The following is a 55,083-nucleotide window of genomic DNA, read 5'->3' on the forward strand; positions in this document are numbered from 1 at the left end:
TTCCAGGCCCGGGCCGCGGAAGCTGGTGCCGGAGGTGCGGTTGGCCTTGTCGAAGCTGGACTTGAAGATGAAGTTGATGCCCAGCCGGCCGGTGATCTCCTTGAGCCTGCCGGCGACGTCGAGCTGCAGCTGCATCGACTCGATCACGCACGGGCCGGCGATCAGGAACAACGGCTGGTCCAGGCCAACGTCGAAGCCACACAGTTTCATTGGATCACCTATCGGTTGAGCGACGCCCAGTCGGGCGCGAGATTGGGGCGAGATTACTCCCCTCTGCCATCGGCAGGGGGTCGGGGTGAGAGTCCGGACGAAGCCCCTGGAATCAAGCCCCTCTCCCGCCGGGAGAGGGGTTGGGGTGAGGGTGCGGGCGAAGCCTAGGGAACTCAAACTGCACAAGGCTTCGCACGCACCCTCATCCGGCGCTGCGCGCCACCTTCTCCCGAAGGGAGAAGGAAGTTACGCGCGCGCTTCCTTCAACAGCTTGCCGCCAGCCTTGCGCTCGCGCGCAGCCCGCACGAAGCCGATGAACAGCGGGTGGCCATCGCGCGGCGTGGACAGGAACTCCGGGTGCGCCTGGCAGGCCAGGAACCACGGGTGCGTCTCGCGCGGCAGCTCCACCATCTCCACCAGGGTGTCGTCCATCGACTTGGCGGCGATCACCAGGCCGGCGTCCTCCAGCTGGGTGCGGTAGCGGTTGTTGAACTCGTAGCGGTGGCGATGGCGCTCGGCCACCACGTCCTTGCCGTACAGCTCGCGCGCCAAGGTGCCCGGCTTGAGCCGCTGCTCCTGCAGGCCCAGGCGCATGGTGCCACCGAGGTCGGACTTCTCGTCGCGCTTCTCGACATCGCCGCTGGCGGTGCGCCATTCGGTGATCAGGCCGATCACCGGGTACGGCGACTGCCGGTCGTTCTCGGTGCTGTTGGCCGCATCCAGTCCGGCCACATGCCGCGCATAGTCGACCACCGCCGCCTGCATGCCGTAGCAGATGCCGAAATACGGCACGCCATGCTGGCGCGCGTAGCGCGAGGTCAGCACCTTGCCTTCGAAGCCGCGGTCGCCGAAGCCGCCCGGCACCAGGATGCCGTCCACGTCGGCCAGCGCCGCCATGTCGCTGCCTTCCAAGTCCTGCGCTTCCAGCCACTTCAGGTTGACCTTGGTGCGCTGGCGCAGGCCGCCGTGCTTGAGCGCCTCGCCGACCGACTTGTAGGCGTCCTGGTGGTCCACGTACTTGCCGACCACGGCGATGGTGACCTCGTCGAGCGGATGCTTGATCGCGTCGACCACCGCTTCCCACTCCGACAGGTTGGCCGCGCCGACCTTGTCGCGCAGCTTGAACTGCTCGATGACGATCTCGTCCAGGCCCTGCCGATGCAGCTCCAGCGGCATGCCGTAGAGCACGTCGATGTCGGCGGCGCTGATCACTGCGCGCTCGGAGACGTTGGTGAACAGCGCGATCTTGCGCCGCTCCGAATCCGGGATCGCCTGCTCCGAGCGGCACAGCAGCACGTCCGGCTGGATGCCGATCGAGCGCAGTTCCTTGACCGAATGCTGGGTCGGCTTGGTCTTCAGCTCGCCGGCCGCGGCGATGTACGGCACCAGAGTCAGGTGCATGAACATGGCCTTCTCGGCGCCGCGCTCGGTACGCACCTGACGGATCGCTTCCAGGAACGGCAGCGACTCGATATCGCCGACGGTGCCGCCGATCTCGACCAGGGCCACGTCGTAGCCGGCGGTGGCTTCATCCACACAGCGACGGATCTCGTCGGTGATGTGCGGAATCACCTGCACGGTGGCGCCGAGGTAGTCGCCGCGGCGCTCCTTGCGGATCACGTTCTCGTAGATGCGCCCGGTGGTGACCGAATTCTTGCGCGACAGCCGCGTGCGCACGAAGCGCTCGTAATGCCCCAGGTCCAGGTCGGTCTCGGCGCCGTCGTCGGTGACGTACACCTCGCCGTGCTGGAACGGGCTCATCGTGCCCGGGTCGACGTTGATATAGGGGTCCAGCTTCATCATCGTGACCGACAGGCCACGTGCTTCGAGAATGGACGCAAGCGAAGCGGCCGCGATGCCCTTGCCAAGCGAGGACACTACGCCGCCGGTAACGAAGATCAGGGGGGTCATGGCTCAAAGGCCTCCCGGAAAGCCATAGTTTAACGGGTGAAGCGGATTTGCCCAAGCGCTTTCGCGCAACAGCCGCCCCACAAAAAAGCGACGCCCCGGGCGACCGGGGCGTCGTGTGCAGGAAACCGTGCGCAGGCTCAGGGCTTGCGCGCTTCCTCTTCCTCTTCCTTCTTCGGCGCGGCCGCATCCTTGCCGGCCTTGTGCTCGGCGGCCGCGGCGGCGCGGCGCTTGGCCTTGGCGTCGGCCTCGGCCTTTTCCTTGGCGACCTGCGCCTCGTAGGCGGCAGCACCGGAGGCGGCCGGATCGGCGCTCTGCGCCTGGGCCATCGCGACCGGCACGGCCACCGCGGCGGCGACCAGGGCGGCCAGGGTCAACAGCTTGCGAACGTTCATGGCGGACTCCTTTGGGACGTGCGACGAAGATGTGGGCGACGTCGCGGTTTTTCCAGGGCCAGCGTAGCGCGGTGCCGCCGCACCCGCCCTGAACACCGGCGACGTGCAAAAAACCGCCGCAGACCGCACACTTCCGGATCTGCTTCGCGCCACCTGCTGAGACGCATGAATACCCGCTACAACGCCGCCGACATCGAAGTTCTCTCTGGCCTGGACCCGGTCAAGCGCCGGCCCGGCATGTACACCGACACCGCACGGCCAAACCATCTGGCGCAGGAAGTCATCGACAACGCCGTGGACGAGGCGCTGGCCGGCCACGCCCGGCACATCGAGGTGACGCTGTACAAGGACGGCAGTTGCGAGGTGTCCGACGACGGCCGCGGCATGCCGGTGGACATCCATCCGGAAGAGAAGATCTCCGGCGTCGAACTGATCCTGACCCGGCTGCACGCCGGCGGCAAGTTCAGCGACCGCAACTACACCTTCAGCGGCGGTCTGCACGGCGTCGGCGTCAGCGTGGTCAATGCGCTGTCCAATCGGGTGGAACTGTTCATCAAGCGCGAAGGCAACGAGTACCGCATGGCCTTCGCCGACGGCCACCCCGCCTCCAAGCTGGAGGTTGTCGGCAGCGTCGGCAAGAAGAACACCGGCACCCGGCTGCGCTTCTGGCCGGACTCGAAGTATTTCGACACGCCGAAGTTCGCGGTGCGCGCGCTGCGCCACCTGCTGCGCGCCAAGGCGGTGCTGTGTCCCGGCCTGACGGTCAAGCTGCACGACGAGGCCACCGGCGAGCAGGACACCTGGTACTTCGAGGACGGCCTGCGCGACTACCTGCGCGGCGAACTCGCCGAGCGCGAACTGTTGCCGGCCGAGTTGTTCGTCGGCAGCCTGAAGAAGGACCGCGAGATCGTCGACTGGGCGGTGGCCTGGGTGGTGGAAGGCGAGCTGGTGCAGGAAAGCTACGTGAACCTGATTCCCACCGCGCAGCACGGCACCCACGTCAACGGCCTGCGCAGCGGCCTCACCGACGCGCTGCGCGAGTTCTGCGATTTCCGCAACCTGCTGCCGCGCGGCGTGAAGCTGGCGCCGGAAGACGTGTGGGACCGCGTGGCGTTCGTGCTGTCGCTGAAGATGACCGACCCGCAGTTCAGCGGCCAGACCAAGGAACGCCTGTCCTCGCGCCAGGCCGCCGGCTTCATCGAAGGCGCTGCGCACGATGCCTTCAGCCTGTGGCTGAACCAGAACGTGGAGACCGGTACGCGCATCGCGCAGATCGCCATCGACCGCGCCAGCGCGCGGCTGAAGACCGAGAAGCAGATCGTGCGCAAGAAGGTCACCCAGGGGCCGGCGCTGCCGGGCAAGCTGGCCGACTGCATCAGCCAGGACCTGTCGCGCACCGAACTGTTCCTGGTCGAGGGCGACTCGGCAGGCGGCAGCGCCAAGCAGGCCCGCGACAAGGATTTCCAGGCGATCCTGCCGCTGCGCGGCAAGATCCTCAACACCTGGGAAGTGGCCTCCGGCAGCGTGCTGGCCTCGGAGGAAGTGCACAACCTGGCGATCGCGATCGGCTGCGACCCAGGCAAGGAGCAGATCGACGGCCTGCGCTACGGCAAGGTGGTGATCCTGGCCGACGCCGACTCCGACGGCCTGCACATCGCGACCCTGCTGACCGCGCTGTTCCTGCGCCACTTCCCCGCCCTGGTGCGCGCCGGCCACGTGTTCGTGGCGATGCCGCCACTGTTCCGCGTGGATGTGGGCAAGCAGGTGTTCTACGCGCTGGACGAGGAAGAGAAGCGCTCGCTGCTGGACAAGATCCAGCGCGAGAAGATCAAGGGCCAGGTCAGCGTGACCCGCTTCAAGGGCCTGGGCGAGATGAATCCGCAGCAGCTGCGCGAATCCACCATCCACCCGGACACCCGGCGCCTGGTGCAACTGACCGTGGACGACGGCGACCAGACCAGCTCGCTGATGGACATGCTGCTGGCCAAGAAGCGCGCCGGCGACCGCAAGCAGTGGCTGGAGACCAAGGGCGACCTGGCGTCGCTGGAGGTCTGAGCGGCTGCAGGCGCCACCGCTCGCCTCCGTCGTAGAAGCGGCTTCAGCCGCGACAGGGCTTTCCCGACAACGCCGGGTCGCGGCTGAAGCCGCTCCTACGACAGGCGGCGGCAGCGAAGCTTTCGCACCAGCACGCCTGTTAGTCAGGCAACCGGCGATCGACCGCCACCGGGGGCTCAACCGTGCGCAGGCACCGCCGGCACCACGCCCGTGCATTCGTGATCCTGCAGTTCCTCCGCACCGACCCCGTCGCCGGGACGTGCAGTGGCCGCGAGCAGCACAAAGCCGGGGCGGCCATCGAAATCCGCCCCGACCACCGCCAGGGTCTGCTGCGCCATGCGCTGCTGCGGCGGCAGGCTACGCGCCAGCAGCGTCAGCGGATTCGCATCCAGTTCCTCGCCCTCCACGCGCATCGCGCGATAGGCGTGGCCGTGCAGCGGCCGCGGCAGCGGCGCCCACGCCGGGCCGATCGAGGCCCGCATTGCCTGCAACTGATCGCGCACCTGCGGCGCCAGGCAGTCGATGTGGATGTGCAACTGGTCCTGCGAGCGCGCCGACGGCGGATTGATCGTCAGGCTGGCCAGGTCGCGCGGCAGCGGCCGGCCCAGCGCATCGGCGACCCGACTCCGCGCCTGCCAGGCCAGGCCCAGCCAGTTCGGCGCAGCGGCGGAACGCGCGCGCGGATCCTCGATCCCGCTGACCGGCACGGTCGGGATCAGCAGGTACTGGTAGGCGCCGCGCAGATCCTTCATCAGGGCGTAGCGCTGACCGGGGTCGGCATGCACCTCGCTGCATGGCGCCGGATCGGCGCCGGCGCGCGCCTGCGGCAGGCAGCGCGTGCTCAGCAGCCGCCACAGGCGCTGGCGATCGTGGGCATGCGGATCGTGCGCCGCTGGCGAATCGGCCACGGGCGGCGGCGATGGCACGCTGGCGCAGCCGGCCAGCGACGCCGCCAGGAACAGGCACAGCGGCAGGCGTGAACGAAGGACAGGCATGCGCAGCGGACCGGACACGGGACGAACCGGCGATTGTAGCCAGCGCCGATGAACCGGCATGGCGCGTCCGCGCCGCCGGCGACCATGCCTTTGTGCACATCCGCGCACGCCGCGCCGCGGCCTAGCATGCCGGCTCCCTCCCTGCGAGCGACCGCCCGTGCCGACCTTCCCCTCCGTGCTGCTGGCCGTGCTGCTGGCCGCGACGCCGATGACCGCGGCGCTTGCCGCCGATGCCGATGCGGCGAACGCCGACAAGGCCGACAAGCCCGCCGCCACCGAACTGGCGCCGCTGCCGGCCGACGCGCAGACCAGCCAATCCACCCAGCTCGACGGCCGCACGCTGCGCTACACGGTCAAGGTCGGCACGCTGCCGGTGAAGGACAAACAGGGCAAGGTCGTCGCCGACGTGGTCTATACCGCCTACACCATGGAAGGCAAGGACCGCCCGGTCACCTTTGCGCTCAACGGCGGCCCTGGCGCGGCCTCGGTGTATCTCAACCTGGGCGCGATCGGGCCGAAGGTGGTGGCGTTCGGCAGCGAGGGCGATAGCGCCTCGGCGCCGGCGCAACTGCGCGACAACCCCGGCACCTGGCTGGACTTCACCGACCTGGTGTTCATCGATCCGGTCGGGACCGGCTTCAGCCGCTCGCGCGTGCCCGACGAGCAGGCCAAGAAGCAGTTCTACAATCCGCAGGCCGACATTGAATACCTCTCGCGCACCATCTACGACTGGCTGCTGAAGAACCAGCGCCTGCAATCGCGCAAGTACCTGGTCGGCGAAAGCTACGGCGGCTTCCGCGGCCCGCGCATCACCCACTACCTGCAGACCAAGCTGGGCGTGGCGATGAACGGCGTGGTGCTGGTCTCGCCGTATCTGAACCCGACCCTGGACGACAATGGCGACGTCTCGCCGCTGCCGTGGATGCTGACCCTGCCCTCGATCGCGGCCGCGCGCCTGGAGCGCGAGGGCAAGCTGACCCCGGAGGCGATGCGCCAGGTGATCGACTACACCCGCGGCGATTACGTCACCGCGCTGCTGCGCGGGCGTTCCGACCCGGCCGGCACCACCCGCATGATCCAGCAGGTGACCGCGATGACCGGCCTGGATCCGGCCTTCGTGCGCCGCGCCGGCGGCCGCCTGGAGACCCAGGCCTATCTGCGCGAGGTGTTCCGCGACAAGGGCGAACTGGGCAGCCGCTACGACTCCAACGTCACCGCCTTCGACCCGTTCCCCAACGCCCCCGAGCAGCGCGCCAACGACCCGCTGCTGGACAGCATCATCGCCCCCACCACCACCGCGATGGTCGATTTCGTGACCCGCGTGGTCGGCTGGAAGGTCGACGCCCGCTACCAGGCGCTGAACTACGACGTGAACCGGCTGTGGGACTGGGACGACGAACTGCGCAAGGGCTCGGTGACCGAACTGCGCCAGTCGGTGGCGATCGACCCGAAACTGCGGGTGCTGATCGTGCACGGCTGGAACGACCTGTCGTGCCCGTTCATGGGCTCGGTGCTGACCGTGGACCAGATGCCGGTGATGGGCAACGACCCGACCCGCGTGCAGGTCAAGAACTACCCCGGCGGCCACATGTTCTACAACCGCGCCGACAGCCAGCGCGCGCTGCGCCAGGACGTGATGGCGATGTATCGGGCCAACTAGCGGGGATTGGCCATTAGGGATTCGGGATTGGCAAGAGCGGGCGTCCGGCGCGCGCCGGACCTGCTTCTACGAATCCCTAATCCCGACTCCCCAATCCCTCACGTCCAACCGAACAGCGCAAACCCGCGGAAAATCAGGTACGCCACGCCGGCAGCGGCCGGAATGGTCAGGATCCAGGCCCAGACGATGCGCTCGATGACGCCGAAGCGCAGCGAGCGCGGGTTCTTGGCGAAGCCCACGCCCATGATCGCGGTGGAGATGCTGTGGGTGGTGGACACCGGCATGCCGAAGTGCGCGGCCAGTGTCAGGATCGTGGCCGAGCTGGTCTCCGCGGCGAAACCGTGGATCGGGTGCAGCTTGACCATCTTGTGGCCCAGGGTCTTGATGATCTTCCAGCCGCCGGAGGCAGTGCCGGCGGCCATCACCACCGCGCAGGTCAGCACGATCCAGGTGGCGATGCCCTGCCCCTGACTGGTGCTCGGATGCAGGAACCCCAGCCACGACGGCAGCTCGTCCAGGGCGCCGGTGCTCTGCGCGCCGACCAGGGTCATGGCGATGATGCCCATGGTCTTCTGCGCGTCGTTGTGGCCGTGCGCGTAGCCCATGTATGCGGCCGAGGCGATCTGCGCCTTGCCGAAAAAGGCGTTGACCCAGCGCGGCCGCGCCAGCCGCCCGAGTCGGCCGCCCAGCTTCGCCAGGCCGGCGATCGCCGCCCACAGCAACAGCATCACCGCGATGCCGAGCAGGAAGCCGGCGATCGGCGAGGTCACCATCGGCACGAACACCTTCCACAGCAGGCCCTTGTTCTTGGCCCAGTCGCCGACGTTCTGCGACCAGATCAGCGCGCCCCAGTTGTTGTGCGCGGCGGCCAGGCCGGCGCCGCACAGCCCGCCGATCAGCGCGTGCGAGGACGAGGACGGCAGGCCCTTCCACCAGGTGATCAGGTTCCAGACGATGCCGCCGAGCAGCGCGCACAGCACCACCTGCGGAGTCACCGCGACCACGTCGGTGTTGAGCAGGCCGGAGGCAATGGTCATCGCCACCGCGGTGCCGGTCAGCGCGCCGACCAGGTTCATCGCCGCGGCCAGCATCACCGCCCAGCCGGGGCTGAGGACCTTGGTGGCGACCACCGTGGCGATCGAGTTGGCGGTGTCGTGGAAGCCGTTGATGAACTCGAACACCAGCGCCGCCAGGATCACGATCAGGACCAGGGTCAGCATCGGCGATCCTCCCCGCCTGGGACGGCGACAGCCGGCGCGCGCAGGGCGCCGCGGCCGCGCAGGCAGCAACTCCGCAACGCGTCCATCAGGAGTTCTTCAGTACGATCTGGTAGACCACCACGCCGGCCTCGCGGCAGCGGTCGATGGCCTTCTCCAGGATTTCGAAGAACTCCTTGAGCAGGAACATCTGCAGGTTGTCCAGGCGCCCGGAGTAGATGTCGCGGTACAGCTCCAGCATCAGCCGGTCGGCCTCGTTCTCCAGCGAGCGCAGCTTGTCGTTGAGCGCGCTCATCCGGTCAAGATTCATGTTGCGCAGGTCGTGGACCATGTCCACCACCACCGCCGCGGCCTGCTCCAGCATCGCCGCACGCGGTGCGAAGTCGATGTGCTCCAGGTGCTGGATCGCCAGCGAGTAGCGATCGGCGAACTTCTCCACCTGCTTGGGAATCTTGTACAGCGCCGAGCCCAGCGCCTCGATGTCCTCGCGCTCGATCGGGGTCATGAAGCTGTCCACCAGCGCCTGGCCGATCTTGTCGGAGGCCGCACGCTCGCGCAGGCGCGCCAGCTTGAAGCCGTCCAGCGCCGGCTGCCGGTCGGACTCGCGCATCATCGCGTGCAGGGCCTTGGTGCTGTCGTAGGCGGCCTGCGCCGCCTCGTCGAGCAGGGTGTAGAACTGCTTGCCGGAACCGAAGATGGTCTGCAACGAAAACATGCAACGCGCTTCCCGCCGTCGCGGGAAGGACGGCACTGGGGCGGAATTATGACTGTTTGCTGACACCTGCGGGTAGTCGCGGCCGGTTACAGGGGCTGCGGGCGTGGGCGCGGCGTGGAAGCGGCGCCCTGCGGGGTTTGTTACCATCCCAGCCGCGCCCTTCGTGGGCGCACCCTATGGACGACCACCCTAGCCCCCCTCCCCCGCGCCGCAACGGCGCCCATGTCCCCGCTTTCCTTGGCGCCAAGGAGCGCGCGCATGCTTGAACTATTGATCGTGGCAGCCCTGGTGCTGCTGAACGGTTTCTTCGCGATGTCCGAGATGTCGCTGATGACCTCGCGCAAGAGCCGGCTGAAGCAGATGGCCCAGTCCAGCACGCGTGCGGCCAAGGCGCTGGCGCTGGCCGAGAACCCCGAGCACTTCCTGTCCACCGTGCAGATCGGCATCACCGCGATCGGCATCCTGACCGGTGTGTTCGGCGGCGAGGCCATCGGCGTGGCGATCGCGACCAAGTTGCAGGCGCTGTTCCCGGCGCTGGCAGCCAACTTCACCCTGTTCGGCGATCCGCAGCCCTGGTCGGCGCTGATCGGCAAGACCCTGGCGATCGTGCTGATCACCTTCATGACGCTGATCTTCGGCGAACTGGTACCCAAACGCCTGGCGCTGACCCGTTCGGAAACCATCGCCAGCTTCGTCGCGGTGCCGATGGGCTGGCTGGCCTGGATCGCCGCGCCGTTCGTGTGGGTGCTGTCGCGCTCGACCCGGCTGGTGCTGCGCCTGTTCGGCCTGGGCAAGGAGCAATCGGCCTCGGTGACCGAAGAGGAGATCCGCATGATGGTGGCCGAGAGCCACGAGGCCGGCGTGATCGACGCGCACGAGCGCGACATGATGAACCGGGTCATGCGCCTGGGCGACCGTACCGCCGACAGCCTGATGACCCCGCGCAACCGCATCGCCTGGCTCGACGCCAACGCCGAGCCGCAGCGCAACTTCCAGACCATGCGCGAGCACGAGTTCTCGCGCTACCCGGTGTACCGCGGCAGCGACCAGGACATCGCCGGCGTGCTGGAGGTGAAATCCCTGGTCACGCGCATGGACGGCGACGCCACCCAGCTGTTCCAGAGCCTGCGCGACACCTTGTTCGTGTCCGAATCCACCCACGCGATGAAGCTGCTGGAGATCTTCCGCGAGGAGCAGCAGTCGATGGCGCTGGTGGTGGACGAATACGGCGAGATCCAGGGCCTGGTGACGATCAGCGACCTGATGGGCGCGGTGGTCGGCCGCCTGCAGTCGGCCGACAACGCCGACGAGGACGCGCTGGTGGTGACCCGCGCCGACGGCTCGCTGCTGATCGACGGCTCGCTGGCCATCGAGGACCTGCGCGAACTGCTGGGCGGCGCCGAACTGCCCAGCGCCGAGGAAGGCGACTACAACACCCTGGCCGGCCTGTGCATCTACTACTTCGGGCGCATCCCGCACGCCGGCGAGTTCTTCGACTGGGCCGGCTGGCGCATCGAGATCGTCGACCTGGACGGCGCGCGCGTGGACAAGCTGCTGCTGCGCAAGCTGCAGGACGAGAACAGCGATGACATCACCGGGTGACGCACCCGGCGGCGAGCCGCACGAGCGCGACCACGGCTACAGCGCCGAGGGCATCCGCACCCTGCTCGACACCTTCGTCCTCGGCGATCCCGAGGAGCACCTGCGGCTGCGGCTGATCCTCGCCGACCTGCAGCAGAGCGCGTTCGGCGTGTTCCTGTTCGTGGCGATCCTGCCGGCGTTCCTGCCGGTGCCGGGCCTGGCCGGCGGCATCAGCGGGCCGCTGGTGACGTTGATCGGCGTGCAGATGCTGATCGGCCTGCGCAAGCCGTGGCTGCCGCGCTTCATCGGCGAGCGCGGGCCACGCCGCCGCACCATGCAGCGCTTCGTGGGCCGCATCGCGCCGTGGCTGCGGCGTCTGGACCGGCTGCTCAAGCCACGCCTGTCGGTGCTGGTCGACACGCTGCCGGCGCGCGCCTTCAGCGGGCTGTTGCTGATCGTGCTGGGAATCCTGCTGTCGCTGCCGATCCCGTTCACCAACTACGCCTTCGGCGCGATGCTGCTGCTGTTCGCGCTGGCGTTGCTGGAGCGCGACGGTGGGTTGATGCTGCTTTCGTGGCTGGGCAGCATCGCCGTGGCGCTGAGTCTGGGATTGGCCTCGGACCAGGTGGTCGACCTGGGCCGGGAGTGGATGCAGAAGCTGCGCTGATCGCGCGACGGCAGCGGCGATGGTCCGCTTGCCTGCCTCACCTCACCAGCGACAGTTCTGCATCGCTGGCGAACACGTTGCGCATATGCGACGGACGCGGCGATGTGGCCTGCGTCGTACGCTCGGTCGCGCGGCTGCGCGCGCGCTCCAGATACTTGCTCATCTGTTGCAAGGCTGCTTCCAGCCCGCACTCATGCACCGGCGCCTTCGGATGCTGTGCGTTCATTACTGCCCCCTGTTCTACGTCGTTGTCCGGCCATGTTTTCGGGCCGAGCGCCACGCTGATGCGCGACGTGGAGCGATGACATACCCGGGAAAATCAAGAGCTCGTGAAACCCGCACATGATGTGATGCATATCAATGCAAATCCAGCACTCCTCGCGGGAGTGCGTCTGCGCTCGTAGACACGCGCGCAGACGCGCGCATCAGGCGGCCGCAGCGACCTGCGTCCAGGCGTCCGCCGCCAATTGGAACGAGCGCAAGCGCGCGGCGTGATCGTGGATGTTCGCGGTCAACAGCAACTCGTCCGGACGGTGCCGCGCGACGAAGTCGGACAGGCCCTGCGCGACCGTATCGGCATCGCCGAGCACGGTGCAGGCCAGCGCGCGTTCCACGCCCGCCTTCTCGTGCGGTGCCCAGAACGCCTCGATGTCGTCGATCGGCGGCGGAATCAATCCGGGGCGGCCGCGGCGCAGGTTGACGAAGCTCTGCTGCTGGGTGGTGAACAGGCGCCGCGCCTCGGCCGTGGATGCGGCAGCCACCACGTTCAAGGCCAGCACCGCATACGGTGCCTGCAGCCGCGCCGAGGCACGGAACTCGCGGCGATACACCGCCAGCGCCTCGTCCATCGCGTCCGGGGCGAAATGCGAGGCGAAGGCGAACGGCAGCCCCATCGCCGCGGCCAGGCGCGCGCTGAACAGACTGGAGCCGAGCAGCCACACCGGCACCTCGATGCCGGCGCCCGGCACGGCACGCACCAGTTGCCCGTCCACCGCCGGCTCGAAGTAGCGCAGCAGTTCGGCCACGTCGTGCGGGAACTGATCGGCGCTGTCGAAGTAACGGCGCAACGCGCGCGCGGTTGCCTGGTCGGTACCGGGCGCGCGGCCCAGGCCCAGGTCGATGCGGCCGGGATACAGCGAGGCCAGGGTGCCGAACTGTTCGGCCACCTGCAGCGGCGCGTGGTTGGGCAGCATGATGCCGCCGGCGCCGACGCGGATGCGCTTGGTGCCGCCGGCCACATGTCCGATCAGCACCGCGGTGGCGGCGCTGGCGATGCCGGGCATGTTGTGATGCTCGGCCAGCCAGTACCGGTGGTAGCCCCAGCGTTCGGCGTGCTGGGCCAGGTCCAGCATGTTGGCGAAGGCGCCGGCGGTGTCGCTGCCTTCGCAGACCGGGGCCAGGTCGAGGATGGAGATCGGCATCATGGTGAGGCGGTTTCCTGCAGGCGATGCGATCGAAGTGGGGACGCCGGCCGCCGATTGCAGCGGCCGCGACCGGAACGCTGATTTGCGCTGGGTGTGGGGGTGTGGATGGGGAAGGATGCTTGGCTGGCGGCCGTACCCTCACCCCCAACCCCTCTCCCGAGGGGAGAGGGGCTTTGGCGTCTCCCTTCTCCCCTCGGGACCATGGCCCCCTTTTCGGGGGAAGGTGCCCCGCAGGGGCGGATGAGGGTACGGGCGAAGCCTCGCATCGCCAGACCCGCTCGAGCGCTGCGCGCTCCGTACCCTCACCCCAGTCGCTCTCCCGGCGGGAGAGGGGCGTTGCTGCCTGCACTACCGCGCTACCACACGGGTTGCACGGCGCGCTGGCTACGCTGGCGACCCCGCCCTCGCCTGGTCGCTGCCATGCCACTGATTCCGCCGCCCGCCCCTGTCCCCGCTTTGCCCTTGCGCGACCGTGTGGTGCTGGTCACCGGCGGCGCCCAGGGCATCGGCCGCGGCGTGGTGCAAGCAGTGCTGGGCGCTGGCGGCAAGGTCGCGTTCTGCGATCTCGACGCCGATGCCGGGCGCGCCTGTGTGGCCGAACTGGATGCGGGCGAACGCTTGCTGTTCCGCCGCGTCGACGTGGCCGCCGAAGCCAGCGTGCGCCGCTTCGTCGATGCCGCGTTGGCCCGGTTCGGTCGCATCGACGGGCTGGTCAACAACGCCGGCATCGCCGATCCGCACACCGGACCGCTGGAGCGGCTGTCGCTGCGCGAATGGAACCGGCGGCTCGGGGCGAGCCTGGGCGGTGCGTTCCTGTGCAGCAAGCATGCCCTGCCGGCGCTGCGCGACAGCCCCGGCGGCGGCGCCATCGTCAACATCGCCTCCACCCGCGCGCAGCAGTCCGAACCGGACACCGAGGCCTACGCCGCGTCCAAGGGCGGGCTGGTGGCCTTCACCCATGCACTGGCGATCAGCGCCGGGCCGGCGGTGCGGGTCAACTGCATCAGCCCCGGCTGGATCGCCACCGACGCCTGGCGCAAGCCGAACGCGCGACGCACGCCCAAACTGTCGCGGCAGGATCATGCGCAACACCCGGCCGGGCGGGTCGGCACGCCGCCGGACATCGGCGCGCTGGCGGTCTATCTGCTGTCGGCACAGGCCGGCTTCATCACCGGCCAGGAGTTCGTGGTCGATGGCGGAATGACGCGGAAGATGCAGTACGCCTGACGGCGTGGGGATTGGGGAGTCGCTAAAGCGCTGGGATTGGGGAGTCGGGATTGGGGATTCGCTGGAGCGGATTCCTTTGAAGCTCCGAGGGGACGCGGCGGCATGCAGCGAGCCGAAACCCAACGCGCAGAGCGCGAGTGTTCGGGCAGTCGCGGGGCAGCCCGCCTTTGCCAATCCCCAATCCCGACTCCCCGATCCCGCGACGATCAGCCGCCCACCAGCGGCTCCAACTGCGGGTCCAGCGCCACGCGCTCGTCGAAGACGAAGCAGCGGCCGTCGTAGCCTTCGCCGCCCACCTCCTCGAAGTAGCCAAGGATCCCGCCTTCCAGTTGCAGCACATTGTCCATGCCATCGGCGCGCATCCAGAGCGCCGCTTTTTCGCAGCGAATGCCGCCGGTGCAGAAGCTGACCACGGTGGCGTCGGCCAACGCCTCACGATGCGGGGCCAGCGCTTCCGGCAGGTCGGTGAACTTGACGATCGGCAGGGTCAGCGCGCCGGCGAAGGTGCCGTAGACCACTTCCTGCGTGTTGCGCGTGTCCAGCAGCACCACGCGCCGGCCGGCGTCGTCGTGACCCTGGCGCAGCCAGCGCTGCAGCGTGGCCGGCGCCACCGCCGGCGCGCGCGCCGCGTCCAGCGGCGAGGCGGCGGCGCGGCGGAAGCTGATGATCTCCGGCTTGACCTTGACCTTCAGCCGCGCGAACGGCTGCTGGGCGCTGGGGCTGGTCTTGATCCGCAGATCGGCGAAGCGCGGGTCGGCGCGCAGTTGCGCGTAAAAGGCGTCGATCGCCTCTGCCGCGCCGGCCAGGAACAGGTTGATGCCCTCGCCCGCCACCAGGATCGTGCCGCGCAGGTCGCCGTCCTGCGCCCAGGCGTGCAATTGCGCGGCGAGCGCGTCGGGGTCGGCAATGGCGACGAAGTGATAGGCAGCGGTGTTGGCGATCATCGGCGCATTTTAGGGCCTGCGACGCGCGACCGCTGCAGTGACAGCTCCGCCCCTGTTGCGCACCGGCGCGTCGGCGAAGCGCGCCGATGCGTCGCCCCGCACCCGCCGCTAGCCGCGCAGCAGCAGGAACGGCAGCAGCACCAGCGAGGCGATCAACAGCATGCCCAACAGCGTCGCCAGCACGAACAGCGGGCGCTGCCGCAGCAGGCTGGCGAAGGTCTCCGCACTGCCATCGCGCAGCGCGGCGGCGCGCTCGGCGCGGGCACGTTCGCCGCGTCGGGCCTGGTAGTCGGCCAGCAGCGCCTTGGCCCGCGGCTGCTCGGCGTCCTCGCGCAGCCAGATGCCGCCGGCGGAAATGCCGAAGGTACCGGCGCGGGTTTCGTAGTAGCCGATGCCGGCGTCGTCAAGCAGCGCGCAGACCTCGGCGCGTTCGTCGTCGGGCACGTGACGCAGGTTGAGCAGCAGTTTGGCCATGCGCCGCATGATAGCCGCTGCGGCGATGCGCTACCCTTGCACGCCCTGCCCGCCGTGGACGTCCCGCATGCGCCGAATCCTGCTGCTGTTGAGCCTGTCGTTGCCGGCGTGGCTGCTGAGCGGCTGCACGCCGCCGGGTCCGCCGCCCGGTGGCAGCATCGCCGCCTTCCAGGCCACCGACGAGCGCGTCGGCGACGGCGCCGAAGCGCGTCCCGGCAGCCGGGTCACCGTGCACTACACCGGCTGGCTGTACGACGAGCACGCCAAGGACAAGCGCGGCGAGAAATTCGATGCCTCCGCCGACCACGGCCAGCCCTTCAGCTTCGTGCTCGGCGCCGGCCAGGTGATCCGCGGCTGGGACGAGGGTGTGGCCGGCATGCGCGTGGGCGGCAAGCGCCTGCTGATGCTGCCGTCGGACTACGGCTACGGCGCCAACGGTGCCGGCGGGGTGATTCCGCCGGGCGCCTCGCTGGTGTTCGAAGTCGAACTGCTCGATGTCCAGCCGCGTTGAGCCGCCCCCGCGCATGTCCGCTGCCAAACACGCCGCGCCGGTGCGCGGCCGACTCATCATCGTCGGCGGCGGCCCGGCCGGGCTGATCGCCGCCGAGACCGCGCGCGCCGCCGGCGCCGAGGTCGATGTGTACGAGGCCAAGGGCTCGGTGGGACGCAAGTTCCTGATCGCCGGCAAGGGCGGCCTCAACCTGACCCACTCCGATCCGTTCGAGCGCTTCGTCGCGCGCTATCGCGAACGTGCGACGGCGGTCGGCGACTGGCTGGCCGAGTTCGATGCCGATGCGCTGCGCGCCTGGGCGCAGGCGCAGGGCGTGGAGACCTATGTCGGCAGCTCCGGGCGGGTGTTCCCGCTGGACCGCAAGGCGGCGCCGCTGCTGCGCGGCTGGGTGCGACGGCTGAAGGATGCCGGCGTGCGCTTCCACGTGCAGCAGCGCTGGCTGGGCTGGGACGCGGACGGCGCGCTGCGCTTCGCCGGCGCCGACGGCGAGCAGCGCGTCCAGGCCGAGGCCTGTGTGCTGGCGCTGGGTGGCGGCAGCTGGCCGCAACTCGGGTCCGACGGCGCCTGGCAGGACACGCTGCGCGCGCGCGGCGTGGAAGTGGCGCCGCTGCAGCCGGCCAACTGCGGTTTCGACGTGGACTGGAGCGCGCATTTCCGCGAACGCCACGCCGGCGCGCCGCTGAAGCCAGTGGTCGCGCACTGGCACGATGCGCAGGGCCAGGCGCAGTCGCTGCAGGGCGAATGCGTGGTCGGCGAACATGGCATCGAGGGCAGCCTGATCTATGCGCTGGCCGCGGATCTGCGCGAGGCCATCGCCGCACACGGCCCGACCACGCTGTGGCTGGACCTGGCACCCGGCCGCGACCTGCCGCGGCTGCAAGCCGAACTGGGCAAGCCGCGCGGCGGGCGCAGCTTCGGCGAGCACCTGCGCCGCCAGGCCGGCATAGACGGGGTCAAGGCAGCCCTGCTGTTCGAAATCCTCGGCAAGCAGGCCGGCCAGGATCCGGCGCTGGCCGCGGCCACGCTCAAGCGCCTGCCGCTGACCCTGCAGCGTCCGCGCCCGCTGGCCGAGGCGATCAGCAGCGCCGGCGGCGTGCGCCTGGAGGCGCTGGATGCGCAGCTGATGCTACGGGCCCTGCCGGGCACCTTCTGCGCCGGCGAAATGCTCGACTGGGAAGCGCCGACCGGCGGCTACCTGCTCACCGCGTGCTTCGCCAGCGGCGTGCGCGCCGGGCGCGGCGCGGTGACCTGGCTGCAGCGCCACGCCGCGCACTGACGTCCGGTACGCGCGGCACGCGACGCTCAGAGCACCGCGATCTGCACCCGCGCCTGCGGATCGCGCTTGGCCACGTACATGGCCTCGTCGGCGCGCTGAGTGAGCAGGACCGGGTCGAAGCCGGGCCCGGCCTGCACGGCGATGCCGATGCTCGGCTGCAGCGGCAGATGCCGGCCGCTGACCACGCAGCCACCCGCGCACGCCTCCATGATTCGCGCCGCGGCAGCCAGCACTTCGTGTTTGGCGTCGGCCAGCCCTTCCAGCAGGACCACGAACTCGTCGCCGCCCAGCCGGGCGATGCTGTCCTGCCCGCGCAGGCAGCGCTGCAGCAGCCGCGCGAAGTGCACCAGCAGCGCGTCGCCGACGTGGTGACCGAAACGGTCGTTGACGCTCTTGAAGTCGTTCAGATCCAGGAACATCACCGCCACCTGGCCCTGGCTGCGGTGCTCGTTCATGCGCCGCCGCAGGGTCTGGTTCCAGGCCATCCGGTTCGGCAGTCCGGTCAGTTCGTCGCGCAGCGCACGCTCTTCCAGCAAACGCGCCAGCCGGGTCTGCCCGGTGATGTCGCTGATCATCAGGTGCAGGCCGACCCGCTGCGGCGCCAGCGCCACGTCCGGGATCAGGCTGAAATGCATGATCCGCAGGGCATCGGCGGCATCGCACAGTTCGGCATCGAACTGCGCCGGCTCGCCCTGCAGCGCCGCCGGCAGATGCGGTTGCAGCAAGGCCAGTTGCTGCGGGTCCAGCACCTCGTGCAGGCCGCGGCCGACGATGCGCTCCGGCGCCAGCGCGAACCACTCCGCATACGGCCGGTTGACGAACTGGTAACGCAAGTCGCGATCGAGGTAGGCGATCAGCGCCGGCGCGTTGTCGGCGATGGTGCGCAGTTGCGCCTCGCTGTCGCGCAGGCGGCGTTCGGCCAGGTACTGCTCGGTGATGTCCTGGACATGGGTGACCAGATGCAATGGACGGCCCTGCTCGTCGCGCACCAGCGAGACCGCCAGGCGTGCACGTACGGTATGGCCGTCGCGGTGGCGGTAGCGCTTTTCGACGCGGAAGTCGCTGCACTGCCCGCTGCGCAACGCCACCGCCCGTTGCATGTCCTCGGCGAGATCATCCGGATGGGTCAGATCCTGGAAACGTAATTCCAGCAACTCCGCGCGGCTGTAGCCAAGCATCGCGCACAAGGCGTCGTTGACATCCAGCCAGCGCCCTTCCAACGATACCAGCGCCATGCCATGCGCGGCCGCCGAGAACGCGCCGGAGAACCGCTGCCCGGCCAGCAGCGCGGCCTGCGTCGCCGCCCGTTCGGCGCTGACATCGCGTATCACGCAGACCGCGCCCAGGCTGCGGACACCGCCGCCTTCCAGCCGTTCCGCATTGCACAGCACGCTACGTGGCGCCTGCCCCTTGGCGGCGATCACGATTTCCGCATCGCGCACCGATTCGCCGCGCCAGGCGCGGAACAGCGGCACCTCCTCACGGGACAGTGGGCGCTTGCCGCTGGCGTCGAACAGATCGAAATACTGCGACCACTGCTCGGGCGGCAAGGCGCGCGGATCGGCCCCGTGCCAGTGACGCGCCACCTGGTTGAATTCGCCCAGGGTGCCATCGGCCAGGCACGACACCACGCCATCGGGCATGGTCTCCAGCAGCATGCTCAGGGTCCTGGCCTGCTCGTGGGCGATGCGCGCGTCGCGGCGCGCCTCCAGTTGCGCGGTGACCTGCCTGGCCAGCCGCTGCAGCCCTTCGCGCTGGCGCGCGTCCAGTTGCCGCGGACGGATGTCGATCACGCACAGGGTGCCATAGCTGTGGCCTTGGTCGCCGACCAGCGGCATGCCGGCATAGAAGCGCAGGTGCGGCGCCCCGCCCACCAGCGGATTGCCGGCGAAGCGCGGGTCCAGCGTGGTGTCGGGGATCTCCAGCAATTGCGGCGACAGCAAGGCATAGGTGCAAAAGGCCAGCTCGCGGGGATAGCCGGTGGTGCCGGCGGGCAGGCCGCAACTGGCCTTGAGCCATTGCCGGCGTTCGTCGATCAGCGAGACCAGCGCGATCGGCGCCTCGCACAACTGGCTGGTCAGCCAGATCAGGTCGTCGAATGCCGGCTCCTGCGGGGTATCCAGCATTCCCAGCTCGGCCAGCGCACGCAGGCGCCCCGCTTCGTCGGCAGGCAACGGCACGGGGGCCGGATCGGGGACCGAGGGTCGGTTCATGCGCGGCACCAAGGGAGGTTCCCGCACGATAACGGGCGGCCGCAACGATGGCGAGCCCACCGCGAATGCCACGGCGCAAAACAGCATGGCGACCGCGACCGCCACCTCCGTGCTCCGCCCCTGCCATTCCCACGACGTTCCACGCCCTGCGCCCGGGCCACCCGGGCCACGCCCCGCCGGCAACGATTACCCAGCGACGCCGCGCTTCTCCATGAACACGCACGCGAGGACAATCCCGCTGGGATGCGGATAGCCTCCCTCGCGCAGCACCGCGTAGCCCTGGGCGCGGTAGAACGCCACCGCATTGAGCGCCGCGGCCAGGTGAATGCGCGGGCACGGCGCCAAGCGCTGCTCCAGCGCCTGCAGCAGGCGCCGGCCGAGGCCGCTGCCGCGCAGCGCAGGGTCCACGAACAGGCCGTCGATTTCCGCACCGGCCACGTCGACGACACCGAACCCGAGCACGCGACCATCGGCGTCCTCGGCGACGAGGGCGCCGCCGGTGGCGACCAGCCCGCAGTACGACGCCGGCGCCGGCGCCGCGGACCAGCGCGCGATCACCTCCGGCGGATAGTGGCTGCTGCAGACCTCGCGCACGCAGCGAGTGCGCAGCGCCCACAGCGCCGGGATGTCCTCGGGCACCGCCTGCCGCAATCGCGTCGGCGCCGCTTCGCTCATTGCGATTTGCTGTCGCGCAGGCGGCGGATGCGTTCCGGCGGCTGGAACGAATCGCTGCGCGCATCGCCCCAGTAGTCGTGGAAGACCGCGTGGTCGGGCACCGTGCGCAGCAGTTCGCCCGGCTCCAGGTAGCGGTACAGCGAGGCCAGCGAGCGGATCTCCACCTGCGAGATGCGGCGCAGGATGTGTTCCGGCCCCAGCTGCGAGGGATGCGCCAGCCCGGCGGCGCTCAGCAATTCGCGCAACGCCTTGAGCGTGTTGGCGTGGTAATGCGCGACGCGGGTGGCCTTGTCGGTGGGATCCAGATGCTGCCAGCGGCGCCGGTCCTGGGTGGCGATGCCGGTCGGGCAGCGGTCGCTGTGGCAGCTCAGCGACTGGATGCAGCCCAGCGCGAACATGAAACCGCGCCCGGCATTGCACCAGTCCGCGCCCAGCGCCAGGGTGCGCGCGATGTCGAAGGCGCTGGTGATCTTGCCGGCGGCGCCGAGCTTGATCCGTTCGCGGATGTCCAGCCCGACCAGGGTGTTGTGCACCAGCAGCAGGGCTTCGTGCATCGGCACGCCGACGTGGTCGATGAATTCCGCCGGCGCCGCGCCGGTGCCGCCCTCGGCACCGTCGACGACGATGAAGTCCGGATACAGCTCGCTTTCCTGCATCGCCTTGGCGATGGCGAACCACTCCCAGGGGTGGCCGATCGCCAGCTTGAAGCCGGTGGGCTTGCCGCCGGACAGCTCGCGCAGCCGCGCGACGAACTGCAGCAGTTCCAGCGGCGTGGTGAACGCCGAATGCCGCGACGGCGAGACGCAATCCTGGCCCATGGCGACGCCGCGGGTGGCGGCGATCTCGGCGCTGACCTTGGCCGCCGGCAGCACCCCGCCGTGGCCGGGCTTTGCTCCCTGCGAGAGCTTGATCTCGATCATCTTGACCTGCTCCAGCGTCGCGTTGGCGACGAAGCGCTGCGGGTCGAAGCGCCCTTCCTCGTCGCGGCAGCCGAAGTAGCCCGAGCCGATCTCCCACACCAGGTCGCCGCCGCACTCGCGGTGATAAGGCGAGATCGAGCCCTCGCCGGTATCGTGGTAGAAGCCGCCCTGGCGCGCGCCGGCGTTGAGCGCGCGGATGGCGTTGGCCGACAGCGCGCCGAAGCTCATCGCCGAGATGTTGAACACGCTGGCCGCGTACGGTTGCGCACAGTCGGCGCCGATGGTGACGCGGAAGTAGTGGTCGGCGATCTCGCTGGTGGCAAGCGAATGGTTGATCCACTCGTAGTCCGGCGCATAGGTGCTGCGCTGGGTGCCGAACGGCACCACGTCCATCACGTTCTTGGCGCGCTGGTAGACCAGGGCGCGCTGCTGCCGCGAGAACGGCGCCTCCTCGATGTCGCTCTGCAGGAAGTACTGGCGCATCTCCGGGCCGACCGATTCCAGGCCGTAGCGGAAATGCGCCAGGATCGGATAGTTGCGGCGCAGGGTGCTGCGGGTCTGCAGCAGGTCCACGGTGCCCAGCACCGCCAGCACGGCGAAGGCCGCAACGCCCCAGCCCCACAGCGGCCAGATCGCGCACAGGGCAATGGACAGCGCCAGCAGCAGGCAGCTGGCGATATAGGCTAGGTAGCGGTGCATCGCGGTCCTCGCAGGAGTCGGAAGCCGGCGAGTGTAGAGGGTGTCGCGGGCGTGGCGTTGCCACTGCCGCCGGGTCCGCTCCGCGCAGGTACAGCTTGCGCATGCCCGCCGCGCCGGTGGCGCGGCATGGCGAACGCGCCTGGGCTGTCCTACAACCGGTCGTCCACCGCCGCGCGCGGCCACACCGACTTGACGTCGTAGACCACCAGGTCGGGCGTGCCGAGTGCGCGGATCTGCGCCGCGTCCAGGTCGCGGTAGGCAGCGTGCGCCACCGCCAGCACCACCGCGTCGTAGCGGCCGGGCACCGGTTCCGCCAGCAGGTCGACGCCGTGCGCCTGCGCCGCCTGCGGATCGGCCCAGGGATCGCAGGCGTCGACGCGGGCGCCGGCCGCCGCCAGCGCCTGCACCAATTCCAGCGCGCGGCTATTGCGCAGGTCCGGGCAGTTCTCCTTGAAGGTGACGCCGAGCACCAGCACGGACGCATCGGCCATCGCCACGCCCTTGCCGGCCAGCAGCGCCTGCACCCGTGCGGCCACGTGCGCGCCGACCCGGTTGTTGACCTGGCGCGCGGTGTGGATCAGGTCCGGGTGGTAGCCCATGCTCTCGGACTTGTGCAGCAGGTAGTACGGATCCACGCCGATGCAGTGGCCGCCGACCAGGCCGGGCCGGAACGGCAGGAAGTTCCACTTGGTGCCGGCGGCATCCAGTACGTCCTGGGTGTCGATGCCGAGCCGGTCGAAGATCAGTGCCAGTTCGTTGACCAGGGCGATGTTGACGTCGCGCTGGATGTTCTCCACCACCTTGGCCGCCTCGGCCACGCGGATCGACGGCGCGCGCCAGGTGCCGGCGGCGATGATGCCGGCATACAGCACGTCCACGGCGTCGGCGGCGGCCGGGTTCGAGCCGGAGGTGATCTTGCGGATGTCGGCCAGGCGCCGCTGGCGGTCGCCGGGGTTGACCCGCTCGGGGCTGTAGCCGCAATGGAAATCGACGTCGCAGCGCAGCCCCGAGCCCTGCTCCAGCAGCGGCACGCACACCTCTTCGGTGGTGCCCGGATAGACGGTGGATTCGTAGATCACCAGGTCGCCGCGCTTGAGCACGCCGGACAGCAGTTCGCTGGCCTGGCGCAGCGGCTGCAGGTCGGGTTGCTCGTGCGCATCGATCGGGGTCGGCACGGTGACGATGTACACGTTGCGGTCGCGCAGCTCGGCCGCGTCGTCGCTGTAGCGCAGGTGCACGCCGGCGCGCAGTTCCTCGGCCTCCAGTTCCAGGGTCTGGTCGTGCCCGGCGCGCAGTTGCGCCACGCGCTCCCCATCGATGTCGTAGCCGAGCGTGTCGTGGCGGGCGCCGAACGCCACCGCCAGCGGCAGGCCGACGTAGCCGAGGCCGATCACGGCGATGCGCGGCGGCGCGGAATCGAACACGGGGGCGACGGACATACCAATCCTTTGCGGCACCAGCGGTAGCCGTCGGTGCATGGGGGTGAAAAGCATGGGAGTCCGCGGGCGGACGCCGCCCATGGTAAGCCGCACCGCTGGCGCCGACCAAGCCGGTCCGCGCAACGCCAGTGTTGCAGGCATGTGTGCGTCTTCACGCGCGCGCCGTGCGGCGCCTTCACAACATGGTGTGTGAAGGTCGCTGCCTGGCGTCACGCTTTGCGTCCGCGCCACCGCGTCTTGCCGCGCAGACGACATAAGCACCACTCCGCCTTTACGCGGGGCGGCCTAGTCTGGGGAAGTGGACGCGTCAGGGGGCGCCTCCGCATCCCCCTTTCCTCTCACTCAAGGAGAACTCGCGTGAGTCACGCTCCGAGCCTGCTCGTGGATGTCGAAGCCGAATTGGCGCATTGGAAAGCGCTGCACGCGGCGGGCAAACTGGGGTCGCAGTCGTTCAGCGAACATGCGCGCCTGATCAAGATGGCGTGCGACGTGTTCCTGCAACTGCCGCGCGAATCCAACGACGTGCGGCTGCAGCGCCTGCGTCAGCGCTACGACGGCGAGCACCCCTGGCCGCGCATCGCCTGGAGCGATGCCGAAACCCTGGTCGTTGCCTGCTGGGCACGCCTCGACGGATCCGAGCAGCGCGACCACCACCCAGATCCGGCGCACACCCCCGCCTGATCCAGAAGGTCCACACATGTCCCTGCCCGCCAACCGCGACAACGCCCACGATTCCCAGCAACGCAGCCAGACCCCCGACAAGATGCACAACGACGACGCGCAGTGGAAAGCGCGCGATCAACCCGACAGCGATCCCAAGCACGACCACGCCGACCCGGAACACGACTATCCGCGCCCGGACGGCAGCAAGTAGGTAAGCACGTTACCCCTCCCGCTGCGGCCGACCACGGTCATCGCCGCAGCGGCACCCCTCCCGCAACACCACCGACCTGCGGCAGTCAGCGCAGGCTCGACCCACGCACGATGCAGCGGCCGCTGAGCACCACCTTGCGGGTCGGCTGCGCCGGCGCGTTCATCCGCTCCAGCAGCAACGACATGGCGGTACGGCCCATCTCTTCGACCGGCTGTTCGATCACGGTGATGCCGGGTTGGACCAGGTCGGTCCAGCTTTCGTTGTCGAAGCCGGCCAGTGCCAGGTCCTGCGGAATGCGCAGGCCGGCGGCCCGCACGGCCTTCATTGCGCCCATCAGCAGCAAGCTGTTGCTGGCCACCAGCGCATCCGGCCGCGGCGTCTGTGCCAGCCAGGCCTGGACCTCGGCAATCGCCGCCTCCGCGCTCGGCGCCACCTCGCGGTAGTCCGGCGCCAGGCCGTGCCCGCGCATCGCCTCCAGATAGCCATCGCGGCGTTCGGCGGCGGTGCTGCTGGTCTTGCCGAACAGGCCGCCGATGCGGAGCACGCCTTGGCCGACCAGATGATCGACCAGGGCGGCCATCGCCGCGGCATTGTCCAGGACCACGCTGTCGTGCGTGCCGCCCTTGCCGGCACGGTCCAGCAGCACCACCGGATGGTCGAAATGCAACTTGCCCAGTTGGCTCTGGGTGGTGCGGGTGGGGGCGAAGATCAGCCCGCTGACCCGCTCTTCCTGCATCAGTTGTAGATAGAGCGCCTCGCGCTGCGGATCCTCGTCGGTATTGCACAGGATCACCCGCATGCCGGCACGGTAGGCCACGTCCTCAACCGCGCGAATGGCCGCGGTGAAGAACGGATTGCGGATGTCGGCAACGATCAGGCCCACCACCCCGGAGTGCTGCGAGCGGAGCCGCCGCGCCATCAGGTTGGGGCGGTAGCCAGTCTCGCGGACCGCCGCCTCCACCCGCGCCCGCACCTCTTCGCTGACCGGGCCCTGGCCCAGTGCGCGCGACACCGTGGAAGTCGAGACGCCGGCGACCCGGGCCACGTCGTGAATGCTGACGCTCACTGGCAACGTTCCCGCATATTTTTCATTTCCACTCCTTGTCGCCTGGCGTCTTTCGATAGTAGCACCGGGCTTTTCCCAAATATTTGTGCACTGCACATTGACGATTGACTGGGAACGTTCCCACACTGCGCCCACTAGCCGCCCACCCCAAGGAACCCGCGTGTCCCAGACGCCCTCCTCTCCCCTGGTTTCCAGCGATCTGGTCCGGGTCGATGTCCAGGCCCGCGACAAGGCCGACGCGATCGCCCAGGCGGCGCAGTTGCTGGTCGCCGCCGGCTGCGTGCCGCCGGCCTACGAGGCCAGCATGCTGCGCCGTGAAGCGCTGGCCAACACCTTCCTGGGCCACGGCGTGGCGATCCCGCACTGCACAGGCGAAGACCGCCACCTGGTGCGCCGCGACGGCATCGCGGTGCTGCAGCTGCGCGACGGCGTGGAGTGGAACCCGGGCCAGACCACACACCTGGTGGTCGCCATCGCCGCCCAGTCCGACACCCACATCACCGTGTTGCGGCGCCTGACCCGGCTGATCCAGGACCCGCCACGGCTGGAGGCGCTGTTCGCCAGCGACGACCCGCAGGCGATCGTCGCCGCCCTGAGCGAGGACGCGGCCGTCGCCGCGCCCACCGCCGCGGCCAGCGACCTGGCGGAACGCTTCGAGTGGACCGTGCGCTATCCCACCGGCCTGCACGCGCGCCCGGCCACGCGCTGGGTGGAAACCGCGCGCGGCTTCGCCGCCCGCATCCAGGTACGCGCCGGCGACCAGGTCGGCGATGCCAAGAACCTGGTGTCGCTGCTGCAGCTGGGCCTGCACGCCGGCGACACCGTGACCATTTCGGCCGAGGGCCAGGACGCCGCCGCGGCGCTGGCGCGGCTGCGCAGCGTGATCGACGGCCTGACCGCGCAGGAGCAGGCCGACGCCGAGGCCGCCGCACAGCGCCGTGCCGCGCCGGTCGCCGGCTGGACCCCGCCGCAGGCGCAGCCGGCCATCGTCGGCATCGGCGCCAGCCCCGGCCTGGCGATCGGCGTGGTGCACAAGCTGGCCGGCCATGACGTGGCGGTGGCGGACACGCCGGTACCGCTGAGCGACGGCGGCGCCCTGCTGCACGACGCCCTGCAGCGCACCCGCACGCAACTGCAGGCCATCGAAGAGGACACCCGGCGCCGGCTCGGCGCCGGCGATGCGGCGATCTTCCGCGCCCAGGCCGAACTGCTCAACGACACCGACCTGATCACCCTGGCCTGCCAGTTGATGGTCGAAGGCCACGGCGTCGCCTGGTCCTGGCAGCAGTCGGTCGAGCGCCTGGCCAACAAGCTCTCGGCGCTGGGCAACGCGGTGCTCGCCGGACGCGCCAGCGACCTGCGCGACGTCGGCCGCCGGGTGCTGGCGCAACTGGATCCGGGTCTGGCCGGCGGCAGCCTGGAGCAGTTGCCGGCCGCGCCGTGCATCCTGCTCGCGCACGACCTGTCGCCGTCGGACACCGCCAACCTGGACACCCGCCGCGTGCTCGGCCTGGCCACCGCGGTGGGCGGCCCGACTTCGCACACCGCGATCCTCTCGCGCACCCTGGGCCTGCCGGCGCTGGTCGCCGGCGGTGCCGACCTGCTGGACCTGGAGGATGGCGCCACGGTGATCGTCGACGGCACGAGCGGCCGCCTGTACGTGGCGCCGTCGGACGAGGACCTGGCCTCGGCCCGCGCCTACATCGACGAACAGCAGCAACTGCGTGCGCGCGAGGCCGAACAGCGCAATCAGCCGGCGCAGACCGAGGACGGCCATCGCCTGGAGATCGGCGCCAACGTCAACCTGCCCGAGCAGGTCGCCGCGGCGCTGGCGCAGGGCGCCGAGAGCGTAGGCCTGATGCGCACCGAATTCCTGTTCCTGGAGCGTGGCAGCACGCCCAGCGAGGACGAGCAGTACGCCACCTACACCGCGATGGCGCAGGCGCTGGACGGCCGCGCGCTGATCGTGCGCGCGCTGGACATCGGCGGCGACAAGCAGGTCGCGCACCTGAACCTGCCGCGCGAGGACAACCCGTTCCTGGGCGTGCGCGGCGCGCGCCTGCTGCTGCGCCGCGCCGACCTGCTGCAACCGCAGTTGCGCGCGCTGTACCGGGCGGCCAAGGACGGCGCGCGCCTGGCGATCATGTTCCCGATGATCACGTCGGTCGCGGAACTGCTGACGCTGCGCGCCGAATGCGAGCGCCTGCGCGCGGAACTGCAGGCGCCGGAGGTGCCGCTGGGCATCATGATCGAAGTGCCGGCCGCGGCGATCCAGGCCGATGCGCTGGCCAAACACGCGGACTTCTTCTCGATCGGCACCAACGACCTGACCCAGTACACCCTGGCCATCGACCGGCAGAACCCGGACCTGGCTGCCGAAGCCGACAGCCTGCATCCGGCGGTGCTGCGCCTGATCCGCACCACCGTCGAGGGCGCGGCGCGCCACGGACGCTGGGTCGGCGTGTGCGGCGGCCTGGCCGGCGACGCGTTCGGCGCGGCGCTGCTGGCCGGCCTGGGCGTGCACGAGCTGTCGATGACGCCCAACGATATCCCGGCGGTGAAGGCGCGCCTGCGCGGCAGCCGCCTGGATGCGCTGCAGGCGCTGGCGCAGCGCGCGCTGGACTGCGAAAGCGCGGCCGAGGTGCGGGCGCTCGACGGCGGGGCCGGCGCATGAGCGTCGATGCCGTCACCGTCACCCTGAATCCGGCGATCGACCTGACCGTGGCGATCGACCGGCTGCAGCCCGGCCAGGTGCATCGCGCGCGCAGCGCCCACGCCATCGCCGGCGGCAAGGGCATCAACGTCGCCGCCTGCCTGGCCGACGCCGGCCTGCGCTGCGCCGCGCTCGGCGCGCTCGGCGCCGGCAATGCGCCGGTGTTCGAGGCGCTGTTCGCCGAACGCGGCATCGACGACCGCTGCCTGCGCGTGCCCGGCGACACCCGCAGCAATCTCAAGCTGGTCGCCGCCGACAGCGGCGCCACCACCGACATCAACCTGCCCGGCCTGGCCCTGGACCAGGCCCAGCTCGACACCATCGGCGCGCGCCTGGCCGACATGCTGCGCCCCGGCCTGCCGGTGGTGCTCAGTGGCAGCCTGCCGGCCGGCCTGGCCGAGGACACCTGGCGGCAGCTGCAGGCGCAGGCCGCCGCCGCCGGCGCGCGGGTGCTGCTGGACACCAGCGGCGCGCCGCTGCATGCCGCCCTCGACGCGCCGCGTGCGCAACTGCCGTTCGCGATCAAGCCCAACCGCCACGAACTGGAGGAATGGGCCGGCGCGCCGCTGGCCACCACCGCCGACCTGCTCGGCGCCGCACGCGCGCTGCTGGCGCGCGGCATCGGTCTGGTCGCGGTGTCGCTGGGCACCGAGGGCGCGCTGTTCGTGCGCGGCGAGCAGGCGCTGCTGGCGCAGCCGCCGCAGGTCACCGGCGGCAGCAGCGTCGGCGCCGGCGATGCGATGGTCGCCGGCCTGGTCGCGGCATTGCGCGCCGACGCCGACCTGGCGACCTGCGCGCGCCAGGCCACCGCCTTCGCCGTGGCCACGCTGGGCAGTGGCGTCGCCCGCCGCCTGCCGCGCGAGCGCTTGCCGGCGCTGGCGGCCGCGGTCCGCCTGGAGACCTTGTCATGACTTCCGCCGCGTCGCCGCCGTGCGCCGCGTCCTCTTGCGCTCATCGGGAGCCCGCATGAATCCGATCCTTGTGGTGATCGCCGCCGGCGATCGCAGTACCGAAGCCGTCCTCGCCGCCGAGGCGCTGCGCCATGCCGCCACGCTGCGGGGCGCAGTCCTGCAGGCCGAGGTGCGCACGCCGCAGGGCGTGATCGCGCCGCTGGACCTGGCCGCGGCATCCGCGGCCGCGCCGCTGCTGCTGATCGGCGACGGCGAGGCCGACACCGCCCGCTTCGCTGGCCGCAGCCTGCACCGCAGCAGCCTGGATGCGGTGCTGGCCGATGCCGGCGCCGTGCTGGCGCCGCTGCTGGCGAACGCCACGACCGACGCCGCCGTTCCGGCCGCTGCCGGCAGCGCCGAGGGCGCCGGCAAGCGCATCGTCGCCATCACCTCCTGCCCCACCGGCATCGCCCACACCTTCATGGCCGCCGAAGGCCTGCAGCAGGCGGCCAAGGTGCTGGGCCACCAACTTCGGGTGGAAACCCAGGGCTCGGTGGGCGCACAGGACGCGCTCAGCGCCGAGGAGATCGCCGCGGCCGACCTGGTGCTGATCGCCGCCGACCGCGAGGTCGACCTGGGCCGCTTCGGCGGCAAGCGCCTGTTCAAGAGCGGCACCAAGCCGGCGATCAACGACGGCCCGGCGCTGATCCGCAAGGCCCTGGCCGAGGCCAGCGTGCACGCGGCCGGCACTGGCGGCAGCGCCCCGGCCCAGGCCCAGGGCGGTCGCTCCGCCGGTCCGTACAAGCACCTGATGACCGGCGTGTCGTTCATGCTGCCCTTCGTCACCGCCGGCGGCCTGCTGATCGCGCTGGCGTTCGCGCTCGGCGGCATCTACGCCTTCGACGACGCGCACAAGGGCACCCTGGCCTGGTCGCTGTTCCAGATCGGCGCCAAGGCCGGCTTCACCCTGATGGTGCCCGCCCTGGCCGGCTACATCGCCTACTCCATCGCCGACCGCCCCGGCATCGCCCCGGGCATGATCGGCGGCATGGTCGCAGCCAATCTCGGCGCCGGCTTCATCGGCGGCATCTTCGCCGGCTTCATCGCCGGCTACGGCGTGGCCGCGCTGAACCGGGCGATCAAGCTGCCGCGCACCCTGGAAGGCCTGAAACCGGTGCTGATCCTGCCGGTGCTGGGCACTCTGCTGGTCGGTCTGGCCCTGCTGTACGTGGTCGGCCAGCCGGTGGCCGAGCTGCTGGCCTGGCTCACCGAATGGCTGCGCGGCATGCAGGGCAGCAGCGCGGTGCTGCTGGGCCTGCTGCTGGGCGCGATGATGGCCTTCGACATGGGCGGGCCGGTCAACAAGGCCGCCTACGCCTTCTCCACCGGCCTGATCGCCAGCCAGGTGTACACGCCGATGGCCGCAGCGATGGTCGCCGGCATGACCCCGCCGCTGGGCATCGCCCTGGCCACCTGGGTGTTCCGCAACCGTTTCACCCAGGACGAGCGCGGCAGCAGCGCCGCCACCGGCGTGCTCGGCCTGGCCTTCGTCACCGAAGGCGCGATCCCCTACGCCGCGCGCGACCCGCTGCGCACCATCCCCGCGCTGATGCTCGGCTCGGCGCTGGCCGGCGCCATCTCGATGGCCGCCGGAGCCGAGCTGAAGGTGCCGCACGGCGGCGTGTTCGTGCTGCCGATCCCCAATGCGGTCAGCCACCTGGGCATGTACCTGGTGGCGCTGCTCGCCGGCACCGTGGTCACTGCGGTGGCGTTGCGGGTGCTGAAGAAGCCGGTCGTCGTCGCCTAGTCCCTTCCATGCGCCGGCGCGTCGCCATGCGATGCCCCTCCCCCCGTCGCCGCTGGCGGCGCGCCGGCCTTTCCCTGCTGAGGAGTTCCGCCATGTCCCGTCCCCTCGTCTCGCACCTGCCCCTGGCCACCCTGGCGCTGGCCCTCGCCGCGCCGCTGGCCCACGCCCAGGACGCCAGCGACGCGTTCAAGCTCAAGCTCGCCTACACCGGCGAGGCCGCGGTCTCGCTGGACGGCGGCAAGCATGAGGGCAGCGCCTACGCCGGCCAGCTGATGTTCGGCACCGACGTGGACCTGCAACGGCTGATGGGCTGGAACGGCGCCACCCTGAAGGTCTACGGCATCAACCGCCACGGCACCAACCTGGCCAACGGCAACATCGGCAACAGCACCTCGGTGCAGGAAATCTACGGCGGCCAGGGCACCCGCCTGGCCAACTTCACCATCGACCAGAAGCTGTTCAACGACCGCCTGGAACTGGAAGCCGGCCGCAGCGTGGCCAACATCCACTTCCTGGGCTCGGACCTGTGCGGCTACTTCCAGGGCAATTCGGCCTGCGGCAACCCGACCTTCGTGTTCCGCACCAGCAACTTCACCTATTGGCCGGTGTCCAGCTGGGCCGCGCACGCCAAGGCCTGGGTGACGCCGAACGTCTACGTCCACGTCGGCGCCTACGAGGTCAACCCGATCCAGGCCGAGCGCGGCCAGCACGGCCTGAACTGGAGCACGAACGACCGCACCGGGGTGATCGTGCCGTACGCGATCGGCTACAGCACCCAGACCAGCGGCGCGCGCCTGCCGGCGATGTACGAGATCGGCGGCTGGCAGGACAACTCCGATTACCGTGACCCGCTCAACGACCGCAACGGCAACCCGGCGCGGCTGAGCGGGCTGGACTACGCCAATCGCAACGGCCGCTCCGGGGCGTTCGTGCGCTTCGAGCAGCAGGTCACCCGCCCCGACCCGGACAGCAACCGCGGCCTGGTAGTGTTCGGCTCGGCGCTCAAGGGCACCTCCGGGCAATTGATCGAAGACCACTTCCTGGAGCTGGGCCTGGTCCAGCGCGGCACCTTCGCCAGCCGCCCGCAGGACAACATCGCCTTCGTCGTCACCCAGCAGCACTACAGCGACGACGCCCTGGAAGACCTGCGCCTGGCCCGCGCCGCGGCCGGCGGCAGCGGCACCCCGCACCGTTCCCAGACCATGATGGAACTGAGCTACGGCATCGAGGTGACCCCGCAACTGCGCATCGCGCCGAACCTGCAGTACATCGTGCACCCGGACCAGTTCAACGAGCCGGCGCGCACCCGCGACCTGCCCAATGCCTTGGTGGCTGGGTTGCGGCTGGACTGGACCCTCTGAAGGGCGGAGAGTCGGGAATCGGGATTGGGGATTCGCAAAAGCGGGCGGGTCGCGGCTGGGGCGGTGCGTGCCGGGTGATGGCGCATGCTGTTTCGGACGCCCCCGCGCTCGGCTCCCTGCCCTGGCGTGACGGCTGGACACGGATTGGCGCAGCGGCGGCGATGGCGGGTCTGCGTCCACCCGCGCGTGTGAAGGCCCGGCGGTGAACGCCTTTCCCTTGTCGCGCCGCTCGGGCGCAGCGCCCTCCACGCCAGGGAGACCGCGCTGGCGCCGATTGCGCGCCGGCCACCTCCGATGACCCGGCGCTGGATGACAGGACGATAGCCAACCGGCCGAGCGACAGATGGCAGAACGCACGAGGCCCCGGCATGCCGGGGCCTCGTGCGTTTCCTTCCCTGTGATTCCTATCGCAGTGCGGCTACGCCAGTCCATCGGCGCCTGCGGGAGCGAAAAGTGGGCCGGCAAATCGAGATCCGTTCGATTCCGTGCGAGCCGTCTCCCTGGCGCGGGAGCGGTGACGTTGCCGGCGCGTTCATGATGCCGCCGCCCGGGGGGGCGTGAGGATCGGCGGATGCCGCGGCAGGCTATAGGGTTTTCCCTACCCGGCGGAGTCAGGACCAACACCGCGCAAACGATGTCATGGATGACAATCGTCATCACCGCATCGCAGAATCTGGATACAGACTCCACCGAAACTACATCGACGTATGTGAACGTAGCGACTTCGCCGCCGCCGATTACGACGGTTTTCCCACATCCCCGTTGCAAGCATTCGCGTCATGCGCATCCTGGTTGCCGAAGACGATACGTCCATTGCTGTTGCGTTACGCGATTCGCTCGCCGAGTGCGGTCATGTGGTGGACCATGTCAGCGACGGTGCCGCCGCCGAACGCGCACTCGGTAGCGAAAGCTATCAATTACTGGTCCTGGATCTGGGCCTGCCGCGCCGCGACGGGCTGCAGGTGCTGCAGCGCCTGCGCGCCCGCCGCGACGAGATCCCGGTGCTGGTGGTGACCGCGCGCGACGCGGTGGAAGACCGCATCCGCGCGCTCGACCAGGGCGCCGACGACTACCTGATCAAGCCCTTCGAACTGTCCGAGTTCCTCGCCCGCACCCGCGCGCTCCTGCGCCGCAGCAGCAGCGGCGGCGTGCCCGAACTGGTGCTGGGGCAACTGCGCATCAACCTGGCCGGGCGCCGGGTGTGGCTGCAGGACCAGCCGCTGGACCTGACCGCGCGCGAGTTCGCGCTGTTGGAGACGCTCTTGCTGCGCAGCGGGCGCGTGGTCAGCCGCAGCCAGCTGACCGAAGCGCTGTGCGATTGGCAACACGAAATCACCGACAACGGCCTGGACATCTCCATGCACCGCCTGCGGCGCAAGCTGCACGGCGCCGGCGTCGGTATCCGGACCATCCGCGGCCTGGGCTACCTGCTGGAGGAGTCGCGCGCCGCCTCGCCGGCCGCCGACCACGCACAGATCCCGCAGTGAGCGCGACCGCGGCCGCGCAGTCGCCGGCATACCGCCACCCCAGCCTGCGCCAGCGACTGCTGGCGTTCCTGCTGATCCCCACCGTGCTGCTGATGCTGGTGGTGTCGGCGCTGTTCTACCTGCTGATGCTCAAGTACACCAATCACGTCCACGACATGGACCTGAAGGAGGACACGCAGGGCCTGGCCAATGCGGTCAACGACCCCGGCGAGCGCATGCCGCTGACCTTGCAGGCACGGCAGCTGCTGGAGTACAGCAGCGACGGCCGGGTGTTCTTCAAGCTGGACAGCCGCCGCCACGGGGTGATCAGCGGCAGCACCCTGCCGATTCCCGCACACCCGGATCCAGCCGAGATCGGCCGGGTGATGCTGTACGACGACCACATGGACAACGGCGTGCCGGTGCGCGTGGCCAGCCTGTTGCTGCCCTCGGCGCTGGAGCCGGGCGATTGGCTCACCGTGTCGGTGGCCGAGACCCTGGACGACCGCCACCGCCGCGCTCGCGAGATCCTGGTGCTGATGCTGCCGACCGAACTGCTGCTCACCTGTTCCCTGCTGGTGCTGGTCTGGCACGGCGTGCGGGTCGGCCTGCGCATGCTGGAGCCGGCGGTGCGCCGGCTCGACGACAGCCAGCGCGACCTCAGCCCGGTATCCGGCCCGGACATCCCGGTGGAGATCCTGCCGCTGACCCAGGCCATCGACGGCCTGCTCGGCCGCCTCAAGCACATGATGGCGCTGCAGGAGCGCTTCCTCGCCGACGCCGCGCACCAACTGCGCACGCCGCTGGCCGGGCTGAGCATGCACGTGCAGCGCGCCCAGTCCAGCCAGCGCCCGGAAGACACCGCGCAGGCGCTGCAGCACATCCGCCAGCTGACCGACCGCGCCACCCGCACCTCCACCCAGTTGCTGGCGATGACCCGCACCCAGGCGCCGCGCGAGAGCATCCGCGAACTGCTGCCGCTGGACCTGGCGCAATGGCTGCCGCAAGCGCTGTCCGAGCGCATCCCCGACGCGTTGCACGCCGGCGTGGACCTGGGCTACGACGGCGCCGACGACGACGCGCCCGCCTGGGTGGCCGCCGACGTCTATGCGCTGCGCGAGTTGCTCGACAACCTGCTGGACAACGCCTTCCGCCATGCCGCCGGCCGCGTGGTCACGGTCAGCCTGCGCCGCGATCCACAGTCTGTCCGCCTGGCCGTGGACGACGCCGGCAACGGCATCGACGAGGCCCTGCTGCCGCGCCTGGGCGAGCGTTTCTTCCGTGCTCCGGACGCGCCCGAAGGCGGCACCGGCCTGGGCCTGGCGATCGTCGCCAACATCGCCGCGCGCCACCACGCCACGCTGCGCTACCGGCGTTCGGCGCTGGGCGGGTTGCGCGCGGAACTGGACCTGCCGGCCGCCGCGGAGCCGCAGGCATGAGCCGGATCCTTATCCGCCCGCTCACGATGCTGACGCTGGCCGCCGCGCTCGCGCTGGGCGGCTGTGCCAGCAAGCCCATCCCCGACCTGCGCCAGCCGTCGATGCCCGCACAGTGGAGTAGCGCGACGCCGCAGGCGGCCGCGCCACGCCCGCCGGGCAACGCCTGGTGGCAGGACTTCCACGATCCGCAACTCGACGCGCTGGTCGCGCAGGCGTTGCGCGATGATCTCGAGGTGGGCCAGGCGCTGGCGCGGCTGCGCGCGGCGCGGCGGCTGGATGCGGTCGCCGACGCGACCCTGCGGCCGCAGCTGCGCGCGCGCACCGAGGACCCGATCGACCCCGACGCCAGCGCCTCGTTCCTGGTGGTCGGCGTCGATTCGGAATGGGAGCTGCCGCTGTTCGGCCGCGGCGAAGCCACCAATCGCGTGGCACGCGGCGACCTGCAGAGCGCCCAGGCCAACCTGGCGCAGGTGCGCGCGGCGACCATCTCCGACGTGGCGCACAACTGGATCGACCTGCGCCACGCGCAGCAGGCCGAACGCCTGCTGCAGGACATCGCCAGCGCGCGCCAGCGCCAGGCCGGCCTGCAGCAGACCCTGGTCGATCTGCACCTGGCCGCACCGGCCACCGCCGCGCAGGCGCAGGCCGCGGCGCTGCAGGCGCAGACCGCGGCGAACGAACCGCGCGACGCCGCAGCCGCGGCCGCGCGGCGCCTGGCGGTGCTGCTGGGCCGCGACACGCCCGACCCGGCGTGGAGCACGGCCGCGGCCGCCACCGCGCCGGGGCAATTGCAGATCGCCGCGGTCGACAGCGTGCCGGCCGACCTGCTGCGCCGGCGCCCGGACATCGCCGCGCACGAGGCCGAGGTGATCAGCGCCGCCGGCGCGCTGGGCATCGCCCGCGCCGACCGCTACGGCAGCATCGGCCTGGGCGGCGCGATCCGCTGGTCGACCAGCCTGCTGACCCATCGCCGCACCGCCACCCATGGCATCGCCTCGTTCGGCCCGGTGATCGACATCCCCCTGTTCGACTGGGGCATCCGCCAGGCCAAGGCGAAGGCGCGCGGCGACCTGCTGGAAGCGGCCACCCTGGCCTACCGGCAGAGCGTGCTGGACGCGGTCAACGAGGTCGAGAACGCCCTGACCACGCTGGAACAGCAGCGGCGCAACACCGAGACCCAGCAGCAGGTGCTGCAGGCACAGCAGCAGGCCAGCGACGTCGCCCAGCAGCGCCGGCGTCTGGGCCTGGGCAGCGACCTGGACGTGGCCACGCAGCAGGCCGCACGCGACCAGGCCGCGCTGGAGCTGCTGGAAGCGCAGCGCCAGCGCGACCTGGCCTACGTCGCCCTGCACACCGCGCTGGGCAGCGCCACCGCGCCGATTCCCGATACCGGCAACGAACACCAAGGCGCGCAGCCCTGATGGTCGCGCTGGCCCGCCAGACCCTGCGCTACGAATGGCGCCGCTTCCTGCCGGTGGTGGTGTCGGTGGGCTTCGCCAGCCTGTTGCTGCTGCTGCAGACCGCGCTGGTGCTGGGCATCTTCGGCAGCGCCAGCGTCTATGTCTCCGGCTCCGACGCCGACCTGTGGCTGGGCTATCCCGGCACGCAGAGCGTGGACCAGGGCCGCGCCATCGATCCGGACGCCGCCGCGCCGCTATACCTGGACCCGCGCGTGGCGCAGGTCGAGCCATTCATCTGGTTCGACGGCGACTGGCGCGGACCCGGCGACACCGGTGCGGTGTCGGTCTACATCTCCGGCATCGACACCCGCGACGGCGGACTGATGTTCTCCCGCCTGCTCAGCCCCGCCCTGCGTGCGGGCCTGCGCGAACCGGACACCGTGGTGGTGGACCGCGCGGAACTGGACAAGCTCGGCGTCGGCGTCGGCAGCAGCGCGCGCATCAACGGCCACCGCGTGCGGGTGATCGGGGTCGGCCGCGGCCTGCGCGCGCTCGGCGGGGTCAACGTGCTGGCGTCGCTGGACACCGCGCGCGCGCTCAACAGCGACACCGCACACCCGGATTGGCCGACCTACATGGTGGCCAGGCTGCGCCCCGGCACCGACCCGCAGGCGGTGGCGCAGGCGATCGACAGCGCGGTCACGCGGCCGCGCGTGGAAGCCTGGAGCGCCGACGATTTCGCCCGGCGCAGCATCCTGTTCTGGATGTTCGACACCGGCGCCGGCTCCGGCGTGCTGTTCCTCGGCGGCATCGTGCTGCTGGTCGGCGTGGCCATCACCAGCCAGACATTGCTCGGCACGGTGCTCGGCGCCGCGCGCGAGTACGCCACGCTCAACGCGCTGGGCGTGAGCATGCGCAACCTGCGCTGGGTGGTGCTGGAACAGGCCGCCTGGGTCGGCGCGCTGGGCCTGATCGGCGCCAGCGCCCTGGGCGCGGCGCTGGTCGCGCTGGCCCGCGCGCACGACGTGCCGGTGGCGTTCAACGCCAGCGGCTGGGGCCTGTGCGTGTGCGCGGTGATGCTGCTGACCGTGGTCTCGGCCCTGGCCGCGCTGCGCGGGCTGCGTCGCGCCGATCCGGCGTTGCTGCTGCGATGAGCCGCATCGTCGCCCCTGCCGCGCTGCACCCGGCCGCTGCCACCCTCAGCGGCAGCGGGCTGTGCAAGAGCTTCGTCTCCGGCAGCCTGCGCACGCCGGTGCTGCGCGACGTGGAACTGCAGGTGTGGCCGGGCGAACTGACCCTGATCTCCGGCCCGTCCGGCTGCGGCAAGAGCACCCTGCTGTCGATCCTCAGCGGCCTGCAGCGCGCCGACGCGGGTCGCGTGCTGGCGCTGGGCGAGGAGCTGGGCGCGCTCGGCGCCACCGCGCTGGAGCAGTTCCGCCTGCGCCACACCGGCTTCATCTTCCAGGGCTTCAACCTGTTCCCGGCGCTGTGCGCGCTGGACCAGGTGCGGCTGCCGCTGCAGTACATGGGTCTGGCCCCGGCCGAGGTGCGCAGCCGCGCCGAAGAGGCGCTGGCCGAGGTCGGCATCGCCCACCGCCAGCACCTGCGCCCGTCCGAACTGTCCGGCGGCGAGAAGCAGCGCGTGGCGATCGCCCGCGCGCTGGCCAAGCACCCCGCGCTGCTGTTCGCCGACGAACCGACCAGCGCGCTGGACGCCGGCAACGGCCAGATCGTGATCGACCTGTTGCATCGCATCGCGCGCCGCCACAACACCATGGTGCTGTGCGTGAGCCACGACCCGCGCCTGATCCGCCACGCCGACCGCGTGCTGTCGATGGAGGACGGCCGCATCCACGACGACCGCCGCGTCATCGCGCCGCCCTCGCCCCTGCCCTCACGGAATCCCGCACCATGAAAGCGTTCGCCGCCGCGCCCCTGCTGAGCCTGCTGCTGGCCGCATGCGCGCCATCGGACCGTACGCCGGCCCCGGCGCCGGCCGCCACCCCGGCCTACCTGGCAGTGGCGCGCGGCCGCATCGACGTGGAAGGCGGCGTGCTCAAGCTCGGCCTGCCGGTCGCCGCGACCCTGCGCGAGGTGCCGGTGCACGAGGGCGACGCGGTGCAGAAAGGCGCCTTGCTGGTCGCCGGCGACGATCGCGCCGCCGCGGTCGACCTGGACATCGCCCGCACCCGCGCGCAGGCCGCCGCCGCCCACCTGAAGCAGTTGCAGCAACGCCTGCAAAGCGCCCAGCAGAAGCAGCGGCGGCTGGCCGAGGCCGCGCGCCTGGGCGCCGGCGACGGGCAGACCGCCGACGACGCCAGCGACGCGGTGCAGAGCCTGGTCGACGCGCTGGACACCGCGCGCAGCGACGCGGCCCTGGCCGAGGCGCAGGTGCGCGCGACCGAGTTGCAGCGCGCGCAGTATCGTCTGCAGGCGCCGGTCGCCGGTCGCGTGCTGCAGCTGTCGGCCGCGGTCGGCGCGCGCAGCGAGGCCAACACGCCGCTGCTGACCCTGCTGCCGGACGCACCGCGCCTGGTCCGCGCCGAATTGAACGAAAGCTATGCCGGCAGCGTCACCCCGGGCATGGCCGCCGAGGTGATCAGCGACGACGGCCGCCAGACCGTGCTCGGCGAGGCGGTGGTGCGCTGGCTGGCGCCGGCCTACGGCCCCACCCAGCTGCACGACGACGCCACGCCCGCCGGCAACGACCGCAGCGTGGCCTGCGTGCTAGCCTTCACCCAGCCCTCGACCCTGCGCCTGGGCCAGCGCGTGCTGGTGCGCTTCCGCAACCCGGCCGCAGCCAAGCGCTGAGCTGCACGCCGCCACCGCGGCGAAAGGCTGCTGAAACGCGCGGCGGCGACCCTGCACGGATTGCCGAGACTGCGCAGCCGCGCCTATTCACATGATCGAATCTGCCGAGTTCCACTTCGAAGGCGGCCGCAACGGCGTGCTGCTGATCCATGGCCTGACCGGCACGCCCAGCGAGATGCGCCTGCTCGGCAAGAGCCTGAACCGCGAAGGCTTCAGCGTGCACGGCGTGCAGCTGGCCGGCCATTGCGGCGACGAGGACGACCTGCTGGCCACCAGTTGGCGCGACTGGTACGCCAGCGTCGAGGCCGCCGCCGAGCGCATGCGTCCGCAGGTCGACCGGCTGTTCGTGGCCGGGCTGTCGATGGGCGCGCTGCTGGCGCTGCGCCTGGCGCAGGAGCGTCCGCAGTGGGTGGACGGGGTCGGCGTGCTCGGCGCCACCTTCCGCTACGACGGCTGGAACATCCCCAAGCGCGCGCGGCTGGCGTTCCTGCTGCCGTGGTTCAAGCGCCTGGGCATCGGCAAGCGCCGCATGTTCCTGGAGGAGCCGCCGTACGGCCTGCGCGACGAGCGCATCCGCGCCCAGGTCAGCAGCGCCATGCTCGGCGGCGACAGCAGCGCCGCCGGCCTGCCCGGCAACCCCTGGCACGCCCTGGCCGAGATGTACCTGCTCTCGCGCGACGTGCGCCGCAACCTGCCCAAGGTCGTCGCGCCATGCCTGGTCGCGCACGCGGCCGAGGACGACATCGCCGACCTGCGCAACGCGCGGCTGGTGATCGCCAACGTCTCCGGGCCGACCGAGCTGCTGCTGCTGCACGACAGTTACCACATGATCACCCTGGACCGCGAACGGCGCGTGCTCGGCGCACGCCTGGCGCAGTTCTTCGCGGCCCTGACCACCCCGCAGCAGGCGGCCGCCTGATGGCGATGAGCGGCTCGGTGGTGGCGATCTGGTTGACGACGGTGGTCCTCGACACCGCCGGCCAGTTGGCCTTCAAGTACGTCGCCAGCCGACCGCAAGGTACCGGGGTGACGCGCTGGCAGAACATGGCCCGGCAGCCATATTTGTGGTTCGGCGTGGCCTGCTACGTGCTCGAATTCCTCGCCTGGACCGCGTTCCTGTCGCTGGTGCCGTTGGGCCGCGGCGTGCTGCTGGGCTCGATCAACATCGTGGCGATCATGCTGGCCGGGCGCTGGCTGTTCGGCGAACGCCTGGGGCGCATGCAGGTGGCCGGCATCTGCCTGGTCAGCGCCGGCGTGGCCGTGGTGGGGTTGGGCTCATGAGCCGGCCGCCGCTGCATCGCTACGCGGTGGGCTTCGCCCTGCTGCTGAGCTTCGACACGCTGGCCCAGATCGGCTTCAAGCTGGCCGGCACCCATGCCTTCCCGCCGCAGGCCGAACTGGCGTGGGTACTGCGTTTGCTCGGCAGCCCATGGCTGTACGCCGCGCTGCTCGGCTACATCGGCGCGTTCTTCACCTGGATGAAGCTGCTCGAGCACGCGCCGATCGGCCCTGCCTTCGCCGCCTCGCACCTGGAGGTGGTCAGCGTGATGCTGCTGTCGGCCTGGTGGTTCAACGAACATATCGGCGTCCTGCAGGCGCTGGGCGCGGCGCTGATCGTCGGCGGCATCGTCTGCCTGGCGATGGGCGAACGCGCGGATCCTGCCGATGCGCATTGAGATCCCGCCGACTGCCGGCCTGCCGCTGCAGTGGCGCGACCTGTGGCCTGGCCGTGCACGCACCCGGCTGGCCAGCGCGGTCGGCCTGCCACAGGCGCTGCTGACCTGCTCCGGCACCGCGGCCCTGATCGTGGCCCTGCGCACCCTGACTGCGGCCAACCGGCGCCGGCAGGTGCTGGTGTCGGCCTATACCTGCCCGCTGGTGGCGCTGGCGGTGGCGCACTGCGGCCTGCAACTGGTGCTGTGCGATCTGCTGCCCGGCTCGCTGGAACTGGACCCGGTGCAGCTGGCGCAACGCTGCGGCAGCGACACCCTGGCGATCATCGCCACCCACTTGGGCGGGCGCCTGACCGACCTGGCGCCGCTGCGCCGTGCCGCCGAAAGCTGCGGCGCGCTGCTGATCGAGGACGCGGCGCAGGCGCTGGGCGGCGTGCACCCCGACGGCCGCCCGGCCGGCCTGGGCGGCGACATCGGCTTCTGCAGCCTGGCCGCAGGCAAGGGCCTGACCCTCTACGAAGGCGGGCTGTTGATGTCGCGGCATGCGCCGCTGCAGCGCAGCCTGGCCGACACCGCCGCCCGCCTGGGCCAGCGCGACTGGCGCTGGGAACTGCGCCGCAGCCTGGAACTGCTCGGCTACGCCGCGCTGTACCGGCCGCAGCCGCTGCGCTGGGCCTATGGCGCGCCGGTACGCCGCGCGCTGCGCCGCGGCGACCGCGTCGGCGCGGCCGGCGACCGCTTCGGCACGGCCATCGCCCAACACGCGGTCGGCGCCTGGCGCGAAGCGGTGGGCGTACGCGCCAGCGCGCGCTGGCCGGCATTCCTTGCGCAGATTCGCGAGCAGGGCCGACGCCGCAGCGCACGCCTGGCCAGCATCCCCGGCCTGAGCGTGATCGCCGATACCCCGGGTGCTCAGGGCAGCTGGCCGATCCTGATGGTGCTGCTGCCCGACGCGGCCGCACGCGAATCGGTGCTGGCTACGCTGTGGCCGCGCGGGCTCGGCGTGGCGGTGCCGTTCGTGCATGCCCTGCCCGGCTACGACTACCTGCACGGCATCGTCGAGCGCACGCCGATGCCCAACGCCAGCGACTTCGCCGCACGCTGCCTGAGCATCAGCAACAGCCCCTGGCTGGACGAGGCGCGCTTCGAGACCATCGTGGCCACGCTGCAGGCGGCCTGCGCCGGCGCGGTCGGGCCGGCGCCGCTGGATGTCGATCTGGTGCACGCCGCTGCGCCGAGCGCCTGACTGGGCGACGGGCGGCTTCGCCAGCGTCGCGATGAAAATGCGCCTCGCGTAACGACGGGAAGAATCCTGTAGGAGCGGCTTCAGCCGCGAGGGCGTTACCGGTAACGCCTCTCGCGGCTGAAGCCGCTCCTACAGACAGACAGGGCCCGCGTTAACCGACGCTGGCCGCGTCCAACGCCGCCAGCAGCCGCAGGTTCAACGCATGCTGCTGCGCCTGCCAGGCCGACAGGTCGGCCGGCGATGGTTCGGGCTGCGCATCCAGCGACGCCAACGTGCGCTTCCACCATTGCGGATAGTGGGCCAGCGAGACCTCGCCAGTGATGTCGCTGCCGCACACCTGCCCGCGCAGCGCGTCGATCGCCTGCAGCAACTGCGGCACGCGCAGTTGGCCCTGGTCCCAGTTGGTGCGCACGTCCTGCGGATCCAGCACGTCCTTGTCCAGCGACAGATAGGTCGGCATCGGCGTGCGCCGCAGGTGCTCGACGAACGCATCGCTCAGTTCGCTCACGCTGGCGAAGCCGCGCACCGCCTGGCCCAGGCCCAGCCGCCGCGCCCAGCCCACGTCCACGCCGCTGCACCAGTAGCGCAGCTTGCCGCGGTACAGCGGCAGCAGATGGTTCTCCCAGGCATGGCCGGGGCCGACGTCGCCGGAGGTGATGCCGGCCACCTCGACCTGCGCCACCTGCGGCAGCGCGGCGATGCGCCGCACCCACGAGCCGCAGTGCACCCCGAACGGGAAGCGCATGTTGTCCGGATGGTTGTCGAACACCACCACCCGCAACGGTGCCTGCGCACGCTCCGCCAGGCGCACGATCAGCGGCAGGCTCAGGTGATGGAAATCGCCGCTGCCCAGCAGCACGGTGCCGTACTGCGTCGGCAGTGCCTGCTCCAGCGCCGCGCCGAAGCGACGCAGCCGCGCCATCGAGCAGGCGAAGCGCAGGCCGTCGCACCAGTCACGCAGCGGCAGACGCACGGCGTCGGGCACTGCGCCCAGCGAATCGTCGAGATCGAGCAGGACCGGAGTGCGCATCTCAGTCCTCCTCGGCGGCATCGGCCGCCGGCCCGACGTCGTCGGATTCGAACAGCGGCCGTAGCCGGCGCAGCACGGCGCGCAGCAGCGGATTGCGCAGATACACCGCATGCCAGGTGTAGGTGAAGCTGGCGCCGAGCTGGGCCTTCACTTCCGGATCGGTCCAGCCGGCGACGTAGGCGGTCAGGCCGTGGCGGCAGGCGTAATCGAGATTCTCGATCCAGCTCAGCGCGTACAGGTTGTGGTCGCGCGCATCCGGGTAATGCAGGCCGATGTACTTGTCCAGCAGCCGGCCCTGGTGCACATAGCACAGGTTCCAGCCGATGATGCGACCCTGGTGGCGGTACACGAACACCTGCCCACCGGACGCGGCGTCGGTCAGCAGCGCATCGAAGAACGGCTCGGTGAGCAGGTCGAAATGGATCTCGCTCTGCGCATACACCTCCTGGTACAGCGCATAGCAGTGCGCGCGCAGCGCCGGGTCGGCGAAGGCCGGGCCGGTCGGCAGCACCTCGATCTCCAGGTCGGCGCGCGAGCGCAGCTTGCGGCGAATGTTGCGCCGGCGCCCGCGCGAGAGCCGCGCCAGGTACTCGTCGGTGGAGGCGAAATCGATCGGCACCCAGGCCAGTGCCTGCCCGCGCAGCAGTACGTAGCCATTGCGCTCGCAGGCGTCCAGGAAGATCTGCGCCCAGGCGTTGTCGGCCTCATCCAGCAGCGGCGAGCGCTGCGGCACGTCCTTGACGATCATCAGCGCGCGGCGCCGGCCCAGTTGCCTGCGCCACTGCCGCGGCAACTGGGCCGGGTCGGCCGCGCGCGGCAGCCAGGCGTACTCGCTGACGGTGCTGCCGACGAAGCTGGTGCGCGGCCGCAGCAGGCGTTGCCACAGGCGCTGCAACGGTAGCCGCGCCACGCGGTCGCGCAGCGCCGGCTCGGCCGTGGTCAGCAGGTCGAAATCGGCCTCGAAGGCCGGCACCCCGTGCTCCAGGGGCTGGATCAGGAAACCGGACGGCGGGTGCTGCAGGAACTGCCGCTGCAAGGCCTGCGGCTCGAGTTGGTTGACGAAAGGCATCTGCAAGATTGATCGTCTAGCGTGGAGAATGGATGCTGCGGCCCAGGCCGCAGCGTGCGATCCACCGGCGGCGGGTGCCGCACGGTGGCCCTTCATTTCGCGGAGCACTGCCATGACCCCGTCCATCGAGTCGCAAATCCACAGCATCGTCACCAAGCATGGCGAGATCGACCCGGCGCGCCTGACCCCCGATGCCAAGCTGCAGGACCTTGGCGTGGATTCGCTCGAGGCCATCGAAATCCTGTTCGACATCGAAGAGCACTTCGACATCACCTTCCCGCAGCGCGACCCGAACCTGGACGACGGCTCGCTCGGCAAGCTGGTGCAGGCGGTCGAGGACGCGCTGGCGGCCAAGGCGGCGGCCGGCGCGGCGCAACCGGCGCACTGACGCGCCATGGGCGCCTCCCCGCACGTGCGGCGCGTGGTCGTCACCGGCACGGGCGCGGTCAGCGCGCTCGGCCTCGGCGCCGAGGCGCTGTGGAGCGCGATGCGCGAGGGCCGCAGCGGCATCGCCGCCCTGCCCTCGCCCGATCCGCTCAGCACCCTGAAGATGCGCGTGGCCGCGACCCTGCAAGGGTTCGCGCCGGACGCCACGCAGACCGGCGGCATCGCCCCGGGCCAGCTCGACCGCATGACCCAGATGGCCCTGGTCGCCGCCCAGGAAGCGATCGTCCAGGCCGGCCTGCCACGCGACGATGCCGCGCTCGGCGCGCGCTGTGCGGTGGTGGTCGGCACCGGCGTCGGCGCCGAACTCAGCCGCGACGAGCAATCGCGCCGGCTGTACCGCGACCAGGCCGAACGCCTGCACCCGCTGACCATCGTGCGCAGCATGGCCAATGCCGCGGCCAGCCAGATCAGCATCGCCTTCGGCCTGCGCGGCCCGGCCTTCGCCGTGTCCAGCGCCTGCGCCTCGGCCAACCACGCCCTCGCCCAGGCCGTGCTGATGCTCCGTCACGGCCTGGCCGACGTGGCCATCGCCGGCGGCAGCGAAGCCTGCCTGAGCCTGCCACTGATCCGCGCCTGGGAAGCGATGCGGGTGGTCAGCGACGACACCTGCCGGCCATTCTGCGCACAGCGCAGCGGCCTGGTGCTGGGCGAAGGCGCCGGGATGTTCGTGCTGGAAACCGCCGAGCACGCCGCCGCCCGTGGCGCCGTACCGCTGGCGGAACTGGCGGGATTCGGCATGAGTTCCGATGCCGGCGACATCGTCGCGCCCAGCATCGACGGCGCCGCCACGGCGATGCGCCTGGCGCTGCAGGATGCCGGCCTGGCCCCGGAACAGATCGACTACATCAACGCCCACGGCACCGGCACGCAGGCCAACGACCGTTGCGAAACCAAGGCGCTGCGTCAGGTGTTCGGCGCGCACGCCGAGGCGCTGGCGGTCAGTTCGACCAAAGCGGTGCACGGCCACGCGCTCGGTGCGGCCGGCGCGCTGGAACTGGTGGCGGCGATCGGCGCGCTGCGCGAGCAGGTGGTCCCGCCCACGGCCAACTTCCTCGATGCCGATCCGGAATGCGATCTGGACTACGTGCCCAACCAGGCGCGCGCCCGCCACGTGCAGGCGGTGCTGAGCAATTCCTTCGCCTTCGGCGGACTCAATGCGGTGATCGCGCTGCGCGCGGCGGGCTGAAGCGCCCGCCGCCGCGGCGAACGGCGGGAGGCAACGCGAACCGCGCGCGTCGTCTCCCGCCCGGCTCATGCGACCTGCTTGGCGCGGGTCAGCAACTGGTCCAGCAAGGACAGGCCCAGGTCGATCTCTTCGTGGCTGATGTGCAGCGACGGCGCCAGCGTGATCACGTTCTTGTAGTAACCGCCCACGTCCAGGATCAGGCCGATGCGCTTGCCGTTGTGGCGCAGCTCGCCTTCCAGGCCCATGTCGACCATGGTGTCGAGCAGCTTGCGGTTCGGCGTGAAGCCGTCCGCCTGGCAGATTTCCGCGCGCAGGGCCAGGCCCAGGCCATCGACGTCGCCGATTTCCGGGTGACGCTTCTGCAGGTCGCGCAGGCCGTCCAGGAAGTGCGCGCCCTTGGCCATCACCATCGACTCGTAGTCGGTCTCGGCCAGCATGCGCATGGTTTCCAGGCCGACCGCGGTGCCCAGCGGGTTGGAGGCGAAGGTGGAGTGGGTCGAGCCCGGCGGGAACACGGTCGGGTTGATCAGCTCCTCGCGCGCCCAGATGCCGGCCAGCGGATTGAGGCCGTTGGTCAGCGCCTTGCCGAACACCAGCACGTCCGGGGTCACGCCGAAATGCTCGATCGCCCACAGCTTGCCGGTGCGGAAGAAGCCCATCTGGATTTCGTCGACCACCATCAGGATGCCGTACTTGTCCAGCACCCGCTTCAGGCCGGTGAAGAAGTTCGGCGGCGGGATCACGTAGCCGCCGGTGCCCTGGATCGGCTCGACGTAGAACGCCGCGTACTCGCACTGCCCGGCCTTGGGATCCCACACGCCGTTGTACTCGGTCTCGAACAGACGCTCGAACTTGGCCACGCACTGCTCGCCGTACTCTTCCTTGGACATGCCCTTGGGGCCGCGGAAGTGGTACGGGAATTCGATGAACTGGGCGCGGTCGAAATGACCGAAGCGGCGGCGGTAGCGGTACGACGAGGTGATCGCCGAGGCGCCGAGGGTGCGGCCGTGGTAGCCGCCTTCGAAGGCGAACACCAGGCTCTTGCCGGCGCTGGCGTTGCGCACGATCTTCAGCGAGTCTTCCACCGACTGCGCGCCACCGACGTTGAAGTGCACGCGGCCCTTGCGGCCCCACTTGCGCTCGGCGTCGACGGCGATGGTCTTGGCCAGCTCGATCTTGGTCGGATGCAGGTACTGGCTGGCGACCTGCGGCAGCGTCTCGATCTGGCGGGTCAGCGCCTGGTTCAGGCGCGGATTGGCGTAGCCGAAGTTGACCGCCGAGTACCACATCTGCAGGTCCAGGTACGGCACTTCTTCGGTGTCGTACAGGTAGCTGCCGTCGCAGCGGCCGAAGATGCGCGGCGGCTCGCTGTAGTGCACGGTGTCGCCGTAGGAGCAGTACTGGGACTCGTCGGCCAGCATCTGCGCATCGCTCAGCGCGCGATGGTGGTCGGCGCCGGTGCGCAGCAGCGCCTCCGGATCGGGCGCGGCATCGCCATGCAGCGGTGCGAGCGAGGAAAGCGGGACATTCCGGTTCATCGGGATCAGGCTCGTTGGGTGAGAGGAAGCGGGAAGGACACGGCGGCCGTCGCCGGCTCGGCCAACTCGGGCAGCAGGGCGATGGCGTCGTCGAAACCGGTGATCGCGCAATGGGCGATCCCGTTGGCGCGGCAATGGCGCAGCAGACCGTCCTTGGCGAACACCAGATCGGCCTTGCCGGCCAGGCAGAAATCGGAGCGGCCGTCGCCGATCAGCAAGGTGGCGCGCTCGGGCGGCTGTTGCGCCATCACCGCGCACTTGCAGGTGCCGCTGGGGCAGTCCGGCCGCGCATGCGGCGAGGCCATGCGCCACTGCCCGGCGTCGGTACGCAGCAGGCGGTTGGCGATGATCGGCAGATGGTGCAGGCCGTGGCGGGCCAGGATCCGGGCGATGCCGTAGTCCAGGCCGTCGCTGACGATGCTCAGCGGGATGCCCAGGCGCTCGGCCAGCGCGACGAAGCGCACGAAGGCCGGATCGATCCGCACCGCATCCAGCACCCGGTGTAGCGCATCGACGTCGCCGTCGAGCAGCGCGACCTGCTTGCTCATGCACTCGCGGGCCCCGATCCGACCGGCGACCCAGTCGTCCTCCAGCTCCCGCCAACCGGGGCTCCCGAGGTGTTCGAGCAGGCTGTCGGTCACGTCCTGCAGGGACACGGTACCGTCAAAATCGCAAAGGATGTTCCATTGGGCGCGCAAGGTGGCTCTCCGGCTGATGGGGGCAGAGCCTAGGCACGCTGTCTTTCGCACTCCTTTCGGCGGGGTGAAAGAAAGCGGAGCGTTCACATTGAGCGTGGTAGCGCCTACCCGCGCGCCGCGCTCCCGTCAGGGAGAAGGCCTGTGCTCGACATCATCTGTGCCGTGCGGCGCGAACGCGTTGCGGCCCAATTCACGCGCCATGGTGACGTGGGATGCAGCGCTTGCACTGTCGATGCCGCACAGGATCCTCGAGGTGACCACCTTGGCGCCGCAGTAATCGAAGATCCCGTGATCGATCTGCGTGCGCAGCGCCGTGTCGTAACCGTGCCGCGCATACGTTCTCTCGTCGGCAGCGCCGATGCCGAGCAGGTGGACGGGAAGACGGCCGAGCCGTTTCTCGATGGCACCTTCCGGGGTTTCCGAGTACGCCCACCCGTTGCAGAAAACGCGGTCGATCCACCCCTTGAGCTGCCCTGGAAACGACCACCAGTAGACAGGGTAGACAAGCACCAGCGCATCGGACCGGTCGATACGCTCCTGCTCACGTAGGACGTCGGGCGGCGCGGACGCCGTCAACAGGAACGTGGCCCGGTCTGCCGGATTGAATGCGGGCTGGAATCCCTCTGCCGCGATGTCTGCCAGCTCCGTGGTGTGCTGGCCAAGCGCTGCAACGCCCTCGGCAAACGCGTGCGCGACTGCGTGGGTCAACGACTGCGGATCGGGGTGACTGACGACGATGAGAGCATGCATGGGAAATCCTTGGGGATGGGCCTAAACTACCATTGGTATGTTATTGCCTTTAAATTACTTTTGGTAGGTTATAGATGTCCAATCATCCGACGAGGCGAGACGCGGACCGTGCGATCAAGCGGCGCCTTCCCAAGGAGGCCCGGCAACGCCAACTGTTGGAGGTCGCCTGGTCCATCGTTCGCAGCGAAGGCAGCGATGCGCTCACGCTGGGCTACCTGGCCGAGCGCGCGGGCGTGACCAAGCCCGTCGTCTATGACCATTTCGGCGCGCGCAACGGTTTGCTCGCGGCGCTCTACGAGGAGTACGACCGCAGGCAGCACGCGCTGCTGGACGAAGCCCTCGTAGCCTGTGCCAGGACACTTCCCGCGGTCGCCAAGGTCATCGCCGCGAGCTACGTCGACTGCGTCATGACCATGGGGCGGGAAATGCCGGGAGTGAGCGCAGCACTGACCGGTTCACCGGAGCTGGACGCTCTGAAGAAGGCGCATGAAGCCCTTTTCCTGGACAAGTGCCGTCACGCGCTCGCGCCTTTTGCGAACAAGCCTTTGAAGCCTGTGGCCATGCGTGCCCTGCTGGGGACGGCCGAAGCGGTGTCCTTCGCGGCGCTGGCAGGGGAGGTGGCCCCCGTGGATGCAGAGAACGAGATCTACGACGCAATCCAGCGGATCACGCTCAGGGGTTGATGCACTTCGCCATCAGGGCTTGGCGCGGTGCGCGGCAGCGTCCCAGACCTGCATGACCTCGGTCACCGCGTTATCCAGGGCGGCGGACGTCATGCCATCCCGGGCCAGGGTGGACAAGCCCACCAGAAAGCTCCCGAACACCATCGCCAGCGCGCGTACGTCGGTACCGGCCGGCAGCTCACCCGACGCCACCGCGCGCTCGACGCAGGCTGCAATGCCCTCGCGCGTGCGTGCACGCGCCTTGGCCAGCAGTTTTTGCACGTGGGCATGCTCAGGCGAACAGACGGCAGCTGACAGCACCATCAGGCAGCCCTTGGGATGGCCGCGTTCGCTTTGCATCTTCGCCGAGCAGCGCAAGGTCAGTTCTATGGCCTGGCGTGCCGGAACGCTCGCGTCCCAGAGACTTTCCTCCACGCGCCCGTGCGTGGCCAGGTAGTGCGCCACGACCTCCTTGAACAGCGCCTCCTTGGAACCGAACGCCGCATAGAAGCTGGGCGCCGTGATGCCACCGCCCATGCCGGCCTTGAGTTGAGCGAGCGAGGTGGATTCGTAGCCATGCTCCCAGAAGATGTGCATGGCCTGACGGATGGCCTCGTCACGGTCGAAGCTGCGGGGGCGGCCCATCTGCGCCATGGAAGACTCCTTAAGAAGCTAGATAGATACTAGTCGATACAAAAGTCGTTGACGAGGGGTACCGAGCATCACTATATTTGTACCAATCGATATAAATGTTAGACCTTCAAGCTCGGTGGCTATACCAGCCGTCGGTGCCCCCTCCCCGACTCTCCCTTGGACGTGATCCAATGACCGAAACGATCCTGCCGCCCCGCAAGGGCGTGCCCCCCGCTGCCGATGCCGGACGACTGCCGATCGCGGCGCTGCTGGCCCTGGCCATGACCGGCTTCATCTGCATCGTGACCGAGACCCTGCCCGCCGGCCTGTTGCCGCAGATCGGTGAAGGCTTGGGCGTGTCGCCGTCGTATGCGGGGCAGATGGTCACGGCGTATGCCATGGGGTCGCTGCTGGCAGCCATTCCATTGACCATCGCGACGCGTGGCTGGCGGCGCCGCAACGTGCTGTTGCTGACCATCGTGGGCTTTCTGGTCTTCAACTCCGTCACCGCACTGTCCTCGCACTACTGGCTGACGCTGGTGTCGCGCTTTTTCGCCGGTACGGCGGCGGGGTTGGCTTGGAGCTTGCTGGCAGGGTATGCGCGGCGGATGGTCGAGCCGCACCAGCAGGGGCGTGCCATGGCCATCGCCATGGTGGGAACGCCCGTTGCGCTCTCGCTGGGAGTGCCGCTGGGAACCTGGCTCGGTGCGCTCGCCGGCTGGCGTACGGCATTCGGCATCATGTCGCTGCTGACGCTGGCGCTGATCGTCTGGGTGCAGCTGAAGGTGCCCGACTATCCGGGCCAGTCGGGCCGCGAACCGATGCCGCTGCGCCGGGTATTCACGACCCCGGGCGTGCGCCCGGTGCTGGGCGTGGTGATCGCGTGGATGCTGGCCCACAACATCCTCTACACCTACGTGGCACCGTTCGTGGCTCCCGCCGGTCTGACGGCCAAGGTGGACCGGGTCCTGCTGCTATTCGGGCTCGCTGCGCTGGTGAGCATCTGGATCGCCGGGCGATGGGTCGATCGTCGTCTGCGCTCAAGTGTCCTGGTCAGCCTTGCCGCGTTCGCCCTGACGGCGCTGGCGCTCGGCTTGTGGATGGCGTCGCCCCTGGTCGTCTACGCAGGCGTTGCGGTCTGGGGGCTGACCTTCGGTGGTGCCGCCACGTTCCTGCAAACAGCCCTGGCCGATACCGCAGGCGATGGCGCCGATGTGGCCCTGTCGATGAACGTGGTGGCCTGGAACGGCGCGATTGCCGGCGGCGGCCTGTTGGGTGGCGTCCTGCTGGAAACCCAGGGGGTTGCCTCTCTGCCCTGGGCTGTCCTGGCATTGCTGCTGGTCGGTTGGCTGGTGGCCTGGTCGGCCCGCACGCGGGGGTTTCCTGCAGGTCCTCGGGCATCCAACGTGGCGGTAACGGGGCATTGAGATGCGCTTGGTTGAAATCCGGCGGGCAATGCTTCGGCCCCCCCTGCCAGCCGCTGACATCTCTACTTTTGAGCCACACATGCCCACTCATTGCCAGAGCCTGTCTATCGCGAAAGCCCCCACCGAAAATAAGAAGCCGCCTAGGAGTTATTGGCGACTTCGTAAGGCTGTAGAGGCAACCATCACCTCAATAGCGCTTTACTTTTATCTCTTCCAATAAATCATGGAGCCGATCAGCATCCAACATATCGCCCTTCAACTCATGCTCTGTCAGGCATACCACAGGAATGTCGGGCTCTGTTGCGGTCAGAGCTGAACCATGTTCATAGTAACTAAAGACGTCCTGAAAGTACCAAGTGTTTCCATCCACGTCTTCATCGGAAAGATTCACCCCCAGGCAAACGTAAGCCCTTATGACGGGCAAGCGCATCGCCGGGTCCAAGTAGGTAAGCCTGTAATAGACTTCATCAAATTTCATGCAGCCACCTCATTGGCACGCAAAGAATTCTTCGTGGGCGCAGTTGCGGCGATCCGCTCAGGCTGTCACCAGTTTTCAGAGCTGAACCAGATTCAGAGTAAAGGCGCCTTGAAAGCACTAGGTATTTTCGTCTAAGTCTTCACCGGGAAGGCTCGCTCCCAATTAGGATTTATTCGCGAGATATAGATCACGCACGCCCTGGGCCACTCGCCAGCGCCATAACCAACGATATAGCCATACCAATCTATATTAACACGAAAATCGCCAATCATCACCACTTGATGGCGATTCCGTTCGCATCAAAAATCTTCTCGTCGCCTAACATGGACTTGGCAAAATCAACCGCCAACTCGCTCGCTTGAGCCTCGTCTATCCCAATAATTTTCGCATCCTTCTTCAGCACTCCCGGCATATGCACGACACAGTAGAAATCATCTTCTCCTGAAGGAGTCGGCTCCGATATTTGAAGAAGAAAAGGCTCAATACTTCCATTTATATAAATAAATACATTGACATCCAGTTTCTTGCTCATTTCAATTGCTCCATGTATTTAATGGGGCATAGGACGCCCAGCCAAACGCGCCGAATAGCTTTCTGAGGCAGCGAGTTTCAGGTTGAATGCGAGGGAACAACATCTCGCTCACTCGCCGAAAGAGAGCCAGTGTGTCAAGCTCCGAAGACAGAGTTAGCTCAAGGAACCACGCTTCCGGCATCACCCAGATACGCGCATTTCACCTTAGCCAGATTTTCCTCGCCGAAGAACGTCCTGATTGCAGCATCGTCCAGCTCGACACCATAGAGGCTGATACCGTCGTTGTAAGGAAGCACGCCAGAAGATCCGCCGAGAAGCGCCGGACCCTGGTCTGTGTTTCTAATGAAGACCAGGCTGCGCGTCCCCTGCGCCAAACGAAATCCCGCTGAGTGGATGTCATCCCTTCGCACGATGATATCGAAATTTCTGACGGGTTCTCTAGCAACAACCATGACGCCTTTGAACTGCTTTTTAATTTCCAGCTGAGTCAGAAACAGAGGCCCGAAGTAATCACGCATGATGAATTTTTCGGTCTTCCCATCGCGAACGACAACGACATTATCAGCCTCCTTAGCCAAGCATCTGAAGTCTCCCCCGGGAGAGATAGCCAATGCCGAAAAAGGCATGGAAATCGCCAATATAAATATGACTAGACGCTTCATTTCAATGCTTCTCCATGTCAAAAGCCAATAGACCGCCAACGATTCGCTGGCGGCCTACTTTGAATTTTCAATTCCCTGATTTTCTAACCCAGCCATCCTTAGCAAGACGGCCCGTGGATGCGAGATCCAAGATATGGACAAGCCCTCGAATATCATGAATCACAGCATCCGCCCCAATCTTTTCGACAAAGATCTTTTTTTCATCACCCATGGGATGAATTTCATCAAAATATATTACAGCCACGCCACGCCTGTCGATCTCTTCGCCGATATATCTCAACGTCTGAACCAGCGGAATTTTCAGATCAAAATCAAAAAAATTGACCATGTAATAAAAAGAGCTTTTCTCGAGACTGGCCACATGCAACTCCTTTGATTTAGTTGGCGACTGGATTCAGCCCCAGGACACCGCCTATCGTATACACAACAGCCCCGCATACCAATATAGTCGCCCCCCACTACTTTTCCCGCGGTACAAGCGTTTGGGTTTTTTCTGGCAAAAGTTCTCTTGGCAACTACAGCTCAAGTCTTTAGGAATCCAGCCCTGAACAGGTACGCCTCCGACAATAGAGGTACCAACGATGCAGCGTCGCCGGCAACTTTCAACTGGCCGAGGAGAGCATTGGCCTTCGCAAGCTTTCATATCACTCGCTGTACAAGAAGGCCAACGCTCTACGACCCTATCCTTCGCCAGTCCGATGGAGTCAGACCAATTCAGAGGCTCGGCGCCAACGTAGTTATAGGAGGTGTTCACTCCTGCCAGTAACCCGACTGGATCACTCTGCACATATCGCCCCACGCCCGACTCGTAGTCGCGGAAGTAGTTCTGGTTGAGCCCACTCAGCGCGTCGTAGCGCTGGCCCGGGAACCGCATATCGAATACGAAGGCGGTGCCGTCCTTGTCCGGGTCCTGGTCCGGTGCGGTGGTGCCGAAGGCTTCGCCCTTCAGGTCCTAGCGCCAGATCGCCACGTCGCGGACCGGGTCGATCACCGCGCGCGGGTGCCCAGGTGGTCGGGCTGTACGTACCGCAGTGCGCTCTTTGCCAGCACGCCGACCGATAGGCCGTCCAGCCAGATCGCTTGCTGCACGGTGTCCAGGCCCTTGGGATCGGTGACCTTGGTCAGGTTGCACAGCGCATCGTAGCCGCACTTGGTTTCGGCGGCGATGCCGTCCACGTCTTGCAGAAGACGCTCCTTACACCTTTTTCAGAAAAACGTTGTAGCAACAGCCTTGCATGCGGCAAGGTACCAAGCTGGCCCGCGACGCATGCGTCTGTTAGCGCCCCCCGACCCGGCGGCCGGTGGCAGCGGCATGTTCACCATTTTCTCGGCCAGTTCGACCACGCTTTCCATCTTCGATGGCGCCGCCGGTCAGTACCATGCCGGCGCGCACCATTTCCTCGAAGCCGAAGCGGCGCAGTTCCGCGCGCGTAGCCTCGCATCACGCGAAACTGATCGAAAAATCCGGATGAACACAGCTGCAACTTTGAAACTGACGGACATCCACCGCTCAATAAATAATATAGACATTTTAGGAAATACCTTGAAATTCCGTCCAAACGTCAAAGAATTGTTTTAGCTCAAGCGATTCGGAATAATTTTCATCAATGATAGCGATGCTCTGGGAAAAACTCTCAACCAAGTGATCGCGCTGTTGAGATGTAATTCTCGAAAAAAGCAAATAAATTCAAAAGAAAATTTTCGAACATACCATTCAAAGAATATCAAGAAATCACTGTTTTTTGAGAAATTTGCGGAATTCAAATTGATGCCATAAACATTATTCTTATATTGCTCCAACTGCTTAACGAACAAGAAGAATAAATTCTCAGACACCTCTACATCTTGGACATTTAATCTAAAACCCTCAATCGCATGAACGGCGTCCGCAGCACTAAAATCATTGAGACTCGAGACCTCATAGACTTTAATGACCTCGCCAGTATGAATAGCAATGGCATGTATTGCAAAAAAAGAATTTCTTAAAAAATCCAACGAAATTCTAAAATCACACCTAACA

54 protein-coding genes and 1 pseudogene (2 of these 55 running past the window's edge) are annotated in these 55,083 nt (G+C 68.8%); 28 read left to right on the plus strand and 27 right to left on the minus strand.

Going from position 1 to position 55,083, the window contains the following annotated elements:
- The 3 genes from kdsA to GGR64_RS00220 form a co-directional block, all read right to left on the minus strand.
- Positions 1–210: the beginning of a 3-deoxy-8-phosphooctulonate synthase gene (gene kdsA / locus GGR64_RS00210; protein WP_184643229.1), read on the minus strand. It extends 621 nt beyond the left edge of the window; 210 of the gene's 831 nt are visible here — the first part of the coding sequence; its start codon is at positions 208–210; the stop codon falls past the left edge of the window.
- 246 nt (positions 211–456) lie between these two features.
- Positions 457–2,121 carry a CTP synthase gene (locus tag GGR64_RS00215; RefSeq protein WP_019799956.1) on the minus strand — a complete coding sequence of 555 codons (1,665 nt, stop codon included), beginning with the start codon at positions 2,119–2,121 and terminating at the stop codon, positions 457–459.
- Positions 2,122–2,258: 137 nt separating this feature from the next.
- Positions 2,259–2,513 carry a hypothetical protein gene (locus GGR64_RS00220; protein ID WP_010343426.1) on the minus strand — a complete coding sequence of 85 codons (255 nt, stop codon included), beginning with the start codon at positions 2,511–2,513 and terminating at the stop codon, positions 2,259–2,261.
- 165 nt (positions 2,514–2,678) lie between these two features.
- Here GGR64_RS00220 and parE point away from each other — a divergent pair, with 165 nt between their 5' ends.
- Entirely contained in the window at positions 2,679–4,568 is a 1,890-nt protein-coding gene (parE, locus tag GGR64_RS00225) for a DNA topoisomerase IV subunit B (protein ID WP_184643231.1), read from the plus strand.
- A 176-nt stretch (positions 4,569–4,744) separates the two neighbouring features.
- Here the strand turns inward: parE and GGR64_RS00230 are convergent, their stop codons facing one another.
- Positions 4,745–5,563, minus strand: coding sequence for a CDP-diacylglycerol diphosphatase (locus GGR64_RS00230; protein WP_184643232.1), 819 nt, complete (start codon positions 5,561–5,563; stop codon positions 4,745–4,747).
- A 157-nt stretch (positions 5,564–5,720) separates the two neighbouring features.
- Here GGR64_RS00230 and GGR64_RS00235 point away from each other — a divergent pair, with 157 nt between their 5' ends.
- Positions 5,721–7,223, plus strand: a complete 1,503-nt coding sequence (locus GGR64_RS00235; protein WP_184643234.1) for a S10 family peptidase — start codon at positions 5,721–5,723, stop codon at positions 7,221–7,223.
- Between the two features lie 98 nt (positions 7,224–7,321).
- Here GGR64_RS00235 and GGR64_RS00240 read toward each other — a convergent pair whose 3' ends face one another.
- Together GGR64_RS00240 and GGR64_RS00245 are read right to left on the minus strand one after the other, a co-directional pair.
- Positions 7,322–8,443, minus strand: a complete 1,122-nt coding sequence (locus GGR64_RS00240) for an inorganic phosphate transporter (protein ID WP_184643236.1) — start codon at positions 8,441–8,443, stop codon at positions 7,322–7,324.
- Positions 8,444–8,528: 85 nt separating this feature from the next.
- On the minus strand, positions 8,529–9,155 hold the full coding sequence (locus tag GGR64_RS00245) for a DUF47 family protein (protein ID WP_160964949.1): 627 nt from the start codon (positions 9,153–9,155) through the stop codon (positions 8,529–8,531).
- 258 nt (positions 9,156–9,413) lie between these two features.
- On the opposite strand from GGR64_RS00245, the gene GGR64_RS00250 reads away from it, so the two are divergent.
- Positions 9,414–10,757, plus strand: coding sequence for a hemolysin family protein (locus GGR64_RS00250; RefSeq protein WP_160964951.1), 1,344 nt, complete (start codon positions 9,414–9,416; stop codon positions 10,755–10,757).
- A complete protein-coding gene (locus GGR64_RS00255) occupies positions 10,741–11,403 on the plus strand; it encodes an exopolysaccharide biosynthesis protein (protein WP_184643238.1) in 663 nt (220 codons plus the stop codon). Before GGR64_RS00250 ends, GGR64_RS00255 begins: the two co-directional genes overlap by 17 nt.
- 37 nt (positions 11,404–11,440) lie before the next feature.
- Here GGR64_RS00255 and GGR64_RS00260 read toward each other — a convergent pair whose 3' ends face one another.
- Both GGR64_RS00260 and GGR64_RS00265 read right to left on the minus strand, forming a co-directional pair.
- Positions 11,441–11,629, minus strand: coding sequence for a hypothetical protein (locus GGR64_RS00260; RefSeq protein WP_160964955.1), 189 nt, complete (start codon positions 11,627–11,629; stop codon positions 11,441–11,443).
- Positions 11,630–11,828: 199 nt separating this feature from the next.
- A complete protein-coding gene (locus GGR64_RS00265) occupies positions 11,829–12,827 on the minus strand; it encodes an LLM class flavin-dependent oxidoreductase (RefSeq protein WP_160964957.1) in 999 nt (332 codons plus the stop codon).
- A 420-nt stretch (positions 12,828–13,247) separates the two neighbouring features.
- Between GGR64_RS00265 and GGR64_RS00270 the strand changes: the two genes are divergently transcribed.
- Entirely contained in the window at positions 13,248–14,054 is an 807-nt protein-coding gene (locus GGR64_RS00270; RefSeq protein ID WP_184643240.1) for an SDR family oxidoreductase, read from the plus strand.
- Positions 14,055–14,260: 206 nt separating this feature from the next.
- Here GGR64_RS00270 and GGR64_RS00275 read toward each other — a convergent pair whose 3' ends face one another.
- Together GGR64_RS00275 and GGR64_RS00280 are read right to left on the minus strand one after the other, a co-directional pair.
- Positions 14,261–14,998, minus strand: a complete 738-nt coding sequence (locus GGR64_RS00275) for a sulfurtransferase (RefSeq protein ID WP_184643243.1) — start codon at positions 14,996–14,998, stop codon at positions 14,261–14,263.
- A gap of 108 nt (positions 14,999–15,106) precedes the next feature.
- Positions 15,107–15,472 (minus strand): DUF6164 family protein, encoded by a 366-nt coding sequence (locus GGR64_RS00280; RefSeq protein ID WP_184448529.1) that lies wholly within the window; start codon positions 15,470–15,472, stop codon positions 15,107–15,109.
- 67 nt (positions 15,473–15,539) lie between these two features.
- Between GGR64_RS00280 and GGR64_RS00285 the strand changes: the two genes are divergently transcribed.
- Positions 15,540–15,983, plus strand: a complete 444-nt coding sequence (locus GGR64_RS00285) for an FKBP-type peptidyl-prolyl cis-trans isomerase (RefSeq protein WP_160964965.1) — start codon at positions 15,540–15,542, stop codon at positions 15,981–15,983.
- Positions 15,984–15,996: 13 nt separating this feature from the next.
- On the plus strand, positions 15,997–17,259 hold the full coding sequence (locus GGR64_RS00290; protein ID WP_184643244.1) for a TIGR03862 family flavoprotein: 1,263 nt from the start codon (positions 15,997–15,999) through the stop codon (positions 17,257–17,259).
- Positions 17,260–17,285: 26 nt separating this feature from the next.
- On the opposite strand, the gene GGR64_RS00295 is transcribed toward GGR64_RS00290, so the two are convergent.
- The 4 genes from GGR64_RS00295 to GGR64_RS00310 form a co-directional block, all read right to left on the minus strand.
- Positions 17,286–19,472, minus strand: a complete 2,187-nt coding sequence (locus tag GGR64_RS00295) for a diguanylate cyclase (protein ID WP_184643252.1) — start codon at positions 19,470–19,472, stop codon at positions 17,286–17,288.
- Between the two features lie 186 nt (positions 19,473–19,658).
- A complete protein-coding gene (locus GGR64_RS00300; protein ID WP_184643255.1) occupies positions 19,659–20,147 on the minus strand; it encodes a GNAT family N-acetyltransferase in 489 nt (162 codons plus the stop codon).
- The gene (locus GGR64_RS00305; protein WP_184643257.1) at positions 20,144–21,766 is read right to left on the minus strand and encodes an FMN-binding glutamate synthase family protein; all 1,623 of its coding nucleotides are present in this window, start codon (positions 21,764–21,766) and stop codon (positions 20,144–20,146) included. Before GGR64_RS00305 ends, GGR64_RS00300 begins: the two co-directional genes overlap by 4 nt.
- 149 nt (positions 21,767–21,915) lie before the next feature.
- The gene (locus GGR64_RS00310) at positions 21,916–23,205 is read right to left on the minus strand and encodes a nucleotide sugar dehydrogenase (RefSeq protein ID WP_184643259.1); all 1,290 of its coding nucleotides are present in this window, start codon (positions 23,203–23,205) and stop codon (positions 21,916–21,918) included.
- A 357-nt stretch (positions 23,206–23,562) separates the two neighbouring features.
- Here GGR64_RS00310 and GGR64_RS00315 point away from each other — a divergent pair, with 357 nt between their 5' ends.
- A complete protein-coding gene (locus tag GGR64_RS00315; protein ID WP_160964977.1) occupies positions 23,563–23,886 on the plus strand; it encodes a transposase in 324 nt (107 codons plus the stop codon).
- Between the two features lie 16 nt (positions 23,887–23,902).
- The gene (locus tag GGR64_RS00320; protein WP_184448533.1) at positions 23,903–24,079 is read left to right on the plus strand and encodes a hypothetical protein; all 177 of its coding nucleotides are present in this window, start codon (positions 23,903–23,905) and stop codon (positions 24,077–24,079) included.
- Positions 24,080–24,164: 85 nt separating this feature from the next.
- Here the strand turns inward: GGR64_RS00320 and GGR64_RS00325 are convergent, their stop codons facing one another.
- A complete protein-coding gene (locus GGR64_RS00325; RefSeq protein ID WP_184643261.1) occupies positions 24,165–25,145 on the minus strand; it encodes a LacI family DNA-binding transcriptional regulator in 981 nt (326 codons plus the stop codon).
- Positions 25,146–25,305: 160 nt separating this feature from the next.
- Here GGR64_RS00325 and ptsP point away from each other — a divergent pair, with 160 nt between their 5' ends.
- The 14 genes from ptsP (at position 25,306) to GGR64_RS00395 (ending at position 41,951) form a co-directional block, all read left to right on the plus strand.
- A complete protein-coding gene (ptsP, locus tag GGR64_RS00330; protein ID WP_184643263.1) occupies positions 25,306–27,819 on the plus strand; it encodes a phosphoenolpyruvate--protein phosphotransferase in 2,514 nt (837 codons plus the stop codon).
- Complete coding sequence (gene pfkB / locus GGR64_RS00335) at positions 27,816–28,769, plus strand: 1-phosphofructokinase (RefSeq protein ID WP_184643266.1); 954 nt, start codon at positions 27,816–27,818, stop codon at positions 28,767–28,769. The genes ptsP and pfkB overlap by 4 nt, the downstream gene beginning before the upstream one ends.
- A gap of 55 nt (positions 28,770–28,824) precedes the next feature.
- Complete coding sequence (locus GGR64_RS00340; RefSeq protein ID WP_184643267.1) at positions 28,825–30,555, plus strand: fructose-specific PTS transporter subunit EIIC; 1,731 nt, start codon at positions 28,825–28,827, stop codon at positions 30,553–30,555.
- Positions 30,556–30,647: 92 nt separating this feature from the next.
- Positions 30,648–31,916: a carbohydrate porin gene (locus GGR64_RS00345; RefSeq protein ID WP_184643269.1), complete on the plus strand. Its 1,269-nt coding sequence runs from the start codon at positions 30,648–30,650 to the stop codon at positions 31,914–31,916.
- 779 nt (positions 31,917–32,695) lie between these two features.
- Positions 32,696–33,403: a response regulator gene (locus tag GGR64_RS00350; RefSeq protein WP_160947424.1), complete on the plus strand. Its 708-nt coding sequence runs from the start codon at positions 32,696–32,698 to the stop codon at positions 33,401–33,403.
- Complete coding sequence (locus tag GGR64_RS00355) at positions 33,400–34,821, plus strand: sensor histidine kinase (protein ID WP_160964989.1); 1,422 nt, start codon at positions 33,400–33,402, stop codon at positions 34,819–34,821. Before GGR64_RS00350 ends, GGR64_RS00355 begins: the two co-directional genes overlap by 4 nt.
- Positions 34,818–36,242 (plus strand): efflux transporter outer membrane subunit, encoded by a 1,425-nt coding sequence (locus tag GGR64_RS00360; protein WP_184643271.1) that lies wholly within the window; start codon positions 34,818–34,820, stop codon positions 36,240–36,242. The genes GGR64_RS00355 and GGR64_RS00360 overlap by 4 nt, the downstream gene beginning before the upstream one ends.
- Positions 36,242–37,375, plus strand: a complete 1,134-nt coding sequence (locus tag GGR64_RS00365) for an ABC transporter permease (protein ID WP_184643273.1) — start codon at positions 36,242–36,244, stop codon at positions 37,373–37,375. Before GGR64_RS00360 ends, GGR64_RS00365 begins: the two co-directional genes overlap by 1 nt.
- A complete protein-coding gene (locus GGR64_RS00370; RefSeq protein ID WP_160964995.1) occupies positions 37,372–38,136 on the plus strand; it encodes an ABC transporter ATP-binding protein in 765 nt (254 codons plus the stop codon). Before GGR64_RS00365 ends, GGR64_RS00370 begins: the two co-directional genes overlap by 4 nt.
- A complete protein-coding gene (locus tag GGR64_RS00375) occupies positions 38,133–39,032 on the plus strand; it encodes an HlyD family efflux transporter periplasmic adaptor subunit (protein ID WP_160964997.1) in 900 nt (299 codons plus the stop codon). The genes GGR64_RS00370 and GGR64_RS00375 overlap by 4 nt, the downstream gene beginning before the upstream one ends.
- A gap of 91 nt (positions 39,033–39,123) precedes the next feature.
- Positions 39,124–39,951, plus strand: a complete 828-nt coding sequence (locus tag GGR64_RS00380) for an alpha/beta fold hydrolase (RefSeq protein WP_160964999.1) — start codon at positions 39,124–39,126, stop codon at positions 39,949–39,951.
- On the plus strand, positions 39,951–40,313 hold the full coding sequence (locus GGR64_RS00385) for an EamA family transporter (RefSeq protein WP_160965001.1): 363 nt from the start codon (positions 39,951–39,953) through the stop codon (positions 40,311–40,313). The genes GGR64_RS00380 and GGR64_RS00385 overlap by 1 nt, the downstream gene beginning before the upstream one ends.
- Entirely contained in the window at positions 40,310–40,708 is a 399-nt protein-coding gene (locus GGR64_RS00390; protein WP_019802414.1) for a DMT family transporter, read from the plus strand. The genes GGR64_RS00385 and GGR64_RS00390 overlap by 4 nt, the downstream gene beginning before the upstream one ends.
- Positions 40,698–41,951 (plus strand): DegT/DnrJ/EryC1/StrS family aminotransferase, encoded by a 1,254-nt coding sequence (locus GGR64_RS00395; protein ID WP_184643275.1) that lies wholly within the window; start codon positions 40,698–40,700, stop codon positions 41,949–41,951. Before GGR64_RS00390 ends, GGR64_RS00395 begins: the two co-directional genes overlap by 11 nt.
- Positions 41,952–42,102: 151 nt before the next feature.
- Here GGR64_RS00395 and GGR64_RS00400 read toward each other — a convergent pair whose 3' ends face one another.
- Positions 42,103–42,981: an arginase family protein gene (locus GGR64_RS00400; RefSeq protein ID WP_184643277.1), complete on the minus strand. Its 879-nt coding sequence runs from the start codon at positions 42,979–42,981 to the stop codon at positions 42,103–42,105.
- A 1-nt stretch (position 42,982) separates the two neighbouring features.
- The gene (locus tag GGR64_RS00405) at positions 42,983–44,050 is read right to left on the minus strand and encodes a GNAT family N-acetyltransferase (protein WP_184643280.1); all 1,068 of its coding nucleotides are present in this window, start codon (positions 44,048–44,050) and stop codon (positions 42,983–42,985) included.
- Between the two features lie 112 nt (positions 44,051–44,162).
- Between GGR64_RS00405 and GGR64_RS00410 the strand changes: the two genes are divergently transcribed.
- Together GGR64_RS00410 and GGR64_RS00415 are read left to right on the plus strand one after the other, a co-directional pair.
- The gene (locus GGR64_RS00410; protein WP_160965009.1) at positions 44,163–44,438 is read left to right on the plus strand and encodes an acyl carrier protein; all 276 of its coding nucleotides are present in this window, start codon (positions 44,163–44,165) and stop codon (positions 44,436–44,438) included.
- Between the two features lie 6 nt (positions 44,439–44,444).
- Positions 44,445–45,683, plus strand: coding sequence for a beta-ketoacyl-[acyl-carrier-protein] synthase family protein (locus GGR64_RS00415; protein ID WP_184643282.1), 1,239 nt, complete (start codon positions 44,445–44,447; stop codon positions 45,681–45,683).
- A gap of 65 nt (positions 45,684–45,748) precedes the next feature.
- Here GGR64_RS00415 and GGR64_RS00420 read toward each other — a convergent pair whose 3' ends face one another.
- From GGR64_RS00420 to GGR64_RS00430, 3 genes are all read right to left on the minus strand, one after another.
- Positions 45,749–47,104: an aminotransferase class III-fold pyridoxal phosphate-dependent enzyme gene (locus GGR64_RS00420; RefSeq protein WP_184448744.1), complete on the minus strand. Its 1,356-nt coding sequence runs from the start codon at positions 47,102–47,104 to the stop codon at positions 45,749–45,751.
- Positions 47,105–47,226: 122 nt separating this feature from the next.
- A complete protein-coding gene (locus GGR64_RS00425) occupies positions 47,227–47,919 on the minus strand; it encodes an MtnX-like HAD-IB family phosphatase (protein ID WP_184448547.1) in 693 nt (230 codons plus the stop codon).
- Positions 47,920–48,045: 126 nt separating this feature from the next.
- Positions 48,046–48,669: an NAD(P)H-dependent oxidoreductase gene (locus GGR64_RS00430; RefSeq protein ID WP_184643284.1), complete on the minus strand. Its 624-nt coding sequence runs from the start codon at positions 48,667–48,669 to the stop codon at positions 48,046–48,048.
- A 74-nt stretch (positions 48,670–48,743) separates the two neighbouring features.
- On the opposite strand from GGR64_RS00430, the gene GGR64_RS00435 reads away from it, so the two are divergent.
- Entirely contained in the window at positions 48,744–49,352 is a 609-nt protein-coding gene (locus tag GGR64_RS00435; protein WP_184643286.1) for a TetR/AcrR family transcriptional regulator, read from the plus strand.
- A 12-nt stretch (positions 49,353–49,364) separates the two neighbouring features.
- Here GGR64_RS00435 and GGR64_RS00440 read toward each other — a convergent pair whose 3' ends face one another.
- Positions 49,365–49,985: a TetR/AcrR family transcriptional regulator gene (locus GGR64_RS00440; protein ID WP_184643288.1), complete on the minus strand. Its 621-nt coding sequence runs from the start codon at positions 49,983–49,985 to the stop codon at positions 49,365–49,367.
- A 170-nt stretch (positions 49,986–50,155) separates the two neighbouring features.
- Between GGR64_RS00440 and GGR64_RS00445 the strand changes: the two genes are divergently transcribed.
- Complete coding sequence (locus tag GGR64_RS00445) at positions 50,156–51,391, plus strand: MFS transporter (protein ID WP_184643290.1); 1,236 nt, start codon at positions 50,156–50,158, stop codon at positions 51,389–51,391.
- A gap of 187 nt (positions 51,392–51,578) precedes the next feature.
- Here GGR64_RS00445 and GGR64_RS00450 read toward each other — a convergent pair whose 3' ends face one another.
- The 5 genes and pseudogenes from GGR64_RS00450 to GGR64_RS00470 form a co-directional block, all read right to left on the minus strand.
- Positions 51,579–51,869, minus strand: coding sequence for a hypothetical protein (locus GGR64_RS00450; RefSeq protein ID WP_184643292.1), 291 nt, complete (start codon positions 51,867–51,869; stop codon positions 51,579–51,581).
- Between the two features lie 271 nt (positions 51,870–52,140).
- Positions 52,141–52,401 (minus strand): hypothetical protein, encoded by a 261-nt coding sequence (locus GGR64_RS00455; RefSeq protein WP_184643294.1) that lies wholly within the window; start codon positions 52,399–52,401, stop codon positions 52,141–52,143.
- 158 nt (positions 52,402–52,559) lie between these two features.
- Positions 52,560–53,063: a hypothetical protein gene (locus GGR64_RS00460; protein ID WP_184643296.1), complete on the minus strand. Its 504-nt coding sequence runs from the start codon at positions 53,061–53,063 to the stop codon at positions 52,560–52,562.
- A 67-nt stretch (positions 53,064–53,130) separates the two neighbouring features.
- Positions 53,131–53,424 carry a hypothetical protein gene (locus tag GGR64_RS00465; RefSeq protein WP_184643298.1) on the minus strand — a complete coding sequence of 98 codons (294 nt, stop codon included), beginning with the start codon at positions 53,422–53,424 and terminating at the stop codon, positions 53,131–53,133.
- 333 nt (positions 53,425–53,757) lie between these two features.
- Positions 53,758–54,149 (minus strand): annotated as a pseudogene (locus GGR64_RS00470) (RHS repeat-associated core domain-containing protein); the annotation flags it as partial.
- 181 nt (positions 54,150–54,330) lie between these two features.
- Here GGR64_RS00470 and GGR64_RS20670 point away from each other — a divergent pair.
- Positions 54,331–54,642: a hypothetical protein gene (locus GGR64_RS20670; RefSeq protein ID WP_221236091.1), complete on the plus strand. Its 312-nt coding sequence runs from the start codon at positions 54,331–54,333 to the stop codon at positions 54,640–54,642.
- Here GGR64_RS20670 and GGR64_RS00480 read toward each other — a convergent pair.
- Positions 54,639–55,083, minus strand: partial view of a hypothetical protein gene (locus GGR64_RS00480; protein WP_184643301.1) — the 3' portion only. Its footprint extends 11 nt past the window's final position; only the last 445 of its 456 coding nucleotides appear in the window; its start codon lies off the right edge, out of view; the stop codon is at positions 54,639–54,641. The genes GGR64_RS20670 and GGR64_RS00480 overlap by 4 nt on opposite strands.

It is taken from the genome of Xanthomonas sp. 3307, from assembly GCF_014199735.1.
Lineage (GTDB): Bacteria > Pseudomonadota > Gammaproteobacteria > Xanthomonadales > Xanthomonadaceae > Xanthomonas_A > Xanthomonas_A rydalmerensis.

What these genes read in the sequence shown, in the direction of transcription:
- GGR64_RS00215 (WP_019799956.1), bottom strand. Translation starts at nt 2,121, where the DNA reads ATGACCCCCCTGATCTTCGTTACCGGCGGCGTAGTGTCCTCGCTTGGC.
- GGR64_RS00220 (WP_010343426.1), bottom strand. Translation starts at nt 2,513, where the DNA reads ATGAACGTTCGCAAGCTGTTGACCCTGGCCGCCCTGGTCGCCGCCGCG.
- parE (WP_184643231.1), top strand. Translation starts at nt 2,679, where the DNA reads ATGAATACCCGCTACAACGCCGCCGACATCGAAGTTCTCTCTGGCCTG.
- GGR64_RS00230 (WP_184643232.1), bottom strand. Translation starts at nt 5,563, where the DNA reads ATGCCTGTCCTTCGTTCACGCCTGCCGCTGTGCCTGTTCCTGGCGGCG.
- GGR64_RS00240 (WP_184643236.1), bottom strand. Translation starts at nt 8,443, where the DNA reads ATGCTGACCCTGGTCCTGATCGTGATCCTGGCGGCGCTGGTGTTCGAG.
- GGR64_RS00245 (WP_160964949.1), bottom strand. Translation starts at nt 9,155, where the DNA reads ATGTTTTCGTTGCAGACCATCTTCGGTTCCGGCAAGCAGTTCTACACC.
- GGR64_RS00250 (WP_160964951.1), top strand. Translation starts at nt 9,414, where the DNA reads ATGCTTGAACTATTGATCGTGGCAGCCCTGGTGCTGCTGAACGGTTTC.
- GGR64_RS00255 (WP_184643238.1), top strand. Translation starts at nt 10,741, where the DNA reads ATGACATCACCGGGTGACGCACCCGGCGGCGAGCCGCACGAGCGCGAC.
- GGR64_RS00260 (WP_160964955.1), bottom strand. Translation starts at nt 11,629, where the DNA reads ATGAACGCACAGCATCCGAAGGCGCCGGTGCATGAGTGCGGGCTGGAA.
- GGR64_RS00265 (WP_160964957.1), bottom strand. Translation starts at nt 12,827, where the DNA reads ATGATGCCGATCTCCATCCTCGACCTGGCCCCGGTCTGCGAAGGCAGC.
- GGR64_RS00270 (WP_184643240.1), top strand. Translation starts at nt 13,248, where the DNA reads ATGCCACTGATTCCGCCGCCCGCCCCTGTCCCCGCTTTGCCCTTGCGC.
- GGR64_RS00275 (WP_184643243.1), bottom strand. Translation starts at nt 14,998, where the DNA reads ATGATCGCCAACACCGCTGCCTATCACTTCGTCGCCATTGCCGACCCC.
- GGR64_RS00280 (WP_184448529.1), bottom strand. Translation starts at nt 15,472, where the DNA reads ATGGCCAAACTGCTGCTCAACCTGCGTCACGTGCCCGACGACGAACGC.
- GGR64_RS00285 (WP_160964965.1), top strand. Translation starts at nt 15,540, where the DNA reads ATGCGCCGAATCCTGCTGCTGTTGAGCCTGTCGTTGCCGGCGTGGCTG.
- GGR64_RS00290 (WP_184643244.1), top strand. Translation starts at nt 15,997, where the DNA reads ATGTCCGCTGCCAAACACGCCGCGCCGGTGCGCGGCCGACTCATCATC.
- GGR64_RS00295 (WP_184643252.1), bottom strand. Translation starts at nt 19,472, where the DNA reads ATGAACCGACCCTCGGTCCCCGATCCGGCCCCCGTGCCGTTGCCTGCC.
- GGR64_RS00300 (WP_184643255.1), bottom strand. Translation starts at nt 20,147, where the DNA reads ATGAGCGAAGCGGCGCCGACGCGATTGCGGCAGGCGGTGCCCGAGGAC.
- GGR64_RS00305 (WP_184643257.1), bottom strand. Translation starts at nt 21,766, where the DNA reads ATGCACCGCTACCTAGCCTATATCGCCAGCTGCCTGCTGCTGGCGCTG.
- GGR64_RS00310 (WP_184643259.1), bottom strand. Translation starts at nt 23,205, where the DNA reads ATGTCCGTCGCCCCCGTGTTCGATTCCGCGCCGCCGCGCATCGCCGTG.
- GGR64_RS00320 (WP_184448533.1), top strand. Translation starts at nt 23,903, where the DNA reads ATGTCCCTGCCCGCCAACCGCGACAACGCCCACGATTCCCAGCAACGC.
- pfkB (WP_184643266.1), top strand. Translation starts at nt 27,816, where the DNA reads ATGAGCGTCGATGCCGTCACCGTCACCCTGAATCCGGCGATCGACCTG.
- GGR64_RS00340 (WP_184643267.1), top strand. Translation starts at nt 28,825, where the DNA reads ATGAATCCGATCCTTGTGGTGATCGCCGCCGGCGATCGCAGTACCGAA.
- GGR64_RS00345 (WP_184643269.1), top strand. Translation starts at nt 30,648, where the DNA reads ATGTCCCGTCCCCTCGTCTCGCACCTGCCCCTGGCCACCCTGGCGCTG.
- GGR64_RS00350 (WP_160947424.1), top strand. Translation starts at nt 32,696, where the DNA reads ATGCGCATCCTGGTTGCCGAAGACGATACGTCCATTGCTGTTGCGTTA.
- GGR64_RS00360 (WP_184643271.1), top strand. Translation starts at nt 34,818, where the DNA reads ATGAGCCGGATCCTTATCCGCCCGCTCACGATGCTGACGCTGGCCGCC.
- GGR64_RS00365 (WP_184643273.1), top strand. Translation starts at nt 36,242, where the DNA reads ATGGTCGCGCTGGCCCGCCAGACCCTGCGCTACGAATGGCGCCGCTTC.
- GGR64_RS00370 (WP_160964995.1), top strand. Translation starts at nt 37,372, where the DNA reads ATGAGCCGCATCGTCGCCCCTGCCGCGCTGCACCCGGCCGCTGCCACC.
- GGR64_RS00375 (WP_160964997.1), top strand. Translation starts at nt 38,133, where the DNA reads ATGAAAGCGTTCGCCGCCGCGCCCCTGCTGAGCCTGCTGCTGGCCGCA.
- GGR64_RS00380 (WP_160964999.1), top strand. Translation starts at nt 39,124, where the DNA reads ATGATCGAATCTGCCGAGTTCCACTTCGAAGGCGGCCGCAACGGCGTG.
- GGR64_RS00385 (WP_160965001.1), top strand. Translation starts at nt 39,951, where the DNA reads ATGGCGATGAGCGGCTCGGTGGTGGCGATCTGGTTGACGACGGTGGTC.
- GGR64_RS00390 (WP_019802414.1), top strand. Translation starts at nt 40,310, where the DNA reads ATGAGCCGGCCGCCGCTGCATCGCTACGCGGTGGGCTTCGCCCTGCTG.
- GGR64_RS00395 (WP_184643275.1), top strand. Translation starts at nt 40,698, where the DNA reads ATGCGCATTGAGATCCCGCCGACTGCCGGCCTGCCGCTGCAGTGGCGC.
- GGR64_RS00400 (WP_184643277.1), bottom strand. Translation starts at nt 42,981, where the DNA reads ATGCGCACTCCGGTCCTGCTCGATCTCGACGATTCGCTGGGCGCAGTG.
- GGR64_RS00405 (WP_184643280.1), bottom strand. Translation starts at nt 44,050, where the DNA reads ATGCCTTTCGTCAACCAACTCGAGCCGCAGGCCTTGCAGCGGCAGTTC.
- GGR64_RS00410 (WP_160965009.1), top strand. Translation starts at nt 44,163, where the DNA reads ATGACCCCGTCCATCGAGTCGCAAATCCACAGCATCGTCACCAAGCAT.
- GGR64_RS00415 (WP_184643282.1), top strand. Translation starts at nt 44,445, where the DNA reads ATGGGCGCCTCCCCGCACGTGCGGCGCGTGGTCGTCACCGGCACGGGC.
- GGR64_RS00420 (WP_184448744.1), bottom strand. Translation starts at nt 47,104, where the DNA reads ATGCTGGCCGACGAGTCCCAGTACTGCTCCTACGGCGACACCGTGCAC.
- GGR64_RS00430 (WP_184643284.1), bottom strand. Translation starts at nt 48,669, where the DNA reads ATGCATGCTCTCATCGTCGTCAGTCACCCCGATCCGCAGTCGTTGACC.
- GGR64_RS00435 (WP_184643286.1), top strand. Translation starts at nt 48,744, where the DNA reads ATGTCCAATCATCCGACGAGGCGAGACGCGGACCGTGCGATCAAGCGG.
- GGR64_RS00440 (WP_184643288.1), bottom strand. Translation starts at nt 49,985, where the DNA reads ATGGCGCAGATGGGCCGCCCCCGCAGCTTCGACCGTGACGAGGCCATC.
- GGR64_RS00445 (WP_184643290.1), top strand. Translation starts at nt 50,156, where the DNA reads ATGACCGAAACGATCCTGCCGCCCCGCAAGGGCGTGCCCCCCGCTGCC.
- GGR64_RS00450 (WP_184643292.1), bottom strand. Translation starts at nt 51,869, where the DNA reads ATGAAATTTGATGAAGTCTATTACAGGCTTACCTACTTGGACCCGGCG.
- GGR64_RS00455 (WP_184643294.1), bottom strand. Translation starts at nt 52,401, where the DNA reads ATGAGCAAGAAACTGGATGTCAATGTATTTATTTATATAAATGGAAGT.
- GGR64_RS00460 (WP_184643296.1), bottom strand. Translation starts at nt 53,063, where the DNA reads ATGAAGCGTCTAGTCATATTTATATTGGCGATTTCCATGCCTTTTTCG.
- GGR64_RS20670 (WP_221236091.1), top strand. Translation starts at nt 54,331, where the DNA reads ATGCGTCTGTTAGCGCCCCCCGACCCGGCGGCCGGTGGCAGCGGCATG.